We start from the raw sequence: 57085 nt of genomic DNA, 5'->3' as shown, positions 1-57085 counted from the left end.
TGATAACACCCTTCAGAATGTTCATAAACACTTGACCATCCTGAATGAAATTCGATTCAATCGTTGTCCGAATGTGCATTGGAATACCAGCAGCGATACCACCAAAGATTATGATCGAAATACCGTTACCGATTCCGCGTTCCGTAATCTGTTCGCCGAGCCACATCAAGAATGATGTACCTGCGGTAAGCACTATTGCGATCACGACAAAGTCGATAGTGGTTGCTCCAGGCACCATATCCATGCCATACATGCGGTTAAACCCGATGGACATACCGAACGCCTGAATCAGACCCAGTATTACCGTACCATAACGAGTAATTTGAGCCAACTGCTTCTTCCCGTGTTCCCCTTGTTTGTTCCATTCCGCAAACTTTGGAATGACGTCCATCGACAACAACTGCACGATAATGGACGAAGTAATATATGGAAATATCGAAAGGGCGAAGATCGAAAACTGCGATAGTGCGCCCCCCGAGAACGTGTTAAGAAGACCGAACAACTCATTGCCTGCCTGATTCGTCTGGGTAAAAACATCTTTGTTAACGCCGGGAACCGGAACAAATGATCCAATACGGAAGATGATCAGAACGAATAAGGTGAACAAAATACGCTTGCGAAGGTCATCCACACGCCATATATTTTTCAGGGTCTTAAACATTAGATCACCTCGGTTTTACCGCCGGCAGCCTCGATCTTCTCTACCGCAGATTGAGAAAACTTATTAGCTTTTACAGTCAAAGAAACGGTAACTTCACCGTTGCCAAGAATTTTGATTCCGCTCTTTGTATTGTTAACAATACCGCTCTCAACCAAAACTTCTGGAGTCACTTCAGTACCTGCTGCAAAGCTGTTAAGTTCTTCGATGTTCACAATCGCGTACTCTTTCCGAGTTGGGTTTACGAAACCGCGCTTCGGAAGACGACGGTACAATGGGTTCTGTCCACCTTCGAAGCCTGGACGCACACCACCGCCGGAACGAGAGTTTTGTCCTTTGTGACCGCGACCCGATGTTTTACCCGTACCACTACTAGTTCCGCGTCCAACGCGCTTGCGCTCTTTGCGGGATCCAGGTGCTGGGCTCAGCTCATGTAACTTCATCGTTCGTTGCACCTCCTTAATATGTCCGGGAATACACTGCCCGGGATTAACCTTCGATTTCTTTAACAGAAACCAGGTGATTTACTTTCTTGATCATTCCGCGAATTGCAGCATTGTCGCTTTGAACCACGGAATGGTTGATTTTGCGAAGTCCGAGAGTTTTCACGGTTGCACGCTGATCCTCTGGACGACCAATCACGCTGCGTACGAGGGTGATTTCAAGTTTAGCCATGAGATTCCCTCCTTAACCCAACAGTTCTTCGACGGATTTGCCGCGAAGCTTGGCAACATCTTCAACACGCTTCAGGCGGGATAATCCCTCCAAAGTCGCATTGACCATGTTCATGGAGTTCGAAGAACCTAGAGATTTTGTCAAAATGTCGCCTACGCCAGCCAGTTCAAGTACTGCACGAACCGGTCCGCCAGCGATAACTCCAGTACCTTCAGATGCCGGCTTCAACAATACTCGGCCTGCTCCGAAGTGACCTGTTACGAGGTGAGGAATAGTTGTTCCAACAAGTGGAATGTGAATCAGGTTTTTCTTAGCATCTTCAATACCTTTGCGGATTGCATCCGGTACTTCGCCTGCTTTACCGATACCTGCTCCTACCCAACCTTTGCCATCACCGACAACTACCAGTGCGCTAAAGCTAAAGCGACGTCCGCCTTTTACAACTTTAGCAACGCGGTTAATGTTTACTACTCTTTCAGTCAGTTCTAAAGTGTTAGGATCTACACGCAAGTCGTTTACCTCCTTTTGAAAATATCTTAGAATTCAAGGCCTGCCTCGCGAGCTGCCTCTGCAAGTGCTTGAATACGTCCATGATACAAGTATCCACCGCGATCGAATACGATCACTTTGTAACCTTTGTCTGCAGCACGTTTTGCAACGAGTTCGCCGACTTTACGAGCGGATTCAACGCTTCCGCCGTTCTTGATATCAGTAGCCAATTCTTTATCCAACGTAGAAGCTGATGCCAAAGTTACGCCAGCCACATCGTCGATCAATTGAGCATAGATGTGTTTCGAAGAACGGAACACGTTCAGACGTGGACGTTCTGCTGTGCCTTGGATTTTCTTACGGACACGCAGGTGTCTTTTCAGACGAGCTTTGTTCTTGTCTTGTTTCGTGATCATGTTTCCATTTCCTCCCTTCAGTTTTGCCTTAAGAGCTTCACTTTTAGACGCATCGGGTAAGTATGGGAGAAGAAGTAAGTTATCCACCAGGTGAAACCCCGGTTAGCTAACTTATTTCTTCTTACCAGCTTTACCTTCCTTACGGATAATGCGTTCACCTTCGTATTTAATACCTTTACCTTTGTATGGCTCAGGCTCACGTACGGAACGGATCTTAGCTGCGTATGCACCTACGCGCTCTTTATCGATACCGCGAACGGTGATTTTTGTGTTTGTTGGTACTTCGAATTCGATACCAGCTTCCGGTGTAATTTCAACTGGGTGGGAGTAACCCACGTTCAGAACGATTTTATCTCCGGTTTTGCTTGCACGGTACCCGACACCGACCAACTCAAGGTTTTTCGAGAATCCTTCAGTTACACCGTTGACCATATTTGAGACAACGCTGCGGGTCGTGCCGTGAAGAGAGCGATGTGTTTTGTTGTCGGAAGGACGAACAACATTGATCTCGTTGTTTTCTACTGTAATTTGCATGTCTTTATGCAGTTCACGAGTCAAGGTACCTTTAGGTCCTTTTACAGTGATTACAGTGTTATCCAGTGTGACTTCCACACCGTTAGGAATAGCAATTGGTTTACGACCAATACGGGACATTCATTACACCTCCTATCTTGTGACGTTGATTACCATACGTAGCAGAGAACTTCTCCGCCAGCTTTGGATTGACGAGCTTCTTTGTCGGTCATAACTCCCTTAGACGTGGAGATGATCGCAATACCCAAACCACCAAGTACGCGAGGTACTTCGTTGCTCTTCGTGTAAACGCGAAGACCTGGTTTGCTGATTCTTTTCAGACCTGTGATTACACGTTCGTTGTTGGAACCATATTTCAGGAATACACGAATGATCCCTTGTTTATTGTCTTCCACAAACTCTGCATCACGGATGAAGCCTTCACGCTTCAAAATGTCAGCGATTTGTTTTTTAATCGTCGAAGCAGGCATTTCTACTGTTTCGTGGCGAACCGTGTTCGCGTTACGAATACGAGTTAGCATATCTGCAATTGGATCGGACATAGTCATGTAGGATAAACCTCCTTCCCGTTTATAAACTTCTTACCAGCTTGCTTTTTTCACGCCAGGAATCTGGCCTTTATAAGCTAATTCACGGAAACAAATTCTGCAAATTTTAAACTTCTGCAGTACCGAATGTGGGCGACCACAACGTTCACAACGGGTATATGCCCGTACTTTATATTTCGGTGTACGTTGTTGTTTAACTTTCATCGAAGTTTTTGCCACTTAGCCTGACACCTCCTAAATAGTTTCGGAGAAAAGGACAACCGTCTTATTTCGCGAAAGGCATGCCCAGTTGAGCAAGCAGTTCACGGGATTCTTCGTCGGTTTTAGCAGTCGTTACGATAACGATATCCATACCGCGAACTTTATCCACTTTGTCATACTCAATTTCAGGGAAAATGAGTTGCTCTTTCAGACCGAGCGTATAGTTACCGCGTCCGTCAAATGCCTTGGTGGACACGCCTTGAAAGTCACGTACACGTGGAAGTGTAACGTTGAACAGCTTGTCGAGGAAGTAGTACATGCGCTCACCGCGCAGTGTTACCTTCACACCGATAGGCATGTTCTCACGCAGTTTGAATCCCGCGATGGATTTCTTCGCACGGGTGATAACCGGTTTTTGACCAGCAATCAGCTGCATGTCGTTCACAGCGGAATCAAGCACCTTCGAGTTAGCTACAGCGTCACCTACACCCATGTTGATGACAACCTTCTCGATTTTTGGTACTTGCATTACTGTCTTATAGCTAAACTTCTGCATCAGAGCAGGAGTTACTTCGTTCAAAAAACGTTCTTTCATTCTTGCTGCCATGATTCAAGGACCTCCTTTCTAAACCGTCTTATTTATCGATAACTTCTCCGGATCTTTTTGCTACGCGAACTTTTTTACCGTTGTCCAGTACTTTGTAACCGATACGGGTTACTTTTCCGCTCTTCGGATCAACGTGCATAACGTTCGATACATGGATCGGAGCTTCCTTCTCGATGATACCGCCTTGTGGGTTCATTTGGTTTGGCTTCTGGTGCTTCTTGATCATGTTCACACCTTCAACCAAAACACGATTTTCACGAGGGTACGCTGCGATGACACGGCCTTTTTTGCCTTTGTCTTTACCGCTGATGACGATAACTGTATCATCTTTTTTCACGTGCAGTTTGTTGCTATGGGATTCCAGAACTTTTTTCACTTTAGGCATTCGTTACACCTCCTATGACTAGCCAGTTCAACTATTTATCGGGTTCCCGAAAAGTTACGCCACTTTTTGGGGTGTTATTAGATTACTTCCGGAGCCAAGGAAACGATTTTCATGTAGTCTCTTTCGCGAAGTTCGCGAGCAACTGGTCCGAAAATACGAGTTCCGCGTGGGCTTCTGTCGTCTTTAACAACAACAGCTGCATTCTCGTCAAATGAGATGTAGGATCCGTCTTTACGACGTACAGAACGTTTCGTACGAACGACTACCGCTCTTACTACATCACCCTTTTTGACAACGCCGCCTGGTGTTGCTTGTTTGACGGAACATACGATCAAATCACCGATTTGAGCTGTACGACGACCAGTACCACCCAATACGCGGATACACATCAGTTCCTTCGCACCGGAGTTGTCAGCAACAGCTAAACGTGTAAATGGTTGAATCATTTAAATTTCCTCCTTCCATCAAAAACTGATCATATCTTAGATGATAACCGCTTTTTCAACCACTTCTACCAATCTCCAGCGCTTGTCTTTGGAGAGAGGACGAGTTTCCATGATTTTAACGGTATCTCCGATTTGAGCTTGATTGTTCTCATCATGCGCTTTAAATTTTTTCGTGTATTTAATGCGTTTGTGATACAAGTCATGCTTCTTATAAGTTTCAACAGCTACAACAATGGTTTTATCCATTTTATCGCTGACAACTTTACCTACTTGCACTTTACGAGCATTGCGTTCTTCGCTCATTTGTTAGCCTCCTTCCTGAATTCAGAACAGTGAGTTCCGTATCATTAACTAATCCCAAGTTCTCTTTGACGGATAACGGTTTTAGCACGAGCTATTTCTTTGCGAACGTCACGGATCCGAGTCGGGTTGTCAAGCTGGCCTGTGGCCAATTGAAAACGGAGGTTAAAGAGTTCCTCTTTAAATCCGGAGATTTTTTGCTCGATTTCTGCAGTGGTTAAGTTGCGCAGTTCATTAGCTTTCATTTGCTTCACCACCCACTTCTTCTCGTTTCACAAACTTCGTTTTAACAGGCAGCTTGTGAGCGGCGAGACGCATCGCTTCGCGGGCGATTTCCTCGGACACGCCTCCAAGTTCAAACATGATCTTGCCTGGTTTTACAACGGCAACCCATTTCTCTACGTTACCTTTACCGCTACCCATCCGCACTTCGAGAGGCTTTTGAGTAATCGGCTTATCCGGGAAAATCTTGATCCATACTTTACCGCCACGACGAATGTAACGAGTCATTGCGATACGAGCAGCTTCGATCTGACGGTTCGTGATCCAGCCTGGTTCTGTAGCTTGCAGACCGAATTCGCCGAAGTTCAGTTCAGTACCGCCTTTAGCTTGACCTCTCATATGGCCGCGCTGTTGTTTGCGGTGTTTTACACGTTTTGGTACCAACATGATTAGTTGCCTCCTTCCTGAGCAGCTTGTTTCTTAGCCGTAGGAAGAACCTCTCCACGATAGATCCATACTTTCACGCCGATACGGCCGTAAGTCGTATGCGCTTCTGCTGTACCATAGTCGATGTCTGCACGAAGCGTATGAAGTGGAACAGTTCCTTCACTGTAGCCTTCCGTACGAGCAATCTCGGCTCCGCCAAGACGTCCGCTGACCGATGTTTTAATCCCTTTTGCTCCAGAACGCATAGTTCTTTGAATCGCTTGTTTCAGTGCACGACGGAAAGATACGCGACGTTCCAACTGTTGTGCAATGCTTTCAGCAACAAGAATAGCGTCCAGTTCAGGGTTTTTAATTTCAGAAATGTTGATGTGAACTTTTTTACCGCCGGCAATTTTAGTCACTTGTCCGCGCAGTACTTCTACTTCGGAACCACCTTTACCGATAACCATACCTGGTTTCGCAGTGTGGATCGTCACGTTCACACGATTAGCCGCTCTCTCGATTTCGATACGAGATACAGCGGAGTCTTTCAATTTATTTTTCAGGTATTCACGGATTTTCACGTCTTCCAGCAAAAGATCACCGAAGTCTTTGCCTGCATACCATTTGGATTCCCAATCACGGATAATACCGATACGGAGTCCTACTGGATTTACCTTTTGGCCCACACGTTTTCCCTCCTTATTTTTCAGCTACCACCAAAGTAATGTGGCTGGTGCGTTTATTGATCCGGCTTGCACGTCCCATCGCACGCGGGCGAAAACGTTTCATAGTCGGTCCTTGGTTGACATAAGCTTGCGTCACAACCAATTTAGTTACATCCAAAGAGTAGTTATGCTCAGCGTTTGCGATAGCCGAGTTCAAAAGCTTCTCAACAACCGGAGATGCAGCTTTCGGAGTGTGACGAAGAATTGCGATCGCTTCGCCGACTTGCTTACCGCGGATCAAGTCAACAACGAGTTGAGCTTTACGAGGAGCAATACGAATCGATCTAGCATGTGCTTTTGCTTCCATATGTTTAACCTCCTCTCAAACAAAGAGCTTCATTAATTATCTTCTTGTTTTCTTATCATCTTCATGACCTTTGTAAGTACGAGTTGGAGCGAACTCACCCAACTTGTGTCCTACCATGTCCTCTGTTACATATACAGGTACATGTTTACGGCCATCGTATACTCCGAACGTGTGACCGATAAATTGCGGGAAAATAGTGGAGCGGCGGGACCAGGTTTTGATCACAGCCTTTTTGCTTGCGGCGTTCATGTCCTCCACTTTTTTGAGCAGATATCCGTCAATAAAAGGTCCTTTTTTCAAACTACGGCTCATATTGAAATCCTCCCTTCACCAAATTGTCTCGTTACCTTCGAGCCTGTCACGAAGCTATGCACAATCGCGCATTACTTCGTGCGGCGGCGAACGATATATTTGTCAGAAGCTTTACCTTTTTTACGTGTTTTGTAACCAAGGGTTGGTTTACCCCATGGAGACATAGGCGATTTACGTCCGATTGGAGCGCGGCCTTCACCACCACCGTGAGGGTGATCGTTAGGGTTCATTACCACACCACGTACTTCAGGACGTTGTCCAAGCCAGCGGCTGCGGCCTGCTTTACCGATTTTGATCAACTCATGGTCTTGGTTACCCACAGAACCGATGGTTGCACGGCAAACTTTCAGGATGCGGCGAACTTCACCGGAAGAAAGACGAACAGTTACGTACTTATCTTCTTTACCGAGAAGCTGAGCTTCTGTACCAGCAGCACGAACCAATTGTCCGCCTTTGCCTGGTTTCAATTCGATGTTGTGGATAACGGTACCTACCGGAATGTTTTCCAGTGGAAGTGCGTTACCGATCTTGATGTCAGCACCTACTCCAGATACTACTTGGTCTCCAACTTTCAGACCTTTAGGAGCGATGATATAACGCTTTTCACCATCTACATAGTGAATCAGAGCGATGTTAGAAGTACGGTTCGGGTCGTATTCGATTGTAGCAACGCGACCTGGAATGCCGTCTTTATTCCGTTTGAAGTCGATGATACGGTATTTACGCTTGTGTCCGCCGCCATGGTGACGAACCGTAATTTTACCTTGGTTGTTACGGCCAGCTGTTTTGCTCAGCGGAGCCAGCAACGATTTTTCCGGCTGATTCGTGGTGATTTCTTCGAAAGTCGACACGGACATGTTGCGTCGAGCCGGGGATGTCGGTTTATACTTTTTAATAGGCACTGAATTTTCCCTCCTTACTTAAGAAATTCTTATTCAACCGATTCAAAGAACTCGAGCGGTTTGCTGTCTGGAGCCAAAGTCACGATCGCCTTTTTCCATTCGGTTGTGTAACCGGAATAACGGCCATAACGCTTTGGTTTAGCAGGAACACGCATCGTATTCACGTTCGATACTTTAACTTTAAAAATAGATTCGACAGCTTGCTTGATCTCGGTCTTGTTAGCGCGGATATCCACTTCAAAAGCATATTTCAGCTCTGCCATGTAGTCAGCCGTACGTTCCGTGATCACCGGGCGCTTGATTATATCGCGTGGGTCTTTCATTACGCGAGCACCTCCTCTACCTTCTGAACTGCTTCCTTCGTAATGATCAGTTGATCGTACGACATTACATCAAGAACATTAATGCCGTCAGCCGCTACGAATTTCACACCAGGAATATTACGTGCGGAAAGGGCTACATTATCATCATAGCTTGGAGCAACGATCAGAGCTTTACGGCCTACTTTCAGGTTGCTAAGGATGTTAGCAAACTCTTTTGTTTTCGGCGTATTCAGCGTCAATTGATCCAATACGATAATTGCGTTGTCAATCACTTTGGAAGACAATGCGGATTTGATAGCCAAACGACGAACTTTCTTAGGAAGTTTAAACGTGTAGCTGCGCGGAGTTGGTCCAAATACCACACCGCCGCCTTTCCATTGTGGAGAACGGATCGAACCTTGACGAGCACGGCCAGTACCTTTTTGTTTCCAAGGCTTACGTCCGCCGCCGCGTACTTCAGAACGTCCTTTTACTTTGTGGGTACCACGACGAAGAGAAGCGCGCTGCAACAATACTGCACTGTGCAGTACGTGTACGTTCGGCTCGATACCGAACACAGCTTCATTCAATTCTACTTCGCCAACTTGGCTACCGCTGACATTATAAAGTGCTACTTTAGGCATTCTTTGTTCCTCCTTTCTTTAGGTGATTATTTCTTCACCGTTTCTTTGATTTGAACGAAACCTTTTTTAGGTCCAGGAATGGAGCCTTTAACAAGGATTACGTTACGCTCTGTGTCGACTTTAACTACCTCGAGCTTTTGAATCGTAACTGTCTCATTGCCCATGTGACCTGGCAGGCGTTTTCCTTTAGGAACACGGTTTGCCTGGATCGAACCCATGGAACCTGGTCTACGGTGATAACGGGAACCGTGAGACATTGGTCCGCGGCTTTGGCCCCAACGTTTGATTACACCTTGGAAACCTTTACCTTTGGAAATACCCGTTACGTCAACAAATTCGCCTTCTGCGAAGACATCAGCCTTCAGCTCTTGTCCAACCTCGACACTCGCGAGGTCAACACCGCGAATTTCGCGAACGTAGCGCTTAGGCGCAGTGTTTGCTTTTTTCGCATGGCCTGCTTCTGGTTTGTTAGATCTGTTCTCTTTCTTATCAGAGAAACCGACTTGAATCGCTTCGTATCCGTCGTTTTCCAGATCTTTCTTTTGAAGAACAACACAAGGACCTGCTTCGATAACCGTTACAGGAATTACAACACCCTCAGGGGTAAATACTTGAGTCATTCCGAGCTTTCTACCTAAGATACCTTTCATGTTGACACCTCTTTTCTCTTCTCTAATTCATTATGCAATGCTTACAGTTTGATTTCGATATCTACACCGGACGGCAGGTCCAAGCGCATCAAGGCATCCACAGTTTGTGGAGTCGGGTTCACGATGTCGATCAAGCGTTTATGTGTACGCATTTCGAACTGTTCCCGAGAATCCTTATACTTGTGCACCGCACGGAGAATGGTAATTACTTGTTTCTCAGTTGGAAGCGGGATCGGACCGGATACACCAGCACCCGAACGTTTTGCTGTCTCAACAATTTTCTCAGCGGATTGATCAAGAACTCTGTGGTCGTATGCTTTCAAGCGAATACGAATTTTTTGCTTTGCCATTTTATTCCCTCCTTCTATCGCCCAATTTGGTATCGGACATACTCCGCGAAAATTTTCCAACCACCCACCTCATGGCAAAGGGGCCGGGTGTGTCGGTAACCTCTCACATCATCGCAACGTCGCAGAACAACATTCACTATTATATATAAAAGATAGGCGTATTGCAAGCACTAATTCATAATTAATATGTATTTGCATCTTTAACCGAAAGTTGCAGAACTTGGCTAATAGATTTCATCGCTTTTCGCTTATCATATTGTAACGCGCTCTCTATTATATATAATAGAAAGTTTCGAATTGATTAACTGATATCCATCAGAGAATGTAATCAGATTATTGGGGCTGATCCCTAAAGAAAAAGAGTCTGATCCAAAGGATCAGACTCTTTTATCAGGACATCACACTGTTGCTCGTTACAATACACTGTTGCTATATTCAAGGCTATTCGTAAGCCTTAATTATTTAATGATGGTAGCAACGGAACCAGCACCTACGGTACGGCCGCCTTCACGAATGGAGAATTTAGTTCCTTCTTCAATCGCGATTGGGTTGATCAGGTTAACCGTTACTGTGATGTTATCACCAGGCATAACCATTTCAGAACCCTCTGGCAAGTTGATCACACCCGTTACGTCCGTAGTACGGAAGTAGAACTGTGGACGGTAGCCAGTGAAGAAAGGCTTATGACGTCCGCCTTCTTCTTTGCTCAGTACGTATACTTGAGCTGTGAACTCAGTGTGTGGTTTAACGGAAGCAGGCTTAGCAAGTACTTGACCGCGCTCGATTTGAGTACGCTCAACACCACGAAGCAATGCACCAATGTTGTCACCAGCTTGTGCGGAATCCAGCAATTTACGGAACATCTCAACGCCCGTAACAACGGATTTCTTAGTTTCTTCAGCGATACCAACGATTTCGATCTCGTCACCAACTTTGATCGTACCACGCTCTACACGACCTGTAGCAACGGTACCACGACCAGTGATGGAGAATACGTCCTCGACAGGCATCAAGAAAGGCTTGTCAGTGTCGCGCTCAGGCAATGGGATGTACTCGTCGATTGTTTTGAACATTTCAACGATTTTTTGTGCCCATTCGCCTTCTGGGTTTTGCAGAGCTTCACGAGCGGAACCACGAGTGATCGGAGTGTCGTCGCCTGGGAAGTCATACTCGTTCAGCAGGTCGCGAACTTCCATTTCAACCAATTCCAAGAGCTCTTCGTCTTCAACCATGTCGCATTTGTTCAAGAATACAACGATGTAAGGAACGCCTACTTGGCGGGACAACAGGATGTGCTCGCGAGTTTGCGGCATTGGGCCGTCAGCTGCGGATACAACCAGGATTGCTCCGTCCATTTGAGCTGCACCTGTGATCATGTTTTTAACATAGTCAGCGTGACCTGGGCAGTCAACGTGTGCATAGTGACGAGTGTCAGTTTCATACTCTACGTGGGAAGTAGAGATTGTGATACCGCGTTCGCGCTCTTCTGGAGCTTTGTCGATTTGATCGAAAGACATTGCAGCACCACCGTAAGTTTTGGACAATACAGATGTGATTGCAGCTGTCAAAGTTGTTTTACCATGGTCAACGTGACCGATAGTACCGATGTTAACATGGGGTTTCGTACGTTCGTATTTAGCCTTTGCCATTTGAACAATTCCTCCTTAAGGGGATATATATGTTAGGCCGGAAGCGGAGTTAACGGGATGTTGATCCCGCCTCCTGATCCAGCAGGTAAAACGTTATTACTCTCCGCCTTTGATCTTGGACACAATTTCTTCGGAGATATTCTTAGGAACTTCTTCGTAATGGGAGAGTTCCATGGAGAACACACCGCGTCCTTGTGTACCGGAGCGAAGGGTAGTGGAGTAACCGAACATTTCGGAAAGAGGTACTTTCGCACGGATAATTTGAGTACCACCACGGGAGTCCATACCTTCGATACGTCCACGGCGGGAGTTCAGCATACCCATTACGTCGCCCATGTATTCCTCAGGCACGGTAACTTCAACTTTCATAATTGGCTCAAGCAGGACAGGCTTACACTTGTCTTTAGCTGCTTTCAAAGCCATGGAACCGGCGATTTTAAACGCCATTTCATTGGAGTCAACATCATGGTATGAACCGTCGACGATCGTTGCCTTAACGTCAACAAGCGGGAAGCCGGCGAGTACACCGTTCTTCATTTGCTCTTCAATACCTTGCTGTGCAGGACCAATGTATTCTCTTGGTACCGAACCACCGACAACTTTGCTCTCGAATTGGTTACCGCTACCTGGTTCCAGAGGTTCGAACTCAACCCATACGTGACCGTATTGTCCACGACCACCGGACTGACGAACGAATTTACCTTCAACGCGAGCTGGTGCACGGAATGTTTCACGGTAAGCTACCTGTGGTTTACCCACATTGGTATCTACCTTGAACTCACGACGCATACGGTCGATGATGATGTCCAAGTGAAGTTCACCCATACCTGCCAGGATCGTTTGGCCTGTTTCTTCATCAGTATGTGCACGAAGAGTTGGATCCTCTTCAGTCAACTTACCGAGAGCCACACCCATTTTATCTTGGTCAGCTTTTGTTTTAGGCTCAACTGCGATTTCGATAACCGGATCAGGGAAGTTCATGGACTCCAAGATAACCGGGTTTTTCTCATCACATAGTGTATCACCTGTACCCGTATCTTTCAAACCTACGGCAGCTGCGATATCTCCGGCGAATACTTCGGAAATTTCTTGACGGCTGTTCGCATGCATTTGAAGGATACGACCAATGCGCTCACGCTTACCTTTCGTTGCATTCAGTACGTAAGAGCCGGATTGCAGTACACCGGAATATACGCGGAAGAATGTCAGCTTACCAACATAAGGGTCCGTAGCGATTTTGAATGCCAAAGCCGAGAACGGCTCTTCATCGGAAGAATGCCGAATAGCTTCTGTTCCGTCTTCAAGGGTGCCCTTGATGTCTGGAACATCAGTTGGAGCCGGCAAATAATCGATTACGGCATCAAGCATCAACTGAACGCCTTTGTTACGGTAAGAAGATCCACAGATAACTGGGAAGATCTTAACTTCGACAACACCTTTACGCAGAGCAGCTTTCAACTCAGCTATGGTGATTTCTTCACCTTCAAGATATTTCATTGTCAAGTCTTCGTCAAGTTCTGCTACCTTCTCAACCAACTCGTTGCGAAGCTCTTCCACTTGATCCTTGAATTCTGCTGGAATTTCGGTTTCTTCGATATTTTGACCGAGGTCATCCTTATACATATAAGCTTTTTCCTCGACAATATCGATGATGCCAATGAAATCATTCTCTGCACCGATCGGAAGCTGAATCGCTACCGCATTCGCTTGCAGACGCTCTCTCATATCTTTAACTACGTTCAAGTAGTCGGCACCGATAATATCCATTTTGTTTACGTATGCGATCCGCGGAACTCCATAACGGTCTGCTTGTCTCCAAACCGTCTCCGACTGAGGTTCAACGCCCTCTTTCGCACTGAATACACCTACTGCCCCATCCAATACACGAAGGGAACGTTCAACTTCTACTGTGAAGTCAACGTGCCCCGGGGTGTCGATAATATTAACGCGATGACCCTTCCAAGAAGCGGTAGTCGCAGCGGATGTAATCGTGATACCGCGCTCCTGCTCCTGCTCCATCCAGTCCATTGTAGCTGCACCCTCGTGAACTTCCCCGATTTTGTGCGTACGGCCTGTATAGAACAAAATCCGCTCTGTCGTGGTCGTTTTACCAGCGTCAATATGCGCCATGATCCCGATATTACGTGTATTTTTCAAGGAGAACTCTCTTGTCGCCATGCGAATAGTCTCCCTTCAAAATTAGAAGTATTAATTAGTTGCTGAATCCTACCAACGGTAGTGAGCAAACGCTTTGTTCGCTTCAGCCATTTTGTGTGTATCTTCGCGTTTCTTAACGGAAGCGCCTGTGTTGTTGGAAGCATCGATGATCTCAGCCGCCAAACGCTCTTCCATGGTTTTCTCGCCGCGGTTGCGGGAGTAGTTTACGAGCCAACGTAATCCAAGGGATGTACGTCTCTCTGGTTTAACTTCGATTGGAACCTGGTAGTTAGCACCGCCGACACGACGAGCTTTAACTTCCAATACTGGCATGATGTTCTTGATAGCTGCTTCAAACACTTCCATCGGATCATTACCAGTACGTTCCTTGATGATGTTGAACGAATTGTAAAGGATGCTTTGAGCAACACCTCTTTTACCATCCAACATGATGCGGTTGATCAGACGAGTTACCAGCTTGCTGTTATACACTGGATCTGGCAGCACGTCTCTTTTAGTTACTGGACCTTTGCGTGGCATGGATATCCCCCTTTCTTCAGTCATGAGTCATGTTACGAAAACATGAGCATCAATTAGCTTTTTGCTTTAGGACGCTTCGTGCCGTATTTGGAACGAGCTTGCATCCGGTTGTTTACACCAGCGGTATCAAGTGCGCCGCGAACGATATGGTAACGTACACCCGGAAGGTCTTTTACCCGTCCACCGCGAACCAATACAACACTGTGCTCTTGCAAGTTATGTCCGATACCCGGAATGTAAGCTGTCACCTCAATGCGGTTCGTCAAACGAACACGAGCATATTTACGAAGTGCGGAGTTCGGTTTTTTCGGCGTCATTGTGCCTACACGAGTGCATACACCGCGTTTTTGCGGAGCGCTCAAGTCGGTCTCCTCACGTTTCAAAGCGTTAAAACCTTTTTGAAGAGCTGGAGATTTCGATTTGTAAACTTTAGCTTGACGGCCCTTGCGAACCAGTTGGTTAATTGTTGGCATGCTAGCCACCCCCTTCCCGTATTTATCATCCTAATTACAATCCCCGTTTAAGTCCACAGACCCAGGCGGTTCATAAAAGGACAAATGAAAAGTTTTTGCCGAGAGAAGTAACGCCTTCTCCAACAAAAACGATTTCTCAAATCATGATTTCAAGACAGCTACCATAGCTGCACCAACTTCAATACCGCATGCTTCTCCAAGCTCTATCATCGTGGGCACATAGTTGATATGCACGCCATTCTTATCACACTCGGATACGACTTTTGAAATCAAACGTTGGTCGCAATCTTCAGCCACATATACCTCTGTAGCCAAACCGGATTCAACGGCCTTCATCGTTTGTTTGGTGCCAATCTTGATGTGTGCATCCTGTAATCCTTTATCATTAGACACAAGTCATTCCTCCAAAAGAACAGGGAACAAAGAAACTATTCACGCACCTTTGCTATATTAGCATCTGCCCTAAGCGATGTCAAGCTATTAAATCAGGAAAAAGAAACATTGGGACGGAGAAATTCAGCATCTTTCGAAGCAAAAATCTCCCCGTCACCTGACTGTCTCTTAATCTATAGAAGCTGTTTCGAGTTCCTGACTTTCGTCATTCACATCGTTTTGTCCCGCGAACTTCACGCTGCGATAACGGTTCATACCCGTTCCCGCAGGGATCAGTTTACCAATGATAACATTCTCTTTCAGACCAAGCAGCTGATCGACTTTACCTTTGATGGCAGCGTCAGTCAACACGCGAGTTGTCTCCTGGAAGGAGGCCGCTGACAAGAACGAATCGGTTTCGAGAGATGCTTTTGTAATCCCGAGGAGAACCGGTTTGGCAACCGCTGGTTCTTTCCCGGAGAGAATAGCGTCTTTATTGGCTGTCTCGTATTCATGCATATCCACGAAGGAGCCTGGCAGCAGGTTCGTATCTCCCGCATCAACGATACGGAATTTACGCAGCATCTGTCTGATCATAACTTCAACGTGCTTATCGTTAATTTCTACACCTTGGTTACGGTATACGCGTTGTACTTCCTGAAGGATGTAGTTCTGCACACCACGGATACCTTTGATACGAAGCATTTCCTTCGGATCAATGGAACCATCGGTCAGTTCATCCCCGGCTTCAATGTGCTTGCCTTCGCTTACGCGCAGACGGGAGCCGTAGGTAACTGCGTAGACCTTAGTTTCAGCTTCACCTTGAATTTCGATTTCACGACGATCCTTCGTTTCGCGGATCTCTTTAACCACACCGTCGATCTCACTAATGGTCGCTTGACCTTTAGGATTACGGGCTTCAAAGAGCTCCTGGATACGCGGAAGACCTTGTGTAATATCATCACCAGCAACGCCGCCTGTGTGGAACGTACGCATCGTGAGCTGTGTTCCCGGTTCGCCGATGGATTGAGCTGCGATAATACCAACCGCTTCACCAATCTCAACATGCTTACCAGTAGCCAAGTTACGACCGTAACATTTTTTGCAGACGCCATAACGTGCACGGCAGCTCAAGATGGAACGAATTTGAAGTTTCTCAACACCAGCTGCCACGATTTCCTCAGCTTTGTCGGAGTCAATCAATTCGTTACGATTTACGATGATCTCTTTCGTTTCCGGATGACGAACGGTTTCAAATGCATAACGTCCCTCGATACGGTCATAGAGATCCTCGATAACTTCTTTACCGTCCTGAATACGGCTAACGGTAAAGCCTTTATCCGTGCTACACTCGTCTTCGCGAACGATAACATCCTGGGCCACATCAACAAGTCGACGAGTCAAGTAACCGGAGTCAGCGGTACGAAGCGCTGTATCGGCAAGACCTTTACGCGCACCGTGCGTGGACAGGAAGTACTCGAGTACCGTCAGTCCTTCACGGAAGTTCGATTTGATTGGGAGTTCGATGATACGACCCGACGGGTTCGCCATCAGACCCCGCATACCACCGAGCTGAGTGATCTGCGATTTGTTACCCCGTGCTTTGGAATCGACCATGAGCATGATGGAGTTAAAGCGATCCATCGATTTCATGAGTACTTCCGTAATATCGTCCTTGGTCTTGGACCAGATGTCGATTACACGGTCATAACGCTCTTCATTCGTGATCAAGCCGCGGCGATATTGGTTCGTTACTACTTTAACCTTCTCGTCGGACTCTTTCAGAATTTCGTTTTTCTCGTCAGGTACGATAACGTCAGATACCGCAACGGTTACGCCTGCGCGAGTAGAGTATGTGAAGCCGATCTGCTTGATTTTATCCAAAATCACAGAGGTTTCCGTTGTATGGTACGTTTCGAAGCAGCGTGCAATGATGGATCCCAGATATTCCTTACCTACAGCTCCGCTAATCGGAAGTTCTTGAATCACTTTCTGAATATCTGCACCCTTCTCGTATACGAAATACTTCTCAGGTGTACCTTGCAGCAGGTTCGTACGAGTCGCTTCATTGATGTAAGGGAAGCTGGCAGGGAAAATCTCGTTAAAGATAATCCGGCCGATCGTCGTAACCAACATCGCATTCTGCTGTTTTTCCGTAAAGCATGTTTTGCCTAGGGCTTTAACCGGAATCGCTACGCGTGCATGCAGACCAGCTGCTTCACGCTGATAGGCGGAAACCGCTTCGTTCACGCTGCCCAGAATCATGCCGGTACCTTTCTCTTCCTTGTTATCCATCGTGAGATAGAAGGAACCCAGTACCATATCCTGAGAAGGAGTAACAACCGGCTTACCGTCTTTCGGGTTCAGAATGTTACCCGATGCCAGCATCAAAAGACGTGCTTCAGCTTGAGCTTCAGCAGACAAAGGAACGTGAACCGCCATTTGGTCACCGTCAAAGTCAGCGTTATATGCTGTACATACGAGCGGATGAAGACGGATCGCATGGCCCTCAACCAGAATCGGTTCAAATGCTTGGATACCGAGTCTGTGAAGCGTCGGTGCACGGTTCAGAAGAACCGGATGCTCTTTAATAACCTCTTCGAGCACATCCCATACTTCTGGACTTACACGTTCTACTTTGCGCTTCGCACTCTTGATATTATGTGCTAGGCCTTTGTTGACCAATTCTTTCATAACGAACGGCTTGAAGAGCTCAAGCGCCATTTTCTTAGGCAGACCGCATTGGTACATTTTCAGGTAAGGACCTACAACGATAACGGAACGACCGGAATAGTCAACCCGTTTACCGAGCAAGTTCTGACGGAAACGTCCTTGTTTACCTTTCAGCATGTGGCTGAGGGATTTAAGCGGACGGTTACCAGGACCTGTGACCGGACGACCGCGACGGCCGTTATCGATCAGTGCATCGACAGCTTCCTGCAGCATGCGCTTCTCGTTCTGTACGATAATATCCGGCGCACCGAGATCCAGCAGTCTTTTCAGACGGTTGTTCCGGTTAATAACGCGACGGTACAGATCGTTCAAGTCGGAGGTCGCAAAGCGTCCACCATCAAGTTGAACCATCGGACGAAGCTCCGGTGGAATGACTGGCAGCACATCCATGATCATCCACTCCGGATTGTTGCCGGAGTTACGGAACGCCTCAATCACTTCCAGGCGTTTGATGGCCCGGTTGCGGCGCTGACCCTGTGCAGTGCGCAGTTCTTCTTTAAGGAACTCAAGCTCTTTGTCAACATCGATGTCTTGAAGAAGCTTCTTAACCGCTTCAGCACCCATGCCTGCTTGGAAACCGTAGCCGTACTTTTCACGGTAGCTGCGGTATTCCTTCTCGGACAACAGCTGCTTCTTCTCCAGCGGTGTATCTCCTGGATCGGTTACAACATAAGATGCGAAGTAAATGATCTCCTCAAGAGATCTTGGGGACATATCCAGAGCCAGACCCATACGGCTTGGAATCCCTTTGAAATACCAAATATGCGATACAGGAGCCGCAAGCTCAATATGGCCCATCCGTTCACGACGGACTTTAGCCCGTGTTACTTCAACGCCACAGCGATCGCAGACTACTCCTTTATAACGGACACGCTTATACTTACCGCAATGACATTCCCAGTCCTTCTGGGGACCGAAAATCCGCTCACAGAACAGGCCTTCTTTCTCCGGCTTCAATGTACGGTAGTTAATCGTTTCCGGCTTCTTCACCTCTCCGCGAGACCAAGAGCGAATTTTTTCCGGTGAAGCAAGACCGATTTTCATGTACTCAAAATTGTTAACGTCCAACAAGGAGCAACCCTCCTCAACCTAGTCCTATTTATGTGCTATACGACCATAACACCACCGCCGACCTATAAGCCGACGGGGGTGAATGATTGACCGTTATTCCACTCCGACTTCAGTGCCTTCCAAGTTAAGGCTCAGTTTATCACCTTGAGCATCGTCTTCGTCATCGAGTTCTTTCATCTCGATTTCCTCTTCATTCTCGCTCAGGATTTTGACGTCCATACCGAGAGACTGAAGCTCTTTAATCAATACCTTGAACGATTCAGGAACACCCGGTTCCGGAACGTTCTCGCCCTTGACGATGGATTCGTAGGTTTTCACCCGGCCGACCACGTCATCCGACTTGACGGTAAGAATTTCTTGCAGCGTATAGGCAGCACCATAAGCTTCAAGTGCCCACACTTCCATCTCACCGAAGCGCTGTCCACCGAACTGAGCTTTACCACCCAGCGGCTGCTGCGTAACGAGTGAGTATGGTCCCGTAGAACGGGCGTGAATTTTATCATCAACCATGTGCGCGAGCTTGATCATATGCATGACGCCGACGGTAACCTCACGTTCAAAACGTTCACCCGTCCGTCCATCGTACAATACGGTCTTACCATTGCGCTGCATGCCTGCTTCTTCCATCGTATCAAACACGTCATACTCGCTAGCACCATCAAATACCGGTGAAGCCACGTGAATGCCGAGCTGGAGAGCAGCCATACCCAAGTGAACCTCGAGTACCTGACCGATGTTCATCCGTGATGGAACCCCTAGAGGGTTCAACACAACTTGAACCGGCGTGCCATCTGGCAGGAACGGCATATCTTCTTCAGGCAAAATACGGGCAACGACACCTTTGTTACCGTGACGTCCGGCCATTTTGTCACCTTCGGAGATTTTACGTTTCTGTGCGATGTAAACGCGAACCAGCTGGTTAACGCCCGGCGGCAATTCGTCACCGTTCTCACGTGTAAACACCTTCACATCCACGATGATCCCGTCACTACCGTGAGGAACGCGCAGCGAGGTATCGCGCACTTCGCGAGCCTTCTCACCAAAGATCGCATGCAGGAGACGCTCTTCAGCCGTCAATTCGGTTACACCCTTAGGTGTTACCTTACCAACGAGGATGTCTCCGGCGCTGATTTCGGCACCGATGCGGATAATTCCGCGCTCGTCAAGGTTCTTCAGTGCTTCTTCCCCTACGTTAGGAATATCACGCGTAATTTCTTCCGGTCCGAGCTTCGTGTCACGAGCTTCGGATTCGTACTCCTCGATATGAATCGAAGTGTACACATCCTCTTTGACCAGTTTCTCAGAGAGAAGAATCGCATCCTCGTAGTTGTAACCTTCCCAAGTCATGAACGCCACAACGACGTTGCGGCCCAGTGCCAATTCGCCCATCTCCGTGGATGGACCGTCTGCGAGAATATCACCTTTTTTGATGACCTCGCCGCGTTTAACGATTGGACGCTGATTGATGCATGTTCCTTGGTTCGAACGCATAAATTTGTGTAATTTATGTTTAATAAGATCGCCTTTGACTTCTTGTCCGTCGACATTTTCCACACGGCGGACCCAGATTTCATTAGCGGATGAACGTTCAATAATCCCGTCATGTTTGGACACAATACATACACCGGAGTCTTTCGCAGACTTGTGTTCCATTCCAGTTCCGACCAGCGGAGCTTTAGGAATAAGAAGTGGAACCGCCTGCCGCTGCATGTTGGATCCCATCAGCGCGCGGTTGGAGTCATCGTTCTCAAGGAACGGAATGAGCGCCGTCGCTACCGACACTACCTGCTTCGGCGAAACGTCCATGTAGTCTACACGGTCGCTCGGCATAGGAAGGATGTTATCGGATTGCTTGTTATAACGGACGATAACCATTTCGTCAGCGAAGGTACCATCATCGTTAAGCTCGGCGTTCGCCTGGGCAACGATATAGTTATCCTCTTCGTCTGCAGTCAGGTAATCGATTTGGTCCGTTACTTTACCAGTCTTCGGATCCACCCAACGATACGGAGCTTCGATGAAGCCATATTCGTTGATGCGCGCAAACGTCGACAAGGAGTTGATCAGACCGATGTTCGGTCCCTCCGGCGTCTCGATCGGACACATACGGCCATAGTGACTGTGGTGAACGTCCCGCACTTCAAAGCCCGCACGCTCACGAGTCAAACCACCGGGTCCGAGAGCAGACAGACGACGTTTATGCGTCAGTTCCGCAAGCGGGTTGGTCTGGTCCATGAACTGGGACAGCTGGGAGCTGCCGAAGAACTCTTTAATCGATGCGATAACCGGACGTATGTTGATGAGCGCCTGCGGCGTAATCACGTTTGCATCCTGGATCGACATTCTTTCACGAACGACACGTTCCATCCGGGACAAACCGATACGGAACTGATTTTGAAGCAATTCGCCTACAGAACGCAGACGACGGTTACCCAGGTGGTCGATATCATCCGTATTGCCGATTCCATGCAGCAAGTTGATGAAGTAGCTGATGGAAGAAATGATATCCGCCTGTGTAATGTGCTTCACGGATTTATCAATGTTTGCGTTCGCGATGACCTTCACGACTTTGGCATCCTCAATTGGAGAGAATACATCGATCGTTTGCAGCGGGATATCCTCGCTGTCCATCACACCGCCGGTAACATGATAATTCTTAAAGCCCACGCTCTTCTCTAGGTAAGGCATGATCTCGTCCAAAAGACGGCGGTCTACGGTTTGACCAGCTTCTGCAATGATCTCACCCGTATCGATGTCTATCAAACTCTCTGCCAAACGTTGATTAAAGAGACGGTTCTTGATATGAAGCTTCTTGTTGATCTTGTAGCGACCAACGTTAGCCAAATCATAACGCTTCGGATCAAAGAAACGGGCAACGAGAAGGCTCTTCGCATTCTCTAGTGTTGGCGGCTCACCCGGACGAAGACGTTCATAGATTTCGATGAGCGCTTTTTCCGTGGAGTCGGTGTTGTCTTTATCCAGCGTATTTTGAATATATTCATCATTGCCCAGAAGATCCAAAATCTCGGCATCTGTACCAAAACCAAGTGCACGTAAAAGTACCGTTACAGGGATTTTACGGGTACGGTCGATCCGGACATAGATAATGTCCTTCGCGTCCATCTCCAGTTCAAGCCAAGCGCCGCGGTTAGGGATAACTGTTGCAGTGTACGTCGTCTTACCGTTTTTATCCACTTTTGTGCTGAAATAGACGCTGGGAGAGCGAACCAACTGGCTGACAATAACCCGTTCGGCACCATTGATAATGAATGTTCCGGTTTCCGTCATTAACGGGAAGTCTCCCATGAACACTTCCTGCTCCTTGACCTCTCCGGTCTCCTTGTTAATGAGCCGGACTTTCACGCGGAGCGGCGCCGCATAAGTAACGTCGCGTTCTTTCGCGTCATCGACGGTGTATTTCGGTTCTCCAAGGCTGTAGTCAATGAACTCTAGTACCAAATTACCTGTGAAATCCTGAATCGGCGAGATGTCCTGGAACATTTCGCGGAGTCCTTCCTCCAAAAACCATTCATAAGATTTTTGTTGGATTTCAATCAGGTTCGGAACTTCGAGTACCTCGTTAATACGAGCATAACTTCGCCGAGTGCGTCGACCATATTGAACAAGATGTCCTGCCAACTTAAACTCACCCCTCATGTCTACTCACTTTAAAAATTTCATTGCGAACCTCTGTTTGTAACACTATAATGGAACATACAGAGGACACTCCCATAAATAGAGAAAAGCCCTTATCGAATACCTTTTCGAAAAAAGAGCAGCTTATCCATGGTTATGATAATCATCTCATATCCTGTAGATTTGCCCAAAATGTACATATTATACGTCAATATGATCGACTTTATGCATCTTTCCACACATTAAGTCTTGACATTTCAGTCAACTAAAGACAAAGAGACCATCCTAATACTGACATTTTATAATAATACCATACCGGTATACCCAAGTCAACAGCCTAGTCGAACTATTTTAAGAAGATTTAGTCGCTTTGAATATCCGGTAACCTTTATCCTTCGTTACTTCCTCAACCCGATGAAATAAACTCTCCAGTTTCGCTTTCGCTGAAGGTGCGCCTTGCTTCTTCTGAATCACGACCCACAGTTGCCCATTCTCACGCAAATGCTTCCACGATTCTTCGAATATAGCATGTACCGTCTCTTTCCCGGCACGAATCGGCGGATTGGTTAGAACGACGTCAAATTGCTGATCCTGCACCGCAGCAAACAAATCGCTCTCCAAGATGGTCACATTGGTAATACCATTACGTTTCGCATTCTCCTTGGCTAATTCGACAGCGCGGCTATTGATGTCGATCATCGTCACATGGCCTTGCGCAGCCATTCTTGCCGCCGACAGACCGATCGGACCATATCCACAGCCCACATCCAACACTTTAACTTGCTGATTAAAGTCCATAGCCTCTATTAATACCTTGCTGCCATAATCCACGCCACTCTTAGAGAATACGCCCGCGTCACTGATAAAGTTGAAAGTCTGCCCCCGAAGCTCCGTCTTTAACTCCTTACGGTCATGAGCAATTTCCGGCTGATTCGAGTAATAATGTTGATTCGGCATCATTTCCTCCGTCTTGAATCAAAGTCTGCCCGCCTAAGATATTTCACTCCTAAGCGCTCTTATTCTAGTATAACCTTAGTCGCGAAGAATCAGTACCTTGCGATCTCCCCGCCACAATAACAAACCCCTTGAACAAATATTCAAGGGGTTTGATTCTTGCTGACGTGAATCTCAAGAAGTTAATTACTTAACTTCTACGGATGCGCCTGCTTCTTCCAATTTAGCTTTAACAGCTTCTGCTTCTTCTTTAGCTACTTTTTCTTTCAATGGTTTTGGAGCGTTGTCAACCAGTTCTTTTGCTTCTTTCAAGCCAAGACCTGTGATTTCGCGAACCACTTTGATTACGTTGATTTTGGACGCGCCTGCGCTTGTCAGGATTACGTCAAATTCGGATTGCTCAGCAGCTTCAGCTGCACCAGCGCCACCTACAACAGCTACTGGAGCTGCAGCAGTTACACCAAATTCTTCTTCGATTGCTTTTACGAGATCGTTCAGTTCCAGAACAGACATACCTTTAATTGCTTCCAAGATTTGCTCTTTGCTCATTTAAGTTGAACCTCCATTTATTATTAAGATTTTATAGTTGTTGTTACACAGCTTCAGCAAGACAAAGCTTATGCGCCTTGTTCTTCCTTCTCAGCAACAGCCTTAACTGCAAGCGCGAAGTTGCGCACTGGAGCTTGAAGCACGCTGAGGAGCATGGAGAGGAGACCTTCGCGGGACGGAAGTTCTGCCAGAGCTTTGATTTCGCTCTCTCCGATCACACGGCCTTCTACTACGCCGCCTTTCAATTTCAACGCGTCGTTTTTCTTAGCAAAATCGTTAAGGATTTTTGCTGGAGCGACAGCGTCATTGGTACCAAATGCAACAGCTGTTGGACCAGTCAAGACTTCGTCCAGATCAGTCAGCTCTGCTGCCGCAGTTGCACGGCGAAGCAGCGTGTTTTTCAGTACTTGGAACTCGACGCCAGCTTCACGAAGCTGTTTACGAAGTTCGGTTACTTGCGCAACGTTCAGTCCGCGATAGTCAGCAACTACTGTCGATACGCTTTCGCGCAGCTTAGCAGCAACGACATCAACCGCTTCTTGTTTCGCTTGAATCACTTTTGCGTTTGCCAATGATTACACCTCCTGGTTGTATTAGTAGCGTAAGAGCACCAAGCTCTCCGCTCTTCCTACGGGCACTAAAAAAGCCTCCGTAGAATCACGAAGGCCTGATGAATCATCATTTGGCCGGTGTAACCGGACAAATTGTTGACGTTCTATCATAACACCTCGGTAGGAAATTAAGCCTGCTTAGGGCACCTACTGTCTACGGTAAGCATATTCAACTTTAAGGGTCAGTCTCGAAGACTCACAACTGTTACATAATATCAAACTTCACTGACCAAAGTCAATGGTAATATTATCTGTAAACGGTTGTGTTCACGCGAGCGCTTGGTCCCATCGTCGAGGAAACAGCGATACCTTTCAGGTAAACACCTTTAGCAGCAGCTGGTTTCGCACGATTCAATGCATCGATGAGAGCTTTGAGGTTCTCATTCAATTGAGCTGCATCGAAAGACACTTTACCGATCGGCGCGTGAATTTGACCTGCTTTGTCCAGACGGTACTCGATTTTACCGGCTTTGATTTCTTGAACAGCCTTAGCAACATCGAATGTAACCGTACCAGCTTTAGGGTTAGGCATCAGGCCTTTACCACCGAGCAGACGGCCAAGTTTACCGACTTCACTCATCATATCAGGTGTAGCTACGCAGACATCAAACTCGAACCAGCCTTGTTGAATTTTGTTGATCATGTCTTGATCGCCAACAAAATCAGCGCCAGCCGCTTCTGCCTCTTTCGCTTTTTCACCTTTTGCAAATACCAGAACGCGTTGTGTTTTACCTGTGCCGTGAGGCAAGACAACAACACCACGAACAGCCTGGTCTTGTTTACGCGGGTCTACACCCAAACGTACAGCCGCTTCAACAGTTTCGTCGAATTTGGCAGTTGCAGCCTTCTTCACAAGCTCTACAGCTTCCAAAGGCTCATAAGTTGCTTCGCTGTCAATCAGCTTCGCAGCTTCAACGTATTTCTTACCGTGTTTAGCCATGTTTGTTTTCCTCCTTTGTGGTATTAGCGGAATTCCCTCCCACATAATCCGAACCTCGTCCGGTTTCAATCGAGAGACAATTAGTCTTCGATTGTGATACCCATACTACGGGCAGTACCTTCTACCATCTTCATTGCAGCTTCAACAGATGCAGCGTTCAGGTCAGGCATTTTTGTTTCAGCGATTTGACGAACAGCGTCACGCTTAACAGTAGCCACTTTCTTCTTGTTAGGCTCGCCGGATCCTTTTTCGATCTTAGCAGCCACACGAAGCAGAACAGCAGCCGGTGGAGTTTTAGTGATGAATGTAAAGGAACGATCTTCAAACACCGAAATTTCAACCGGAATGATCAGACCAGCTTGATCAGCAGTACGTGCGTTGAATTCTTTACAGAATGCCATGATGTTGACACCCGCTTGACCCAATGCAGGACCTACTGGAGGAGCCGGATTCGCTTTACCTGCAGGAATCTGCAGTTTCACAATCTTGATAACTTTCTTAGCCATGGTTGACACCTCCTTGCATCAATAGTGGTAGCGGACGCTTTGACACGCCCTCCCACAAGAAACCTGAAGAATTAAATCTTCTCCACTTGAGTATAATCCAACTCCAGCGGGGTTTCCCGTCCAAACATGTTGACGTGAACTTTCAACTTGCTCTTTTCAGCCAAAATCTCTTCCACGGAGCCCACAAAATTCGCAAAAGGACCAACCTTGATACGAACGGATTCCTTGATGTCGAATTCGATCTTCGGTTTCGGCTCTTCCATGCCCATATGCTTCAGAATCTGTTCTACTTCTTCTGGAAGCAAAGGCGTCGGTTTAGAACCGGACCCTGTCGAACCAACAAAACCGGTCACTCCTGGTGTATTGCGGACAACATACCAAGAATCATCGGTCTGAATCATTTCGACCAAGACATATCCCGGGTAAACTTTACGCATGACGGTTTTTTTCTTGCCGTCTTTGTTTACGATTTCTTCTTCCATCGGAACAAGAACGCGGAATATTTTGTCCTCCATGCCCATGGACTCGACACGTTTTTCCAAATTGGCTTTGACTTTATTCTCATACCCAGAGTAGGTATGAACTACGTACCATCTTTTTTCCATATCAAGCCACCTGGGACCCTTCTAAATTATCGCTTCGATCACAGCGGAAATACCGATGTCTACAACCCAAAAATAAATCGTGACAAACACTATGGTGCCGAGAACAATTAAAGTATAGTTCGTCAGTTCTTTACGATTGGGCCAGCGAACTTTTTTAAGTTCCGCCCAGCTTTCAGAGAAAAAGGAAAACAGAGACTTGAAACCACGTTTCACGCCGACTACACCTCCAAAAGAAAACTATCTGGTTTCGCGATGAGGAGTTTGCTCGTTACAGAACTTGCAAAATTTCTTCATCTCCATGCGGTCGGGGTGATTTCGCTTGTTTTTGGTGGTTGTGTAGTTTCTTTGTTTGCAGCTTGTACAAGCCAAAGTGATAATTACCCGCATGATGTGCACCTCCCGAAGACGTCCTTCTTTGTCAGAAGAATCGATATTGATCCTAGTAGAAACAACCTTGTTCTCATCGAAACCCGGTTATTTCTGCGAGATGAATAAAACCGTTGTTCCAAAAGCTGTAACAACGATCCATTCATAAAACACGCGAATTTAGGCCTACCTAAAACACTTTATCACAAGGGTAGCGCCATTTCAAGCCTTTTTCTCTCTGATTGTGGGCTGCAATAAATGCCATTGCCAGCTAGACCAGGGAATTCGTCCCCGGAATATTGTAAACATCCCGCTGTAAAAAACTGTGGCGTTTCACAGTCTTTGTCCATCCTGCATAGCATTTAGTCTATATCCAGTATGTTCAATCTTCCAACAGATGAAACACCAGATATACACATTTTGCATTTTGCGTAAATGAACATCTTTGAATATCGTCCTATCCTGTCTGCCAACTAAAGATCATGGCGACAAAGCATACGGAGATCCTTCGCCGGCCACCCTGATTTAAAAAACGATCAGGCAATTAAAAAAAGGCTCTGATTGAGCCTTCTGCTTCTGATCCGACACTTGCTATTAATTATCCCTGACTTCCAGATAACGTTCAAGCTTTCGCTTTACCCGCTGGAGTGCATTGTCAATCGATTTTACATGACGCCTTAAATCTACCGCAATCTCTTGATAGGATCGACCGTCCAAATAGAGCATCAGGACTTTCCGCTCCAGATCGCTTAAGATTTCTGACATCTTGTCTTCCAGGCCGACAAATTCCTCTTGATTAATAATCAGTTCCTCCGGATCGCTTACTGCCGTGCCACAAATGACATCCAACAGCGTACGGTCCGAATCCTCATCATAAATCGGCTTGTCCAATGAGACATACGAATTGAGCGGAATATGCTTCTGTCTCGTAGCGGTCTTAATTGCCGTAATGATCTGTCTAGTAATGCAGAGCTCGGCAAAGGCCTTGAACGAAGACAGCTTATCCCCTTTAAAATCACGAATTGCCTTGTACAGCCCGATCATGCCTTCCTGGACAATATCTTCCCGGTCAGCACCAATCAGAAAATAGGAGCGGGCTTTAGCACGTACAAAATTCCGGTATTTATTGATCAAATACTCCAGCGCCCCGCTATCACCCTCGCGGACCGCCTCGACAATGTCTTCATCGCTTATCACATCATACCCTGACAACATGACTTCCTTGAGGTCCACACTCAATAGAATCCCTCCGGCCCGGAACGCACGGTAGCCCGTCACTCGCTTGAAATATATGACAAGTATATATGATGTCTACTAGACCGTCAACCACGTTCTACCTAAAATAGACCGATAATAACATTTAATGTAAACTTTTTCGTAGATTCATATACCGTTTTCATTCTCCAAATGAGCCGACCTTTCGTCCCCATTGTGTAAAACAGTGCTATTCCCTTCGCCAGCGCTCGAACATCTGTCTCACATCCGGCGGCAGCTTTCCGTCAAGTGTATTCCTGCTCTTGGTCTGCTCTTTCGTTATTTTCTGCTTCACTTCGCGCTCGCTCTGCTCCACTTCGTTTAGCAATTCCCGGGCGGACAGCCGGAGTGCTCCCCGAGCAAAAATCACATGCTGCTCAATTAAATCGCTGGTCGCCACATAAATTTTTCGCCGGCGGTGGCTGAACTCTCCGACTAGCCGTTCAATGCACTCATCGGCGGTTTCTTTCTCCTTCGTAAAAAACACCTGAACCTTGCCTTGCGTGTAGGACTTCCCCAACCCAGGGACCCGATATGCGTCAAAAATCACCACGACTCTGAGGCCTGAATACGCCTGGTAATCCGCTAATTTCTCCAGCAGCATGTCTCGCGCTTCATGCATGCTGCTATTGGCGAGCTTCGCAAGATATGGCCAGCCGCCGATCATATTATAACCGTCGACCAGCAGCACATCCCGCCAATCGGCCATCATTGCTAACCTTGAAGGCGGCGACGGCGAAGCACTTCGTACATAACGACACCTGCGGCAACCGAGGCGTTAAGCGAGTTGATTCTTCCGGCCATCGGCAGTTTCACAAGCACATCGCATTTCTCACGGATCAGACGCCCCATCCCTTTATTCTCATTCCCGATAACGATAGCGACCGGCCCGTCAAATACCTCGGTGTCATACAATTCCTGAACGGCATCAACAACGGTTCCGACAACCCACACGCCCATTTCCTTCAGCTGATCGATGGTTTGGCCCAGATTGGTCACTCTGGCTACGGGCACATACTCTACGGCGCCAGCGGATGTTTTGGATACCGTTGCCGTTACTTGTGCGGATCTGCGCTTAGGCAGTATGACGCCATGAGCACCCGTGCAGTCTGCCGTACGGAGAATCGAGCCCAGATTGTGCGGATCCTCGATCTCGTCAAGCAGCAGCAAGAAAGGCGGTTCGCCCTTTTCCTCCGCAACCTTCAGCAAATCTTCCACTTCCACATAAGCATAGGGTGCCGCTTGGGCAACCACGCCTTGATGCTGAACCCCTGGAACCATCTGATCCAGCTTGCGTTTGTCCACATGCTGAATGACAATCCCCAGTTTCTTCGCTTCCGCGATGATCGGCAGGGTCAGATGTTTTTGCGCATTTTCGGCAATCCATATTTTATTGATCGTACGACCTGATTTGAGCGCTTCCGTTACGGAGTGCTTACCAGCTACTACTTCCTCTTCTTGCAACATGTAGGTCTCCTCCTGCATATCAGCCGGCGTCCCCCTTGAGAAACACCGGCTGTATCGTTTCAATGTTGATGCTCTATTACCTGACGGTCTATTTAACAGACCCCTCAATAAACTCGATGCTCTTCCCAATGAGCTCACGGAGACGATCCTGCTCCCCCGTATAATATAAATACCCAACGAGCGTCTCAAATGCCGTTGCATGCCGGTATTCGAGCACGTCGGCATTTTTCGGAATGCTGCCTGATTTAGCATTGCGTCCTTGACGCACAACATCGCGTTCTTCTTCCGTCAGTTCCGGATCCAGATAAGCCAATATTCGGCTCTGTGCCTTCGCCGACACAAATCCTGTTGCTGTCCGGTGCAAGTGATGGGGGCGGAGATTCACTCTTGATATCAAAAACTGCCGCACCGCCACCTCATAAATGGCATCTCCGATATAGGCAAGCACGATGGGCGGGATTAACCGAGCCGGCTTCGACGGCGGAAAATCGAACCAGCCTACTGTGGGATCATGATGCTCATGCCCGCTCATTTACGCCGCCAGCGCATGCCTTGCGCCGTATCCTCAAGCACGATGCCTTCGTCCGCCAGCTTGTCGCGGATTTCATCCGCTCGCGCCCAGTTTTTATTCTTCCGGGCTTCGATACGTTCTGCAATGAGAGCTTCAATCTCCTCATCCAGCAATTCATCCGTGCCTGTATTTACGATACGGAGCACGCCGTTCATTTCGTTGAAAGCACGCAGCACTTCATGCAGGTCCGCCGCAGGAATCGAGGCTTCCTTCAGCAGCTGATTCGCCTCGCTGGCCCATTGGAACATAGCGGTGATGGCGTCCGGCGTGTTGAAATCGTCCTGCATTTTCTGGTGAAATTCGACAAGGACGGCCGATATTTTATCCGCAACTTCCTGGCTTACGTTATCGTCCTTCGAGCCGATCGCGGTACTCAATCGATGCTCGACATTAGCCGCCGCATTCGCCAGACGCTCCACACTGTTCTGTGCCTGCTCCATCACCTCATCGCTATAATTCAGCGGGTTGCGGTAGTGGGTGGACAACATGAAATAGCGGACAGCTTCTTTCGTATATTGTTCACGAAGTTCCTTAACCAATACACCATTACCTAGCGATTTCGACATTTTCTCGTTATTGATGCGGATATAACCATTGTGCATCCAATAGTTCGCCAGCGGTTTGCCTGTCAGCGCCTCGGACTGCGCCACTTCGCATTCATGGTGCGGAAACTGCAGGTCTTGACCGCCGCCATGGATATCCAGCGTATCCCCGAGATAACGACGGGCCATGGCCGAGCACTCAATATGCCAGCCCGGGCGGCCGTCGCCCCAAGGACTGCTCCAGTAGATCTCTCCGGGCTTCGCAGCTTTCCATAACACGAAATCCTCCGGATTTTCCTTCCGCTTATCCACCTCAATCCGGATACCGAATTGCAGCTCATCTAGATTTTGCTGGGACAGCTTGCCGTAATCGTCAAATTTGCGGGTCCGGTAGAAGACATCTCCCCCGTTCTCATAAGCAAAGTCGCGGTCAATGAGCTCCTGGATGAATTCGATAATACTCTCCATATTGTCCGTTACCCGCGGATTTAATGTCGCTCTTGGTATGCCAAGACCGTCCAGATCCTCGTAATAGGCGTTAATAAACTTATCCGCGACCTCCGGAACGGTAGTCCCGGTTTGCTCTGCTTTCCGGATCATTTTGTCATCCACATCCGTAAAATTCACCACGTAATTCACATCATTACCCTGATTCTCAAAATAAGCTCGAACCACGTCGAAAAAGATCATCGGCCGAGCATTCCCGATATGGATATAATCGTACACGGTAGGACCGCACACGTAGATCTTTACCTTTCCAGGTTCCTGAGCAACAAACGTTTCTTTCATACGGGTTAGCGTGTTATAGATTTGAAGTGCCATAGGGTATCATCTCAATCCTTTCATTCCATCGCTTATTGTTCCTTCACGGCTTACGGGTTTACTCTTCTTTGGCCGAAGACATAACGGCCTCGGATATCATGCCTTTAGGCTGGTTTCGTTTGCTCTCATGAAGTTCCGCCCGGAGCTGATCGATCTCCTTCTGCATTGAACGGAGCATATCCACAATCGGATCGGGCAGATTCGTGTGATCCAGACGGTCGCGCACCCGCTCCCCGTTCTGTTTCACGATTTTTCCCGGATTGCCGACAACGGTGCTGTTTTGGGGGACTGGTCTTAGTACGACTGCATTGGAACCAATGTTACAGTTATCCCCAATCGTAAAGGAACCTAGCACTTTCGCCCCCGATCCGATGACCACGTTGTTGCCGATGGTCGGGTGCCGCTTGCCTTTTTCCTTACCGGTCCCACCAAGCGTAACCCCTTGGTAGATCACCACGTCATCCCCAATCTCACAGGTCTCTCCAATGACAACCCCCATCCCATGGTCTATGAACAGCCGATGCCCGATACGGGCTCCCGGATGAATCTCGATCCCTGTCATAAACCGGCTGAACTGGGAGGTCAACCGGGCCAGCGTATACCATCGCCGCTTAAATAATGCATGAGCTACCCGGTGCGCCCACAGTGCATGAAGCCCCGAGTAGGTGAATACCACTTCAAAAAGTCCCCGGGCAGCCGGGTCATTCTCGAACACTGTCCGAATATCCGATTTCATCTGTTTAAACATGAACGCTCCCTCTTTCCCCTCTTCCAATCGCGCATGCAACTTGCCATCCATCGTTATTCCTGTAAATAAAAAACGCCCCTGCAGCTTATCGCTGCAGAGGCGCTAGACCGCGGTTCCACTCTGCTTAAAACCGGCACAAGCCTCCTCCCTTCGTCAGGGACGGATTCTACCGATTCTCTTCATGTCATTAACGGCAGACGACCGGCATGATCTAACGATTGTGTTCGCTTCAACCATGCAGCTCACAGGTGCATTTCCGCTGCAGGCGACGGGACAACTCTCAGCCGGCAAATTCAAGTGGTCCTTGTCTTCTGCCGATTGTCCTCTCTGGAACGTGCCTGTTTTACGCGTACTTCTCCTGATCGTAGCTTTTTATACGTTTATATTTGTTGATCTAGGCCATAAATGCCCACATTGTTCACTAGAGACGCTGCGCTGACGGATCATGCTTCCGATCGCTGTTGTTTTCGGATTTCCTGAACTACCCAAATTAGGGTTGAAATCCGAAAACAAAGGCGAACACTTCGCTTCTACAGCACGATTCCGTCCTCTCCGCTACTTCCCTGTATGAGTAAATGCCCCATTTAATAAAACCCTAGATCAAAGAATATTTCACTTATAGTTTGGTGTAATTATAACTGATGATATACGGGCTGACAAGGAACGTTTATCGAGGAAGCGCCCGAATTATGCGCCCTTGATCTGAGAACGCAAACGGTCAAGCACGCGGTCCCTGCCAAGCAGCCAAATCGTCTGGTTCAGGTCACGGCCATGGGTTTGTCCCGTCAAGGCTACGCGGATCGGCATAAAGAGCTGTTTGCCCTTAAATCCGGTCTCCTTCTGGACTTCCTTGATCAGTGCCGCAATCTTCGGAGCGTTAAACTCATCCGACTGCTCGATCTTTGCAAGGAATGCAGACAATACGGCAGGCACCTGCTCGCCGCCCATCACTTCAATCCCTTCGGCATCCAGCTCCAGATGGGTGCGGAAGAACACTTCCGACAGATCCACGATATCCGAAGCAGCAGTCATCTGCTCCTGATAGAGCGCTACGAGCGCGCGTGCCCATTCCTCTTGCTCGGCCGTAAGCTCGGACGGCAAGCGGCTGGCTTTCTGCAAATGCGGGATGGCTAGATCGGCAATCCGATCCGGATCCGCATTCTTGATATACGTGTTGTTCAGATGAGCCAGCTTGTTTGTATCGAATACCGCCGGGCTCTTGGATAGTCGATGCTCATCAAAGATCGAGATCAGCTGCTCTTGGGAGAACACTTCCTCTTCCCCTTCCGGAGACCAGCCAAGCAGCGAGATGAAGTTGAACAGCGCTTCAGGCAAGTAGCCAATCTGGTCATACTGCTCAATGAACTGAATGATCGATTCATTACGCTTGCTCAGCTTCTTGTGATCCTCGCCCACGATCAGGGTCATATGTCCGAACTGAGGCGGCTCCCAGCCAAAGGCTTCATAGATCATCAGCTGACGCGGCGTATTGGAGATATGATCCTCCCCGCGGAGCACATGGCTGATCTTCATCAGATGATCGTCCAAAGCTACAGCGAAATTGTAGGTAGGAATGCCGTCTTTTTTAACAATGACGAAGTCGCCCGTCTCTTTGCTGTTAAACGAAATCGTGCCCTTCACCATGTCATCGAACGTGTAAATACGATCTTCCGGAACACGGAAGCGGATGCTGGCCACACGGCCTTCGGCCTCAAGCGCCTGGCGCTGCTCTTCCGTCAAATCCCGGTGCTTCCCGGAATAGCGCGGTGTTTCGCCGCGAGCCATCTGCTCTTCCCGCTCCTGCTCCAGCTCTTCCTCCGTGCAATAGCAGCGGTAAGCAAGCCCGCGATCCAGAAGGTCCTGCCAATACTCTTTATAAATATCAAGACGCTCGGTCTGGCGATAAGGTCCGTACTCGCCTCCGACATCCACGCTCTCATCCCAGTCCATGCCCAGCCACTTCAAGTATTTCAGCTGGCTTTGCTCTCCGCCTTCTACGTTGCGTTTCACATCTGTATCCTCGATGCGGATAATAAATTTCCCGTTGTTCTTGCGGGCGAATAAATAATTGAATAATGCTGTTCTGGCATTGCCGATATGTAAATGTCCCGTTGGACTCGGTGCATAGCGCACGCGGACTTCTCCGGTCATTGAAACCCCTCCGCTTCCCTATTCTTTCAAGATTCCTAGCTCAAAAAACTCCCTTATTGAACACATACTTCAAGATGATAGCATACCTTTTACGAGGCAGACAACCGATTGCGCGGCGATTCCTTCGCCCCTGCCGGTAAACCCGAGCTGCTCGGTGGTGGTCGCCTTCACGTTCACCTGATCCACCTCGGCATCCAGCGCTTTGGCGATCACTTCCGCCATCTGCGGAATATAAGGCGCCATCTTCGGCTTCTGCGCAATAATTGTAGAATCGATATTACCAAGTCTATACCCACGTTCCTTCGCCATGACCCATACCTGTTCCAAAAGCTTCAGGCTGTCGGCGTCTTTAAAGGCAGGATCGTTATCGGGAAAATGACGACCAATGTCGCCAAGCCCAAGCGCTCCCAGAATCGCGTCCGTTACGGCGTGCAGCAGCACGTCGGCGTCGGAGTGCCCGAGAAGCCCCTTGTCATAAGGAATCGTGACGCCTCCGATGATGCACGGCCTTCCTTCTACGAGCTGATGTACGTCAAACCCCTGTCCTACTCGAATCATCCCATGTCCTCTCCCTTACGTTTCTGTAAAAAAGCTGCATATTCCAGATCCTCCGGTGTGGTGATCTTAATATTGCTGTATTTCCCCTCCACCACGGTTACCGGATGTCCTGCTCGCTCCATCAGCATGGCATCGTCGGTGCCTGTAAACCCATCCTTCGCTGCAGCCTCATGTGCAGACAGCAGGTCGGAAAGACGAAAAGCCTGTGGGGTCTGGACGGCCCACAGACTTTGACGGTCCGGGGTGCCTGTAATCAGCCCCTTACCGTTCACCTGTTTAATCGTATCCTTCACGGGAACCCCAAGTACCGAGGCGCCCTCGCGGATTGCTGCATCGCGGCAGGCTTCAATTTCCTCTTGCGTTACAAACGGCCTTACGCCGTCATGTATCATTACCCACTCTGAAGAAATTTGCTTGATGCCTTGGTATACGGACTGCTGCCTCTCGCTTCCCCCGGGGATTACAGCGGACACCTTGTTCAAACTGTATTCCTGAATCCAGGATTCGCAGCGAGGGACATCCTCCATCCCCGTCACAAGCACAATTTCCTGCAGCCATGGTATCCGGCTGAATGCTTCAAGCGTATGAACGATAATGGGCTTTCCGTTCAGAGCCAAGTACTGCTTGCTCTCCCGGGTGCCCATCCTCGTTCCTTTTCCCGCCGCTACAATGACAGCGCCGAAGTTACTCATCAAGCACCAAACTCCTGTCTCACCCAACACGTCCCAAACGGACGAATAGCGGATATGTATATCCCCATCATACCCCTTTACTGGGCTTTTTCCAACAGTTTTGGTTTCGCGAAGATCATTCGGCCCGCTGAGGTTTGCAGTACGCTGGTAACGAGCACCTCCATCATCGTGCCGATGTACTCGCGACCGCCTTCCACGACAATCATCGTGCCGTCATCCAAATAAGCGACGCCTTGACCATGCTCCTTGCCGTCCTTGATAATCTGCACCAGAATTTCTTCCCCTGGCAGAACCACCGGCTTCACCGCGTTGGCGAGATCATTAATGTTCAGTACCGACACACCCTGCAGCTCACATACCTTATTCAAATTGAAATCATTCGTGACCACTTTGCCTTGAAGCACTTTGGCCAGTTTCACCAGCTTGCTGTCGACTTCGGATATTTCCTCAAAGTCCCCTTCATAAATGAGCACCTTGACGTCCAGCTCTTTCTGGATTTTGTTCAAAATATCAAGACCACGCCGGCCGCGATTTCGCTTAAGAAGGTCTGAGGAATCCGCAATATGCTGAAGCTCCTCCAGAACAAACTCCGGAATGACAATCGTTCCTTCGATAAATCCAGTCTTGCAAATATCTGCAATTCTCCCGTCAATGATGACACTCGTATCCAAAATTTTATGTTCCTCTATACGCCGGCCCTCAGGCTCAGCAGCTTGACTCCACTTGCCCGACATCCACAGGGAAGCCAGTTCATCCTTCTTCTCCAGTCCAATGCGAAACCCGATGTAACCGCCGAGCAGCGTAATGCCAACCTGCAGCAGCTGCCCTGCTTGTCCGAGCAAGGACAAACCTGGTGACAGCAATACAGACAGCAGCAGGCCGCTCAACAGTCCGGCAGTACCCGCAGCCAGCTCATTCATCGGAATCCGGGAGAACGAAGAGATCAGGCTGTGCAGCCATCTCGTTATCCGATCCGCTGACAGCACGCCGATCATACCAAACAATAATCCTCCAAGCACCGCGAAGGCTCCGCTTCCCGCTGCAAATAAACCTTGTCCAAAAATAGGCGAGAGCCCTGAGAAAGACCGTTCGATTGTATGATATAACGTATACCCGCCCCATGCTCCGCATAATACTGTAAATGCTAAAATAGCTTTTTTTACCATAAGCTTTCGCACACCTCCTTTATACATGAATATCTTTGCTTCTATTTTCCAGTATGGTCCAATTTATAAAGTCGTAATCGTGCCACCCCATCTTTTTTAAGATAAAAGTTTCAAGTGAAACCCAATGAATTGGATAATCGCAAGAAAACCATCCTCATATAGCAGTCTATCTTCTGTAAAAATGCGCCTGTTGACGTTTTTTTATCATATTTCCATATCCCCATATCCTACCGGTTTCGCCTACCCCCATCAGGCTTTGACGTGTACTGACATCAACCTCACAATTGGAATTGACCGCCTTCCGACACCTGAAATTGGTTGAAATCGCCTGAAGTAGTGGAATATAATGAACTCAATTCATAATATCGAGGTGGATGTATAAATGAGCGCTCCTAGTTTACAGGCTTTTCAGGACCAAGTTTCCGAATTGTTGCTCCGTCACCGCAGTCTCTTGGATGTTCTGTCTAAAAATGGTCAGAGCAATGCTTCAGTCAACCGGGCCGTAACCAAGGCCATTACAGAATGCGGATGCATCGAGCTCCACGCCACGAAGCAATCCTTCGATATGGGCGCTGATCTCGAATCAGCCCGGGAATTAGCCGGCACGCACGTCGAAGGCCATCTGTGCGAGAATTGCCGTGAAGCGGTAAGCACCGAGCTTGGCCGCAACCTATTTTATATGTCCGCTCTTGCGAATCTTCTGGACATTCAACTGGATGAGGTTGTTGACAAGGAGTCGCAGAAATGCTCCACATTGGGTATTTTCAACCTGTCGTAAAGCCGCTAACATGAAAACGGTTCGTAACGGCAAGGTACTCCATGCATACAAAAAAAAGCATTTATCTCGCTGCGCTAGCAGGGAAATAAATGCTTTTTATTTGGATTATGTCACAAATCTGTCCTATCGGTCAGAGGATTGAAAGGCCTCATCTGATTTGGGATCATCCTTTTTACGACGTTTTTTGCGGTTCAGCCTACGGAAATTCTGTTGCAAGCCATAACCTGCGTACAGGACCAATGGCAAGAATATCAGCTTGGAGGTCTGCTCTGGTAAGAACACGGCAACCATGACTGCGCCAATGATGACAAGCGGTGTAAATTTAATCGCTGTTTTCGGAATGCCAATCTTCTTGAAGTTTGGATACTTGACTGCGCTAACCATGAGGTAAGAAAGTAGTAATACGGCAATAATCATATAAGTTGCTGTAATCTCTTCATGGAATAACGCCAAGGTTGCCAGCACGCCTCCCGCAGCGGGGATTGGCAGGCCGATAAAATATCCCGGTATGCCCGGACGAACATTAAATCTTGCAAGACGCAGTGCGCCGCACATCGGAAATATGGCGGTCACTGTCCAAGCCAGTGCTGTATTAATATCCGTAAACGCTACGGTATACATGATGAGTGCTGGTGCTACGCCAAATGATATTACATCGGATAATGAGTCAAGTTCCTTACCGAGTTCGCTTTGGGCATTCAATGCCCGAGCTACCCGGCCGTCTAGCCCATCAAGGAGCATGGCAATGATAATCATAATGGCGGCCATACTCGTTCGACCTTCTGTCGCCATGATGATACCAATCATTCCGAGAAACAGATTACCTAAAGTAAACATGTTCGGAATTGATTTCGTCATTTTATTATTCACCTCATTAATGTTACGTTCGAACATCGATTGTAGGTCTTTTAGATTTGTCTGTCAATGAATACTTGTTCTTGCAATCGTTTCAGGCCTTCTTTAATGGTGCGTGCGCGAACTTCGCCAATCCCGTCCACTTCATCAAGTTCATGGATGGAAGCGATCATAATGCTGGATAAATCATGGAACTGGTCGACCAGATTACGAACGATCACATTCGGAAGGCGCGGGATTTTGTTCAAAATCCGATAACCGCGCGGGAGTATCTCTTCCTCAGAAGCAGCGGCGGAAGCCGGATAGCCAAGAAGCCTTACAATATGGTGAATGTCCAGCAGTTCCTCATCCGTTGAACGCTTCAGCGCAAGAATGATCTCGCGGATCTTCTCCTCGCTGTACTCCCGGGCATAGTCCGCATACAGCAGCCAAGCCTCTTCCTCTATATTGCTTACAAGCTCATCCATCTGCATGCTGATCAAACGCCCTTCGTTGCCGAGCTCGTTGATATAGCGCTTGATCTCCTTCTTGATGCGGAGTACCATCTCGACGCGCTGAATCACATTCACAACTTCCGGAATGGTGACCAATTCTTCAAATTCAGATGCCGAGAGGTTGGTAAGCGATTGATTAAGCACCACGCGGTATCGCTCCAGCGTCTGTATGGCCTGATTGGCCTTAGTTAAGATTACGCCGATTTCCTTCAATGCATACCGCAGCGACCCTTGGTACAGCGTAATAATGTTTCGGCGCTGCGAGATGGACACAACCAGCTTGCCAGTCTGTTTCGCTACCCGCTCCGCTGTTCTGTGCCGTATCCCCGTCTCGATGGAAGAGATCGAAGAATCCGGAATCAGCTGAGTATTCGCATATAAGATACGTTTCAAGTCTTCACTCAGGATGATGGCGCCGTCCATCTTGGCCAACTCGTATAAATAGTTTGGCGAAAAATCACAGTTAATGGAGAAGCCGCCGTCGACAACTTCCATTACTTCCGGGCTGTAGCCCACAACGATCAGGGCGCCCGTCTTCGCCCGCAGCACGTTCTCCAGTCCGTCGCGAAACGGCGTTCCCGGTGCTACCAGCTTTAGCAAATCATTCATTTTGTCCAGTTGGCTCGTTTCTTTCACCTTCGTATGCCCCCTAATCTAACGCAACCGCTAATGCATCTGCAACGGTGTTTACTCCTATAATTTGTATTCCTTTCGGATGCTTCCATCCCTTTAAACTCTTCTCCGGCATGAGTACGCGCTTAAAGCCCAGCTTCTCGGCTTCCCTTACCCTTTGTTCCGCTCTGGAAACGGCACGAACCTCGCCGGTCAGACCAACCTCGCCAAAGATGACATCATACGGCTTGGTCGGAATGTCGCGGAAGCTGGATGCAATGCTAACCGCTATGGCCAAATCCACCGCGGGCTCATCGAGCTTCACGCCGCCGGCAACATTCAGATAGGCGTCTTGCGTTTGCAGGTACATGCCCATCCGTTTCTCCAGCACGGCAATGATCAGATTCATGCGGTGGTGGTCGACCCCTGTGCCCATCCGGCGCGGGGACGGGAAGTGGGTTGTGGAGATGAGCGCCTGCAGCTCGACCAGAACCGGACGAGTTCCCTCCATGCTCGCAACAACGGTTGAACCCGCTACCCCTAAGGGCCGTTCAGATAAAAACAGTTCTGATGGATTCCCGACTTCCCGAAGTCCATCCTCACCCATCTCAAAAATGCCAATCTCATTCGTCGAACCGAAACGGTTCTTTACCGCACGAAGCAAACGGTAAGTATGGTGACGCTCTCCTTCAAAATAAAGCACACAGTCCACCATGTGCTCCAGCATCCTTGGGCCTGCAATAGCGCCTTCCTTGGTCACATGACCGACCAGGACGGTCGCTATGCCCTTCACCTTCGCCAATCGCATGAAGCGTGCCGTACACTCCCGCACCTGGGAAACGCTGCCCGGCGCACTGGTTACCTCCGGCAAATACACCGTCTGAATGGAGTCAATGACAACAAAGCCAGGTTGCACGTTCTCAATGGCTTCCTCAATCGATTCCAGATTGGTTTCACACAGGACAAACAGCTCCGGAGACAGCGCCCCGAGCCGATCTGCACGCAGTTTGGTCTGGCGTACGGATTCCTCACCGGAAATGTACAGAACGCGAATACCGTTTTGGGCCAAGCGATTGGAGGCTTGCAGCAGCAGCGTGGATTTGCCGATGCCGGGGTCACCGCCGACTAACACCAGCGAGCCCGGAACAAGCCCGCCGCCGAGCACACGGTTCAATTCCGCAATGCCCGTCTGGATTCTGGGTTCTTTACCGCTTTCTATATTTATGATCGAAAGGGGTTTTTCTTTACTATGAAAAAGAGGGGAATTCATCCCCTGCGTCTTGATTACCGTCTCGGTCTCTTCTACCATGGAATTCCATGATTGGCAGCCCGGACATTTTCCGAACCATTTGGGCGCTTCATAGCCGCACTCGGTACAGAAAAATTTCGTTTTAGTTTTTGCCATGTGAGTCTCCTTTATGTCGCACATCATTTGTCGGATTTCGTAAAACCCTGCAAAATCAGGCATTACTCAAAGTTTACCATTTCTTATAATTCAACGTAAAGGTTAATTGGAAACTTTACGCGAGATGAGAAGGATTTGTTTCAAATTTGAAGGGTTGGAGGAGAATTAGCATTGTTTTTTGCTGGATATTATAAAAACGGCGCCCGCTTCGCTGCCGGATCGTTCTTACGATCGCTGTTAAAACCAGGAAACTGGAATTGATATCATGGTGGTTTCCCGGTTTTAAAGGCGAACGCTGTCGCTTCTTCAGAACGATTCCGTCCTCTCCGCTAGGTTGATACATGAGGCCTGCTTCCTTCGCCATATGTCGATTTATTGCCGCCGATATAAAACAACACCCGTCCATTGCATTCGATGACTTCCGGGCATTCATGTATCTCCCCTCATAAACCTCTCCCTTATAATTCTCTCATCTTCCATTAACATTAAAAACAAAATCCCCGTTGGATTTAATCCAACGGGGGTTGAAGTTACACTTATTCGGTTTCGGCTGATGCGGCAGTGACGCTCTCGTTCTTGTGTACAACCAGCTCGCCGTTTGCCTCATCAATGGTGAGCGAGTCACCCTTGGCCACAGTGCCTTTCAGCAGCTCCTCGGAGAGACGATCCTCGATGTGCTTCTGGATAGCCCGGCGCAGTGGGCGGGCACCGAAGGCCGGATCGTATCCTTCCTTCGCAATGAAGGCCTTCGCTTTGTCTGTGAGCTCGAAATGCACCTCGAATTCCTTCAGACGTTTACGCAGCTCGTCGGACATCAATGTCACGATTTGGGCAATGTGTTTCTCTTCCAGAGAGTGGAACACGATGATCTCGTCAATCCGGTTCAAGAACTCCGGACGGAAGCTCTTCTTGAGCTCATCCATCACTTTGCCTTTCATATTGTTATAATCGCGGCCTGCATCCGTCACTGCAGTAAAGCCAAGCGTAGAGTTCTTCTTGATCGCTTCCGCTCCCACGTTGGAGGTCAGGATGATCAGGGTGTTTCGGAAGTCCACCACGCGGCCCTTGGAATCGGTCAAGCGTCCGTCTTCCAGTACTTGAAGCAAGATGTTGAATACCTCAGGGTGCGCCTTCTCGATCTCATCGAGGAGCACAACGGAATATGGTTTGCGGCGTACCTTCTCGGTCAGCTGACCGCCTTCTTCATAGCCGACATATCCCGGAGGCGCTCCGACGAGACGTGATGTGGAATGCTTCTCCATGTACTCGGACATATCGATCCGTACAACCGCATTCTCATCTCCGAACATCGCTTCCGCAAGGGCGCGTGCCAGCTCGGTTTTACCTACCCCGGTAGGACCCAGGAAGATGAAGGAGCCCATTGGACGCTTCGGATCTTTCAGGCCTGCACGTGCCCGTCGAACCGCACGGCTGACCGCTTTGACCGCTTCCTCTTGACCGATGACGCGGCTATGCAAAATTTCTTCCAGATTCAGAAGACGCTCGGTCTCTTCTTCTTTCAGTTTATTCACAGGAATACCGGTCCAGTTGGCTACCACGTCGGCGATATCCTCCGGAGTTACCTCGGAATCGGTACGTCCTTGTTTTTCTTTCCATTGATTCTTCGTAATTTCAAGCTCTTCACGCAGCTTCTGTTCCGTATCGCGCAGCGCTGCAGCTTTCTCGAATTCCTGGCTTTGGACAGCTGCGTCCTTCTCTTTGCGGATGTCCTCCAGATGGGCTTCCTGATCTTTCAGATTTGGCGGTATGGTATACGTATGAAGGCGAACTTTCGAACCGGCCTCGTCAATCAGGTCAATCGCTTTATCCGGCAGGAAGCGGTCCGTAATGTAGCGGTCGGACAATTTCACGGCCTGCTCGATCGCTTCATCCGTAATTTTCACGCGGTGATGCGCTTCGTAACGGTCACGCAGTCCATACAGAATCTGAATGGCTTCCTCTGGCGACGGTTGATCCACCGTAATCGGTTGGAAACGACGCTCGAGAGCCGCATCTTTTTCAATATATTTGCGGTATTCGTCCAGGGTGGTTGCCCCGATGCACTGAAGCTCTCCGCGTGCCAATGATGGCTTAAGAATGTTGGAAGCGTCAATCGCACCTTCTGCACCGCCTGCACCGATCAAGGTATGAAGCTCATCGATGAACAGAACAATGTTACCCGCTTGACGAATCTCATCCATAATTTTTTTCAGGCGATCCTCAAACTCGCCGCGGTATTTGGTTCCGGCAACAACCGAGCCCATATCCAGCGTCATGACGCGTTTGTCACGCAGTGTCTCCGGAATTTCGTTGTTAATGATGCGTTGTGCCAGGCCTTCGGCAATCGCCGTTTTACCTACCCCTGGTTCACCAATCAACACCGGGTTGTTCTTCGTACGGCGGCTCAGCACCTGAATCACGCGCTCGATTTCTTTGCTGCGTCCGATGACCGGATCCAGATTGCCTTCTTTGGCAATGGCGGTCAGATCGCGAGCGAGACTGTCGAGTGTAGGCGTGCTTACGTTTTGCGGCGTGCCATGATGGCTCGATACCGCTTCGCTGCTGCCAAGCAGCTGCAGTACTTGCTGGCGGGCTTTGTTCAGGCTAATGCCCAGGTTGTTTAGCACACGTGCCGCAACCCCTTCGCCTTCACGAATGAGCCCCAGCAGAATATGCTCAGTACCTACGTAGGTATGACCAAGCTTGCGAGCTTCGTCCATGGAGAGCTCAATTACTTTTTTCGCTCTAGGCGTATAAGCAATGTTGGTAGGCTGCTCTTGTCCGCGTCCGATTAATGTTTCAACTTCATCCTGAATTTTCTCAAGACCAAGTCCAAGTCCGATCAGCGCTTTGGCTGCAATGCCGTCTCCTTCACGAATAAGTCCTAGCAGGATATGTTCTGTGCCGATATTGTTGTGACCCAGACGTACCGCTTCTTCCTGAGCCAATGCAAGCACCTTTTGTGCACGTTCCGTAAATCTGCCAAACATCATAGTATTGCACCTCCACGTTTCAATTAATATATTGAACCTCGCGGATTTCGGTGTATGGTAATCTATAGGACACTTACACCGTCATCCAACTGTAAAACGAGTATAGATCCTTAATGGTTACCCAGTGTTTCTCTGATGAGCTTAGCCCTGTACATGTCGCGTTCAGAAGGAGTCATTCCTTCTCCATAGGTCTTCTGCAGAAAGCCCGGCTGTGTCTTCACATTCAGTTCATTCATGACCGGAATTTCCGGGCCTTCCAGGAGGCCGAGATCCACACCAAGCCGAACATCGGACAAACGCTGGGCCGCTTCCTTGGAATCCATCACCGCCGCATAGGACAGTATGCCATAGGAGCGCATGACCCGATCCGTAATCCGAAGCTTGGATTCACCCAAGAGCCGGGCTCTGGCATTCTTCTCATGCTCGATGATTTGCAAGGCGACGCTGTGAAGATTCTCAATGATCTCCGACTCGGTTTGACCGAGCGTAATCTGATTCGAGATTTGAAACAGGTTGCCTAACGCTTCGCTGCCTTCACCGTAAATCCCTCTTACCGTCAAGCCTACCTGCGATACAGCCGAGAGAATCCGGTTAATCTGCTGTGTCATAACAAGAGCGGGCAGATGCATCATGACCGATGCGCGAAGACCGGTGCCGACATTCGTCGGACAGCTTGTAAGATAACCTCGCTTGTCATCAAACGCATAATCGATCTCGGATTCAAAAACATCATCCAGCGCCGTTGCACGTGCCCATGCCTCACGAACCTGAAATCCGGGATATAAACACTGGATGCGCAGGTGATCCTCTTCATTGATCATAATGCTGACGGATTCATCTTCAGTGAGGATGACTGCACCGTTTCGGGATTCATTCGCCAGATTGGGACTGATTAGATGCTTCTCAACAAGAACCTTCTTATCCAGTTCATCAATCTCACTTAATTTAATTACATGTAAATCCCCGAAATCCTGCAAATCGTCCTTATTCTTCAATACATCCGTCAGGCGCTCTAGCACTTCTCCTGACTGCTGATCTGTTGCCAGCAGCGGGAAAGGAAGATGCTGCAGATTGCGCGCCACCCTGACACGGGTGCTGATGACAATGTCGGAATCCTGACCGTTCCCGCGCATCCACTCGCTCAGCGCCGAATCGGTAAACCGGAGATTAGACATCACGCATTCCTCCTACTAAAGTGCAAAATCTTACAATCTTATCCCTGAGCCATATTTCGCTCCAGCTCACGAATTTGGTCCCGGATCTCGGCAGCCGTTTCAAACTCCTCCTGCACGATCCGAATCTGGAGCTCCTTCTTAAGCTCATCGATTTGACGTTTGATCTGAATCCGACCACCCGTACGCTTCGGCACTTTGCCGACATGGGAGGTCCCCCCATGGACTCGCTTAAACAATGGATCCAAGCGATCCGAAAAATATTTATAACACGAGCTGCAGCCGAACCGGCCAAGCTTGCTGAACTGGGAATACGTCATACCGCATTCTTCGCATTGCAGCGTCTGAGCCATTTTTGCACCGGGGCTCTGGCCCTTGCCTGAAGGATCCAGATCCAGAAGACCTGACAGCAAACTGTGTATAGAAAAACCATTCGACGTGCCGGGGATCAATTCCCCTTTCTCACGGGCACAGGTTTCACAAAAATGAAACTCCGTTTTCTCCCCGTTCACAATTTTGGTGAAATGAAGTGTCGCCGGCCGTTTACCACATTCCTGGCATAACATAATCCGATGCCCCCTTACACAGACTCACTTACCTAATAAAGAAATAAGCATCGCCTTCATAATCCTTGCACGCAGCTCATCCCGATAAGGAAGCTTCACATTCAGGCACTCCCTCGAAATGGCAGCCCGCATTAGGCTGGCCTCCCGCCTCGTTAAAAACCGGGATTCCTCCAGCTGGTAAATCAATCCTTCAGCCACCGTCTGATCAATCATGCTGCCAATGGTATGATGAAGATGCTGCTGGAGTGCAGTATGCTGGGGAAGCTCGATACGCTGGATGCGTATGTACCCGCCCCCGCCCCGCTTGCTCTCGACAAGAAAGCCCTTCTCCAGCGTGAACCGTGTACTGATCACGTAGTTAATCTGGGAAGGAACGCAAGAAAATTGCTCCGCCAGATCGTTGCGTTGAATTTCAACGGTACCCTCCGGACTTTCCTGCAGTATGCTCTTCAGGTATTGTTCGATAATATCAGAGATATTACGCATTGGTCTGTTCATCCTCCACTGTTTGAAACGTTAAGACGGATAGTGATCTTACACGTCCGCACAGAGCCTTGCTTATACGTTAATTTTAACCATAATCAAAATCAGCGAACCCTTTCGTTGACTTTGACTTTCTTTGACTTTGATCTCATTATAGCACATTTTTTCATTTTGCCAAGAGGGTCTTCTCAATTTGTCGCGCTTTGCAGTTATTCTTATTGTACCCAGTTCTTTGACCGCTTATAGCCTCTTTCCCAAGAACAATTCATTCAAGGGCAATAAAAAAGAAGCAGCCTTCATGCCGGGTGAAAACCGGTCTCAAGGCCACTTCTCCATATCGTGCTCCTGTTTCGTCTACATCTTCAAGCGTCATAACTGATCAAGTAGTGCTGTAATTCCGTATTGTAATAGCCGATGCTGTATTCAATGATGCTGCCTGTCCCGTCATAAGAGGATCTGAGCCGCTTCAGTAACGGCGTGCCTATACTTACATCAAGCAAGGAGGCAATCTCCTCATTTGCCACGGTCGCCAGGAAACGGTCGCGGAAATTCTCCAGCGTAATTTGACTCTCCTCGATGCGGTCATACAGAGACGGCAGTTCGGTGGAACCGAACTCTTCACCCATATCCACTTGGGATGACACATAGTGGGTGTAGTATATGAAGGGGCTCCCGTCCAGTAAATACAAACGTTCAATAAGCAGGCACCGCTCCCCGAATTTTAAGAACAATTCGCTATCCGGCTCATTGAGCACCCATTCCGTCTTCAGGTGGCGTTTCCGAATCTGGTGTCCTTCTTCGACCAGAATCTCGGTGAAGAGCTTGCCTTTGGAAAGCTTGGAAAAGGAAGTGTTCCGGGTCACAATCGTTCCTACCCCGCTCCGCTTCTCTACATACCCTTCCTGATACAACTCCTGGATCGCATTGCGGACCGTCATTTTGCTAACGTTAAATTCCTGTTCCAGCTGCGGCTCGGAAGGAATATGGGAGCCAAGTGGATATTCCCCATGCAGAATCCGATCTTTTATGATCTTCTTGATTTGCAAGTATAACGGACCGTTCTTCCGCGTGATCGACATGCTTCCTCCTACCTTTCCACGTCAGACATATGATGACTCATTGCCTGAAGCACTTCGCGTTCGTTCGCCGTCGGCGTATCCCCTGTGACGGTATGGGCAAGCATCGCCGCAGCTGCGGCAAAATCAACCGTCCGATTCGGTTCATATCCCTCCGAGATCCCGTGAATCACCCCGCTGGCGTAGGCATCACCCGCGCCGATACGATCATGGACGGAAAACGTCAAGGTTTTGGAAAAATGAAACGCTCCATCCGTGTAGAGATAGCCTTGCAGGGAATGAGTGTTATCCCCGTTGATCTTGCGGTGGGTACCCGACGCAACCGTAATATTATACTTCGCCGCCACCTTCGGGATCAACTCCTGCAGCTGTTCGTTCTGATCCGCCCGGGTCGTCTCCATGCCAAGGATATAGATGGCATCTTTCTCATTCATAAAGACGATATCCGCTAAAGACAGCATTTCCTCATAGTGCGGCTTGGCAAACTCGTAGCGGTCCGCCCCCCATAAAGTGGGACGATAATTGCAATCGAACACAACGGTTCCGCCGTTTTTCTTAACTTCACGAGCCAGTGTCTTCATCTGGCCCCGTACCGTATCGTTCATGGAAAGGGTAATACCGCAAAAATGAACCATGTCCATCTTTTTGGCAATCGCCCCGAAATCGTACATGGCATCCTCCGCCGTATTAAAACTGCTGCCCAGTCGATCCGTATAAGTTACACGTCCGGGTCTTACACCAAAGCCATTCTCCAAAAAGTACATGCCGACATATTTGCCTCCGCGGCTAATGAGCGCAGTGTCGATGCCAAGCTTGCGCAGGTAGGAAATCGCCGCTTCGCCAAGCGGGTTATCCGGCAGTGTGCTGACCAGATATCCGTTATGACCGAACCTTGCCACAGCCGAGGCGATGTTTACACCCGTGCCGGAAAAGGAGTAATTCAGATGGCTCTCTTGAGCCAAGGAAGCATATCCCGGTACTTGAAGTCGCATCATCACTTCGCCATATGCGGCAATCGTCTTAGGCATATTGATCAACCAGCGCTTTTAGCTTGAGATGCAGCTCTTGTACATCGCTAATGATCGTATCTCCACTGGTCGAGTCGATAATCGAAGAGTATACGTGCGGGATGACCTGCTGCACTCCCGCTTCGAATGCGATGCGCACGATGGCTTCAAAATTCTCTTTATCAATTCCGCCTGTTGGTTCAAGCGCGAATCCTTCCTCCGCACATGCCTTCGCTACCGCGCGGTACTCCTCCTCCAGCTCCAGGCCCCGCATCGGGAAGTACTTCAGTGCGTTACCGCCCATGTCGCGCACAAGCGCGATGGCCGCTTTGACAGGTACGATGGCTTTGTCTGATCCGGCAGCGCTCACCGGTCCAGTTGAGATATTCACGTAGCCCACTTGTCCTGAAGGAGATACAAGGCTGTTAATCCAGCTTTCTTTGCCATCCAGATTGGCACGTGTAGCACCAACTGCCGGGAACACCTGATTGATATGCGTGCCTGGGTAGCTCTTCACAATCTCGGCTACCACCGCAGCTTGACGATTATCGCCGGCACCCAATCCGATCGATACCGCATCTTCGATAACTGCGCCGTACTCCTTCATCGCAATAACGGCCTCTTGCGCGTTCGGATAATTTTTGGACAATACGCCGACCACCACATGCCCTTCCGCAGCTTCAAAAATTTCCTTCGCATTCTGAATGCTGCCCGCAAGTACGTTCAGTGCCGCGCGATTTCTGTAAAGACGTTTCTCCATATTTGCCATCTTAGTTTCCCCCTGCAATCTGTTGTATTCTCGTGATAATGACTTGCAAATCATCCCCGGAAAGCGAGCGAGGATCGATATCAAAATACCCCTGGCGAACGCCGTAATCCCTGGTGTATACGGCAATATCGCCTTCGCGAAGCTGATCGTTCATGGACTTGGCACTAACCCCGGCCGCATGTTCATCGACTTTCACGCGCCCCCGGAAAATCGCCCTTCCCGCTTCGTCCTGCACAATGGTTACCTCAATGCCCGGCAATTTCAATAAGGACTTCATTTCCTCCAGCGCCGCTTTCTCCCGCTCACTGTTATCTTCCTTCACCATATACTCGTCCAGCGCCTGAAGCAATCCAAACGTCGTTTCCTTGCCGACCTTCATACTGCGCCCAATACCATGCAGCTGCGCTTTCACCCACTCCACATATTGACGCTTGCCGCCGACAATACCGGAAGTCGGGCCTTCAATTGCCTTGGATCCGCTGTATATGGCCAGGTCCCCGTATTTCACATATTTCTGGATATCCTCCTCGGCAGCAGCATCAATGATCAGCGGAAGTCCATGCGCCTGGGCCACTTCTGCCGCTTCTTCCACCGAAATCATATTTTTCTGTACGCAGTGATGGGATTTCACGTACAAAATGGCGGCAGTACGCTCATTTATCGCTTCCGTGATATGCTCCTTACGCCCTTCGTTGGCATACCCAACTTCAACGACCTTGCCGCCTCCGAGATAAACCATCGTTTCAACAGGTGCCCCATATTGCACATTATGTCCCTTAAACATGATAATCTCGTTCTTCTCGATTGGCTCCTGGTGCAATCGGTCACTGCGCCTGCGATTGCCTTCGGTGACGATTCCCGCCACGGAAAGAGCGATACCGCTGGAAGCGGAATTGACAACGACGGCTGCCTCGGAACCGAGAATGCGCGCCATGTAATCTCCCGCTTTATCAACCAGATCCGCGATTTCCACGTAACTCTGCCCACCGATCCGCATCGCTTCCATGACGGTATCCGTCGGTGCCGATACGCCAAGAATACTCATGCGCCCGCTGGCATTAACCACGCGCTTCAACCCATATTTAGCATGTAATGAATGATCCATTGACTACCACTCCTCTGGCTTCGATATATCGATCAGCGATCCGGGTCTCCCCTTCGGAATCCGTTAAACTCACAGCCCCCTGCTGCAGCGCAAACAGTGTCAGGTGAGCGGCATCGCCGACTTGGATTCGACCAAGCTCCGGACGGCGCAACCATCCTGCTGCATGGTCCGTTACCGCTGAGATCACCTCCTGCAAGCTGTATCCCAAATAAAGGAACTTCGTCAGAACATTAGCCAGGCTGTACACCGGGCCATTGATGCGATTCCCGCGATAGATATCGGTGCTGATCGTGTCAGGTTTAATCCCTTGGATCTTGGCATACTCTGCCACCAAGAACGAGAAGCTTGCCGTTCCATGACCCACATCCAGATGAACGCCGCGAGCTATCGCTTCCACCAGGGCAGGGATCGGCTTTCCGTCCGAATCAAATAAATTGTTGGCCTTCCCATTTAAATAATGAGTGATAATGTCGTCCTTCTGAAGCAGTTCCAATACTTCCTCAATCGGCGGTGGCCCTGACCCGATATGTACCATCAGCGGCAGCGACGTTTTTCCTGATATTTTTCTTGCAAGTCGAAGCGGCTCTACCCCATTGTCCTTGACTACGCTTTTGCTGATTCTGGCCTTGAGTCCAATGATCATATCTGGATACGTGCATACCGCCTTTGTTGCCTTCTCGGCATCGATCCATTCCAGACTGGACAACTCGTCGACCCGCTGCAGACCGATATGCGAAATATTCAAAAAAGCAAACACATTCGTCTTGGACCTTGCAACCTCGGCTGCCAGTTCTCCAATGGTATCCGCACCACAGCTCCCTGCGTCGATTATGGTGGCAACCCCTTGCTTTACGCCTATCTCGTCGATGGCATCTCCGTAAGGCTCCAGCTTAGCGACCGCATGGACGTGCATATCGATCCAACCGCTGGACACATATAGTCCCGTACCATCAAAACTGTTGGCACCGTGTGCCGTGTTCGCATCCGTTATTTCGGTTATAAACCCGTTCTCCATGACAATGTCAAAAGGTTTATCATCATTCACCGTCTTTACATTGCGTATAATAAAACGCTGTTCCAATATCTTCATAGCTTCACTCCTTCAGCTTACCAGACCAGCCTTGGATCCTTTACCCCGTCGGTTTACATTGTTTATATTGAGTGTCGTGATTATAGCATAGCACAGAAAGCGCGTTACGTGAATATAACGTTATAATGTTTAAATCCCATTTCTTTACTATCGCTATCTTGCAATGATGTAATGAAGGGTTCCGCTCTTGCTCAGTACGGGTATGTGTATGGTTCTAGTTCTGTTTTCCCCGTGATATCTCCTTCCATATGCAAAAAAACTGCCCTCGATGGGCAGTCTCTTTGTTCGTTCTATAGTCTAGACCCTGTTCATTCGTCCTCGGGATTTCCAAGTACGCTTTTTTGTTAAACCTCAACCTTCCGGTCGATGAGGTAAACCGTTGCATACAAGATCAAGGCGGCCATGATCACTTCAAAAGCAAGTCCCCCCCATGCTAATGTATATTGCATTGTCGATACCGTAATGTCTGCTTCTTTCTCGAACAATGAAATGTTAGCCATAGGGCCGACCCACGCTGCCTCATCTCCGAAAAGGATTTGGCTAAGCCAGCCAAGAACGTATTGCAATACGAAGAACACCAGAATGCCGATCCATGTACTGCCCTTCTTCGTGATGCTCCTAGCCACGGTAATGGCAAAAAATATCGCAATCATCAAATAGATGAATTTCCATACCATCAGCAGGGCTAACCCGACATAATACGAAACGGGAACATCAGCGAAATTGATAATTTCCCAAATGCCGGCTGAACTCCAGTAGTACCATAAATGCAGAGCCATCAATATGCCAAGTGCCAGCAAGCTTACACATGCAAGTAAAAGTGATGAAACCACATTCCACACGGAACGTACGGGGAGTAAACGGCGGTGATATGCCTTTATGTTATAGCCGAAGTTCTTGCCAGTGACTACAAGAAGCAGAACACTCACAGAGCCATAAGCCATCATGCTTAAACCCAACTTTATTCCAAGCTCCCAATCTTTTATAGAGCCCGTTACGGTTATCGCTATCTGAACGATGAGAAGGATCGCGAAGGAGCCGAGCAGCGTAGTCGAGTTTCTCTTCCAGTCGTATTTGAATAGTTTCATCATTCCGCATACACCTCTTTAAACATCTCATCCACGCTTTTTCCGTGTTTTAGGCGGATGTTCTCAACTTCGTCATGCATGACTACTTCGCCATTGCGAATAAAGATCACTTCATCAAATATCCGCTCAATATCCCGGACCAAATGGGTTGAAATGATAATGCTGCTATCCTCATTATAGAATTCAACAATCGCATCCAAAATTTTGCCCCGGGCCACCGGATCCACTCCGCCAATCGGCTCATCCAGCATATACAACTGAGCTTCACGGGACAAGGCCAGTGTTAACTGCAGGCGCTCATTCATTCCTTTGGACAAGGAACTGATGCGGTCATGGGTCTTTAAATTCATGAATTCCAGCATGTTGCGAGCCTTCTCCACATTAAAGTCCTCATAAAAATCTTTAAAATATGCCACCGCATCCGATACCTTCATCCAGGATTCCGTTACGGGCCGGTCCGGCATAAAGGAAACCATGGCTTTGGTTTCCAGGCCGACCGGCTTGCCCTTCACGTAAGCGCCGCCCTTTGTCGGCTGGATCAACCCAGCGGCAATTTTCATAAGCGTACTCTTTCCGCTGCCGTTGGTGCCCAGCAAACCAATGATTTTTCCACCGTTAATATCCAGATTAACATCATGTAACGCTCTGCGACCACCGGCATACGTTTTGGTCACGTTCTTTACCTGTAACAGATTCTCCACCGTGATTTCACCTCCGCTATGGATCATGGCTGCTTCACAGCATCTTCCACGATCGATATGATGTCCTGATCTTTAAAGCCAAGCTCCTGCATACCGCGAATAAAGCGTTCCAGCAGATCGCCGGCCATTTCTTTTTTGATTTCCATAATTTTGGATTCCTCGCTTGTCACGTATCGGCCCAATCCTCTCCGTGTCTCCACAATACCCTCACGCTCCAATTCCTGAAAAGTTCGCTGCACCGTGTTTGGATTTATTTGAAGCTCACTCGCTAATTCTCGAACCGATGGGATTTTATCACCGGGCTGCAGTTTACCGATGATGATTTCTTTCTTTAAATACGTCATGATCTGTAAATAGATCGGCAGATTATTGTCGAACTCTATACTCACTGTCGGGTTGCTCCTTTCCGCCGCTCTACCTCGAACTCAGGTCCCTTATGCGACATCCCGTTTTTTAAACGTAACAAAGCCTATCGCAAGAAACAAGAGGAGATATACAGCGAGCACAATCATTGAGAATGTTAAACTCATGCCTGGAATCGGGGAGCCTGCGCCTCCGTTGTACATGGAAAGATCCACGTTCAGAAACAGCAGGTATTTGGACCAGGAGTAACGCGCAAGCAGCTGTACCACCATACTTTCCATAATGACCATGAACATGCCGATGCCGATTGCAGGACCAGTGGATTTCGTTAGAATGCCTACCATAAAGGTTAGCGTTACATAAACGATCGTATACACCAGGTTGTTCACTGCTCCAATGAGCACATCGCCAAGTGTAACGGAGCTGGCATCCATACCGAACGTAATTTGACCAGTCAGCACGGCTACAGCAAACATAAAGGTCACCAGTGTTACGGTGTAAATCAATACGGCAACATATTTCGATGCCAAAATCTTGGTGCGGCTCTGAGCACGTATAAGCAGCAGTTTGATCGTTCCCATGCTGTGCTCCTTCGCTACGGCTCCTGCCGTCACGACAATGGCAAGCAGGGTCAGCACTTGCCCCATTCCCTTGGTTGTTACAGCTAGCTCGGCAAATTCATAACCGGTACTGCCCCCGCCGGAAAACTTATAGAGCAAGAAAGCCATGAAGATCACCATTCCTGCTAAAAGCACATATGGCAGAAAGAAGCTGCGTTTCTTAAACATTTTGAGCCATTCATTCCAGACGAGATTTCCAAAGCTACGCAATGCGGTTGCCTCCTGTCCATTTTAAGAATTCTTCTTCAAGTGACGATTTGATCTCTTCCACCCGGTAAATCCGTATCCGTGCATCACACAGTGACTGGATCAGCGCAGGAATACCTTCTTCATGAAGTTGAAGGGTCATGGTTCCTTCCTCCATTTGAGTGTTGAGCAATGTAATATTTTGCAAGTGTCTAATCGTTTGTTCAGCCATAGCCACGTCATTCACGCGGAAACTTACCGTGGTTAACTCTTCATTCACGACTGGACCTCCAATCGAACGCTCAGTTACGAGTTTACCTTCCTGGATAACGACCACACGGCTGCACATCAGTTCCATCTCCGACAGCAGGTGACTGGATACAAGAATGGCAATTCCCTCATCTTTAGCGATTTGCTTCAAGTAATCCCGCATCTCGCGGATACCGGCTGGATCCAGGCCGTTTGTCGGCTCGTCAAGAATGAGGATGGATGGATTGTGCAGCAAGGCCTGAGCTATTCCAAGCCGTTGGCGCATCCCCAGGGAATAAGCACGCACCTTCTTGTGTATGGCATCCTGGAGCCCAACCAGTTTGACAACCTCCATGATTCTCGTGATGGTCACACCCTCGGACATCCGCTGGTACTGTCTCAGGTTGTCATACCCGCTCATATAAGGGTAAAATTCCGGGTTCTCGATAATGCCCCCGATATGGCGAACGGCTTGAACGAAGTCTCTCTTGATACTGTGTCCTTTCACCTGTACATCGCCATGGGTCATCTCGATCAACCCTACAATCATGCGAATGGTTGTTGTTTTGCCCGCGCCGTTCGGTCCAAGCAAACCAACGATTTCACCGCGATGAATGTCAAATGAGAGTCCATCGACGATGTTCTTCTTTCCAATCGTTTTGGTGACTTGTTCAACGGTCAGAACGACTGGGCCTTGCTTGGCATTCTTCCTCTCCGTGGAGGCTGAAGCGTCTACTCCGTTCTTTAAATCCGTTGTGGCATTCTCTATATTGGTTGTTGCCTCATTTGATGCGTTCCTATTCATGGTTTTTCATTCACTCCTTCTTGTATCAGTGTCATAGTTAAATAGTACACTAACGTCTTAGTTCTGTAAAGCCTAATTTTTTGTTTAATGTTTCGTATTGACATCCAACCGCTGGATAGTTATGCTTAATTCATTCATATAACCAAAAGGTTATATTTAAAAGTGATGGGGGGATTCCAATCATGAGTGATATGTACCGCGCCGTTTCAGATCCCATCCGAAGGAAAATCCTAAATATGGTCGCTCATCGAGAGCTCCCTCAGCTGGAGATCGTGAAGTCATTCCATATCTCACAGCCGGCTGTAAAAAAGCATCTCGCCATCTTGCTGGAAGAGGAGCTGTTACTAGAGCGAAGGGAAGGCAAGTATTGCTACTACCGATTGAATACCCCGACTTTTCAGCGCGGGTATGCGGAGCTTCAACATGAGCTTGGCTCTATTCTTGAGAATAAGTTAAGCAGACTTAAACAATATCTTGAGGAGGAATGATAGAAATGGACTCTATTTTTAACCATGTTAAGCGGGAGATTGTCATCCGTACAACACCCGATCGTGTATGGAAAGCATTAACCGATCCGCAAGAACGAAATCAATGGGAGACTCGCCATTGTGAGATCGACCTGAAGGTCGGCGGTCAAGTCGCACTTGATTACGGCTGGGGCGTATCCTATGTCGGTACGATTGAGGAGCTTATCCCTGACCGCAAACTCACGCTCAAGGGAGAGGACCAGGAACTTACTATTTGGACCATTGAACCACATACCGAGGGAACCTTGGTCCGCATCGAGTACACGGGATCATGGTCCAATGAGCGAGAGTATATGATGATGGATAACATGGCCTTTGGTACATACCGATTCATGCGGAATATGAAGAGCGTGCTGGAGACGAACCAAGATATTCGGTCCACCTTCTGGTCCAGCTGGATCGGAATGAATCATTATACATACCGCCGTGACGGCATAGAGGGCGTCAAAGTCGTTGAGGTGTTTCCCCATGCACCTGCAGACGGTGTCATTGAGGAAGGCGATATCATTACAAGTGCGGCTGGCCAGGTCATTCGGAGTTATGATGAGCTCGAGGATAAGGTCACATCGATGCAGCCTGGCGAGGAGGTTGTCGTCGAATTCGTCCGACATGGCGAACCCAGCAGCGCTACGCTTACGGTGCTGCCTTATGGACAACGGAACTTGGTTGAAACATAAGTCATGAAGTATATAGGGGCGACAGTTATCCAAGAAAACCCGGAAGACCACCGTCTACAGAAGAAACCAAGTGTGGATGATGTATGAAATGAGGATATAAGCTAATGGCAGGCAGGCGAGGGCAACTTCAGCGGTCATGACGTCTGCGTGAAGCTTTTATTCAGCACTGATCAAGGGGTAACACACACCCAAATTATCTGCATATAGGAAAAGACCGCTATCGAGTGAT

Annotated in this window: 67 protein-coding genes and 1 other annotated feature (1 of these 68 cut by a window edge); of the genes, 3 read left to right on the top strand and 64 right to left on the bottom strand. The window is 48.5% G+C overall.

The features are described from left to right. The 47 genes from secY to ABEW73_RS28350 form a co-directional block, all read right to left on the bottom strand. On the bottom strand, positions 1–661 hold the 5' portion of the coding sequence (gene secY / locus ABEW73_RS28580; protein ID WP_430170075.1) for a preprotein translocase subunit SecY. 641 nt of this gene lie to the left of the window's left edge; 661 of the gene's 1302 nt are visible here — the first part of the coding sequence; the start codon lies at positions 659–661; its stop codon lies beyond the left edge, outside the window. Next, positions 661–1101 carry a 50S ribosomal protein L15 gene (gene rplO, locus ABEW73_RS28575; protein ID WP_006212903.1) on the bottom strand — a complete coding sequence of 147 codons (441 nt, stop codon included), beginning with the start codon at positions 1099–1101 and terminating at the stop codon, positions 661–663. Before rplO ends, secY begins: the two co-directional genes overlap by 1 nt. Positions 1102–1147: 46 nt before the next feature. After that, positions 1148–1333, bottom strand: a complete 186-nt coding sequence (rpmD, locus tag ABEW73_RS28570; RefSeq protein ID WP_006212904.1) for a 50S ribosomal protein L30 — start codon at positions 1331–1333, stop codon at positions 1148–1150. A 12-nt stretch (positions 1334–1345) separates the two neighbouring features. After that, positions 1346–1843, bottom strand: a complete 498-nt coding sequence (rpsE, locus tag ABEW73_RS28565; RefSeq protein WP_009589212.1) for a 30S ribosomal protein S5 — start codon at positions 1841–1843, stop codon at positions 1346–1348. Positions 1844–1869: 26 nt separating this feature from the next. Continuing rightward, on the bottom strand, positions 1870–2238 hold the full coding sequence (gene rplR / locus ABEW73_RS28560) for a 50S ribosomal protein L18 (RefSeq protein WP_076326219.1): 369 nt from the start codon (positions 2236–2238) through the stop codon (positions 1870–1872). A gap of 111 nt (positions 2239–2349) precedes the next feature. Continuing rightward, positions 2350–2892, bottom strand: coding sequence for a 50S ribosomal protein L6 (gene rplF, locus ABEW73_RS28555; RefSeq protein ID WP_076326220.1), 543 nt, complete (start codon positions 2890–2892; stop codon positions 2350–2352). Between the two features lie 29 nt (positions 2893–2921). Further along, positions 2922–3320, bottom strand: coding sequence for a 30S ribosomal protein S8 (rpsH, locus tag ABEW73_RS28550; RefSeq protein ID WP_006212908.1), 399 nt, complete (start codon positions 3318–3320; stop codon positions 2922–2924). 33 nt (positions 3321–3353) lie between these two features. Continuing rightward, positions 3354–3539 carry a type Z 30S ribosomal protein S14 gene (locus ABEW73_RS28545; RefSeq protein ID WP_074961883.1) on the bottom strand — a complete coding sequence of 62 codons (186 nt, stop codon included), beginning with the start codon at positions 3537–3539 and terminating at the stop codon, positions 3354–3356. A gap of 46 nt (positions 3540–3585) precedes the next feature. Further along, the gene (gene rplE, locus ABEW73_RS28540; RefSeq protein WP_007132558.1) at positions 3586–4128 is read right to left on the bottom strand and encodes a 50S ribosomal protein L5; all 543 of its coding nucleotides are present in this window, start codon (positions 4126–4128) and stop codon (positions 3586–3588) included. Between the two features lie 28 nt (positions 4129–4156). After that, positions 4157–4513, bottom strand: coding sequence for a 50S ribosomal protein L24 (rplX, locus tag ABEW73_RS28535; protein WP_006212910.1), 357 nt, complete (start codon positions 4511–4513; stop codon positions 4157–4159). A gap of 77 nt (positions 4514–4590) precedes the next feature. Continuing rightward, the gene (rplN, locus tag ABEW73_RS28530; protein WP_006212911.1) at positions 4591–4959 is read right to left on the bottom strand and encodes a 50S ribosomal protein L14; all 369 of its coding nucleotides are present in this window, start codon (positions 4957–4959) and stop codon (positions 4591–4593) included. A gap of 36 nt (positions 4960–4995) precedes the next feature. Then, positions 4996–5262, bottom strand: a complete 267-nt coding sequence (gene rpsQ / locus ABEW73_RS28525; protein WP_098749098.1) for a 30S ribosomal protein S17 — start codon at positions 5260–5262, stop codon at positions 4996–4998. Between the two features lie 44 nt (positions 5263–5306). Then, positions 5307–5504, bottom strand: a complete 198-nt coding sequence (gene rpmC, locus ABEW73_RS28520) for a 50S ribosomal protein L29 (RefSeq protein ID WP_430170072.1) — start codon at positions 5502–5504, stop codon at positions 5307–5309. Continuing rightward, entirely contained in the window at positions 5494–5928 is a 435-nt protein-coding gene (gene rplP, locus ABEW73_RS28515; RefSeq protein WP_009589221.1) for a 50S ribosomal protein L16, read from the bottom strand. Before rplP ends, rpmC begins: the two co-directional genes overlap by 11 nt. Positions 5929–5930: 2 nt before the next feature. Beyond that, positions 5931–6596: a 30S ribosomal protein S3 gene (gene rpsC / locus ABEW73_RS28510; RefSeq protein ID WP_006212915.1), complete on the bottom strand. Its 666-nt coding sequence runs from the start codon at positions 6594–6596 to the stop codon at positions 5931–5933. Between the two features lie 13 nt (positions 6597–6609). Beyond that, positions 6610–6942, bottom strand: coding sequence for a 50S ribosomal protein L22 (gene rplV, locus ABEW73_RS28505; RefSeq protein ID WP_015737624.1), 333 nt, complete (start codon positions 6940–6942; stop codon positions 6610–6612). Positions 6943–6978: 36 nt separating this feature from the next. Beyond that, complete coding sequence (rpsS, locus tag ABEW73_RS28500) at positions 6979–7254, bottom strand: 30S ribosomal protein S19 (protein WP_006212917.1); 276 nt, start codon at positions 7252–7254, stop codon at positions 6979–6981. A 71-nt stretch (positions 7255–7325) separates the two neighbouring features. Further along, positions 7326–8156: a 50S ribosomal protein L2 gene (gene rplB, locus ABEW73_RS28495; protein ID WP_006212918.1), complete on the bottom strand. Its 831-nt coding sequence runs from the start codon at positions 8154–8156 to the stop codon at positions 7326–7328. Between the two features lie 29 nt (positions 8157–8185). Continuing rightward, positions 8186–8479: a 50S ribosomal protein L23 gene (gene rplW, locus ABEW73_RS28490; RefSeq protein WP_006212919.1), complete on the bottom strand. Its 294-nt coding sequence runs from the start codon at positions 8477–8479 to the stop codon at positions 8186–8188. After that, a complete protein-coding gene (gene rplD, locus ABEW73_RS28485) occupies positions 8479–9102 on the bottom strand; it encodes a 50S ribosomal protein L4 (protein ID WP_098749100.1) in 624 nt (207 codons plus the stop codon). Before rplD ends, rplW begins: the two co-directional genes overlap by 1 nt. A gap of 26 nt (positions 9103–9128) precedes the next feature. Then, a complete protein-coding gene (rplC, locus tag ABEW73_RS28480; protein ID WP_076326225.1) occupies positions 9129–9752 on the bottom strand; it encodes a 50S ribosomal protein L3 in 624 nt (207 codons plus the stop codon). A 41-nt stretch (positions 9753–9793) separates the two neighbouring features. Next, positions 9794–10102, bottom strand: coding sequence for a 30S ribosomal protein S10 (rpsJ, locus tag ABEW73_RS28475; RefSeq protein ID WP_009589214.1), 309 nt, complete (start codon positions 10100–10102; stop codon positions 9794–9796). A 458-nt stretch (positions 10103–10560) separates the two neighbouring features. Next, entirely contained in the window at positions 10561–11751 is a 1191-nt protein-coding gene (gene tuf / locus ABEW73_RS28470) for an elongation factor Tu (RefSeq protein ID WP_430170069.1), read from the bottom strand. Positions 11752–11847: 96 nt separating this feature from the next. Continuing rightward, positions 11848–13929, bottom strand: coding sequence for an elongation factor G (gene fusA, locus ABEW73_RS28465; RefSeq protein ID WP_430170067.1), 2082 nt, complete (start codon positions 13927–13929; stop codon positions 11848–11850). Between the two features lie 48 nt (positions 13930–13977). After that, positions 13978–14448: a 30S ribosomal protein S7 gene (rpsG, locus tag ABEW73_RS28460; RefSeq protein WP_006212929.1), complete on the bottom strand. Its 471-nt coding sequence runs from the start codon at positions 14446–14448 to the stop codon at positions 13978–13980. A 53-nt stretch (positions 14449–14501) separates the two neighbouring features. Next, positions 14502–14921: a 30S ribosomal protein S12 gene (gene rpsL, locus ABEW73_RS28455; RefSeq protein ID WP_006212930.1), complete on the bottom strand. Its 420-nt coding sequence runs from the start codon at positions 14919–14921 to the stop codon at positions 14502–14504. Between the two features lie 141 nt (positions 14922–15062). Then, complete coding sequence (locus tag ABEW73_RS28450) at positions 15063–15314, bottom strand: ribosomal L7Ae/L30e/S12e/Gadd45 family protein (RefSeq protein WP_015737626.1); 252 nt, start codon at positions 15312–15314, stop codon at positions 15063–15065. A 168-nt stretch (positions 15315–15482) separates the two neighbouring features. Beyond that, on the bottom strand, positions 15483–19097 hold the full coding sequence (gene rpoC, locus ABEW73_RS28445) for a DNA-directed RNA polymerase subunit beta' (RefSeq protein ID WP_098749102.1): 3615 nt from the start codon (positions 19095–19097) through the stop codon (positions 15483–15485). A 93-nt stretch (positions 19098–19190) separates the two neighbouring features. Next, the gene (rpoB, locus tag ABEW73_RS28440; protein ID WP_430170065.1) at positions 19191–22736 is read right to left on the bottom strand and encodes a DNA-directed RNA polymerase subunit beta; all 3546 of its coding nucleotides are present in this window, start codon (positions 22734–22736) and stop codon (positions 19191–19193) included. 348 nt (positions 22737–23084) lie between these two features. Then, complete coding sequence (locus ABEW73_RS28435; protein WP_430170063.1) at positions 23085–23690, bottom strand: class I SAM-dependent methyltransferase; 606 nt, start codon at positions 23688–23690, stop codon at positions 23085–23087. 183 nt (positions 23691–23873) lie between these two features. After that, positions 23874–24236, bottom strand: coding sequence for a 50S ribosomal protein L7/L12 (rplL, locus tag ABEW73_RS28430; protein ID WP_076326231.1), 363 nt, complete (start codon positions 24234–24236; stop codon positions 23874–23876). A 68-nt stretch (positions 24237–24304) separates the two neighbouring features. Continuing rightward, positions 24305–24808 (bottom strand): 50S ribosomal protein L10, encoded by a 504-nt coding sequence (rplJ, locus tag ABEW73_RS28425; RefSeq protein ID WP_009591975.1) that lies wholly within the window; start codon positions 24806–24808, stop codon positions 24305–24307. Between the two features lie 58 nt (positions 24809–24866). After that, positions 24867–25025 (bottom strand) — a sequence feature (ribosomal protein L10 leader region). Between the two features lie 69 nt (positions 25026–25094). After that, entirely contained in the window at positions 25095–25787 is a 693-nt protein-coding gene (rplA, locus tag ABEW73_RS28420; protein ID WP_009591966.1) for a 50S ribosomal protein L1, read from the bottom strand. A gap of 80 nt (positions 25788–25867) precedes the next feature. Further along, positions 25868–26293 carry a 50S ribosomal protein L11 gene (gene rplK, locus ABEW73_RS28415; RefSeq protein ID WP_076326233.1) on the bottom strand — a complete coding sequence of 142 codons (426 nt, stop codon included), beginning with the start codon at positions 26291–26293 and terminating at the stop codon, positions 25868–25870. 71 nt (positions 26294–26364) lie between these two features. Beyond that, complete coding sequence (gene nusG, locus ABEW73_RS28410) at positions 26365–26898, bottom strand: transcription termination/antitermination protein NusG (RefSeq protein ID WP_006212939.1); 534 nt, start codon at positions 26896–26898, stop codon at positions 26365–26367. Positions 26899–26919: 21 nt separating this feature from the next. After that, positions 26920–27111 carry a preprotein translocase subunit SecE gene (secE, locus tag ABEW73_RS28405; RefSeq protein WP_006212940.1) on the bottom strand — a complete coding sequence of 64 codons (192 nt, stop codon included), beginning with the start codon at positions 27109–27111 and terminating at the stop codon, positions 26920–26922. Between the two features lie 24 nt (positions 27112–27135). Continuing rightward, positions 27136–27285: a 50S ribosomal protein L33 gene (rpmG, locus tag ABEW73_RS28400; RefSeq protein ID WP_006212941.1), complete on the bottom strand. Its 150-nt coding sequence runs from the start codon at positions 27283–27285 to the stop codon at positions 27136–27138. Between the two features lie 573 nt (positions 27286–27858). After that, a complete protein-coding gene (sigH, locus tag ABEW73_RS28395) occupies positions 27859–28503 on the bottom strand; it encodes an RNA polymerase sporulation sigma factor SigH (RefSeq protein ID WP_006212942.1) in 645 nt (214 codons plus the stop codon). A gap of 205 nt (positions 28504–28708) precedes the next feature. Continuing rightward, entirely contained in the window at positions 28709–29227 is a 519-nt protein-coding gene (locus ABEW73_RS28390; protein ID WP_430170061.1) for an NYN domain-containing protein, read from the bottom strand. A gap of 5 nt (positions 29228–29232) precedes the next feature. Next, entirely contained in the window at positions 29233–29985 is a 753-nt protein-coding gene (gene rlmB, locus ABEW73_RS28385) for a 23S rRNA (guanosine(2251)-2'-O)-methyltransferase RlmB (RefSeq protein WP_430170060.1), read from the bottom strand. An 88-nt stretch (positions 29986–30073) separates the two neighbouring features. Further along, a complete protein-coding gene (locus tag ABEW73_RS28380) occupies positions 30074–30517 on the bottom strand; it encodes a Mini-ribonuclease 3 (protein ID WP_430170058.1) in 444 nt (147 codons plus the stop codon). Next, positions 30514–31920: a cysteine--tRNA ligase gene (cysS, locus tag ABEW73_RS28375; RefSeq protein WP_098749107.1), complete on the bottom strand. Its 1407-nt coding sequence runs from the start codon at positions 31918–31920 to the stop codon at positions 30514–30516. The genes ABEW73_RS28380 and cysS overlap by 4 nt, the downstream gene beginning before the upstream one ends. 58 nt (positions 31921–31978) lie before the next feature. After that, a complete protein-coding gene (gene cysE / locus ABEW73_RS28370) occupies positions 31979–32668 on the bottom strand; it encodes a serine O-acetyltransferase (RefSeq protein ID WP_430170056.1) in 690 nt (229 codons plus the stop codon). 687 nt (positions 32669–33355) lie between these two features. Continuing rightward, on the bottom strand, positions 33356–34819 hold the full coding sequence (gltX, locus tag ABEW73_RS28365; RefSeq protein ID WP_430170054.1) for a glutamate--tRNA ligase: 1464 nt from the start codon (positions 34817–34819) through the stop codon (positions 33356–33358). 69 nt (positions 34820–34888) lie between these two features. Further along, the gene (gene ispF / locus ABEW73_RS28360) at positions 34889–35377 is read right to left on the bottom strand and encodes a 2-C-methyl-D-erythritol 2,4-cyclodiphosphate synthase (protein WP_098749109.1); all 489 of its coding nucleotides are present in this window, start codon (positions 35375–35377) and stop codon (positions 34889–34891) included. Further along, complete coding sequence (gene ispD, locus ABEW73_RS28355; protein WP_430170052.1) at positions 35374–36069, bottom strand: 2-C-methyl-D-erythritol 4-phosphate cytidylyltransferase; 696 nt, start codon at positions 36067–36069, stop codon at positions 35374–35376. The genes ispF and ispD overlap by 4 nt, the downstream gene beginning before the upstream one ends. A 77-nt stretch (positions 36070–36146) precedes the next feature. After that, entirely contained in the window at positions 36147–37235 is a 1089-nt protein-coding gene (locus tag ABEW73_RS28350) for a PIN/TRAM domain-containing protein (RefSeq protein WP_430170050.1), read from the bottom strand. A gap of 382 nt (positions 37236–37617) precedes the next feature. Between ABEW73_RS28350 and ABEW73_RS28345 the strand changes: the two genes are divergently transcribed. After that, complete coding sequence (locus ABEW73_RS28345; RefSeq protein ID WP_076326241.1) at positions 37618–38013, top strand: DUF1573 domain-containing protein; 396 nt, start codon at positions 37618–37620, stop codon at positions 38011–38013. A gap of 123 nt (positions 38014–38136) precedes the next feature. Here the strand turns inward: ABEW73_RS28345 and pssA are convergent, their stop codons facing one another. The 17 genes from pssA to ABEW73_RS28260 form a co-directional block, all read right to left on the bottom strand. Next, positions 38137–38871, bottom strand: a complete 735-nt coding sequence (pssA, locus tag ABEW73_RS28340; RefSeq protein WP_430170048.1) for a CDP-diacylglycerol--serine O-phosphatidyltransferase — start codon at positions 38869–38871, stop codon at positions 38137–38139. A 50-nt stretch (positions 38872–38921) separates the two neighbouring features. Beyond that, on the bottom strand, positions 38922–39998 hold the full coding sequence (disA, locus tag ABEW73_RS28335) for a DNA integrity scanning diadenylate cyclase DisA (protein WP_076326243.1): 1077 nt from the start codon (positions 39996–39998) through the stop codon (positions 38922–38924). A 13-nt stretch (positions 39999–40011) separates the two neighbouring features. Further along, positions 40012–41379 carry a DNA repair protein RadA gene (gene radA / locus ABEW73_RS28330; protein ID WP_009594669.1) on the bottom strand — a complete coding sequence of 456 codons (1368 nt, stop codon included), beginning with the start codon at positions 41377–41379 and terminating at the stop codon, positions 40012–40014. Positions 41380–41915: 536 nt separating this feature from the next. After that, positions 41916–44372, bottom strand: a complete 2457-nt coding sequence (gene clpC / locus ABEW73_RS28325) for an ATP-dependent protease ATP-binding subunit ClpC (protein ID WP_076326245.1) — start codon at positions 44370–44372, stop codon at positions 41916–41918. 110 nt (positions 44373–44482) lie between these two features. Further along, the gene (locus ABEW73_RS28320) at positions 44483–45547 is read right to left on the bottom strand and encodes a protein arginine kinase (protein ID WP_430170047.1); all 1065 of its coding nucleotides are present in this window, start codon (positions 45545–45547) and stop codon (positions 44483–44485) included. A gap of 38 nt (positions 45548–45585) precedes the next feature. Then, complete coding sequence (locus ABEW73_RS28315) at positions 45586–46110, bottom strand: UvrB/UvrC motif-containing protein (protein WP_098749115.1); 525 nt, start codon at positions 46108–46110, stop codon at positions 45586–45588. Between the two features lie 24 nt (positions 46111–46134). Continuing rightward, positions 46135–46596 (bottom strand): CtsR family transcriptional regulator, encoded by a 462-nt coding sequence (locus ABEW73_RS28310; RefSeq protein WP_006212959.1) that lies wholly within the window; start codon positions 46594–46596, stop codon positions 46135–46137. A gap of 359 nt (positions 46597–46955) precedes the next feature. Next, positions 46956–47672, bottom strand: a complete 717-nt coding sequence (locus tag ABEW73_RS28305; protein WP_098749116.1) for a GntR family transcriptional regulator — start codon at positions 47670–47672, stop codon at positions 46956–46958. 8 nt (positions 47673–47680) lie between these two features. After that, positions 47681–48697: a sugar kinase gene (locus tag ABEW73_RS28300; protein WP_430170045.1), complete on the bottom strand. Its 1017-nt coding sequence runs from the start codon at positions 48695–48697 to the stop codon at positions 47681–47683. After that, positions 48690–49445, bottom strand: coding sequence for a 2-dehydro-3-deoxy-phosphogluconate aldolase (gene dagF / locus ABEW73_RS28295; protein ID WP_430170043.1), 756 nt, complete (start codon positions 49443–49445; stop codon positions 48690–48692). The genes ABEW73_RS28300 and dagF overlap by 8 nt, the downstream gene beginning before the upstream one ends. A gap of 1 nt (position 49446) precedes the next feature. Beyond that, positions 49447–50550 carry a DgaE family pyridoxal phosphate-dependent ammonia lyase gene (locus ABEW73_RS28290; RefSeq protein WP_430170041.1) on the bottom strand — a complete coding sequence of 368 codons (1104 nt, stop codon included), beginning with the start codon at positions 50548–50550 and terminating at the stop codon, positions 49447–49449. After that, a complete protein-coding gene (locus ABEW73_RS28285) occupies positions 50528–51631 on the bottom strand; it encodes an amidohydrolase/deacetylase family metallohydrolase (RefSeq protein ID WP_430170094.1) in 1104 nt (367 codons plus the stop codon). Before ABEW73_RS28285 ends, ABEW73_RS28290 begins: the two co-directional genes overlap by 23 nt. Before the next feature lie 353 nt (positions 51632–51984). Beyond that, positions 51985–52731, bottom strand: coding sequence for a hypothetical protein (locus tag ABEW73_RS28280; RefSeq protein ID WP_430170039.1), 747 nt, complete (start codon positions 52729–52731; stop codon positions 51985–51987). Continuing rightward, complete coding sequence (locus ABEW73_RS28275) at positions 52728–53429, bottom strand: ABC transporter ATP-binding protein (RefSeq protein WP_430170037.1); 702 nt, start codon at positions 53427–53429, stop codon at positions 52728–52730. The genes ABEW73_RS28280 and ABEW73_RS28275 overlap by 4 nt, the downstream gene beginning before the upstream one ends. A 23-nt stretch (positions 53430–53452) precedes the next feature. After that, the gene (locus ABEW73_RS28270) at positions 53453–53818 is read right to left on the bottom strand and encodes a GntR family transcriptional regulator (RefSeq protein WP_076326254.1); all 366 of its coding nucleotides are present in this window, start codon (positions 53816–53818) and stop codon (positions 53453–53455) included. A gap of 45 nt (positions 53819–53863) precedes the next feature. After that, complete coding sequence (locus ABEW73_RS28265) at positions 53864–54622, bottom strand: ABC transporter permease (RefSeq protein WP_430170035.1); 759 nt, start codon at positions 54620–54622, stop codon at positions 53864–53866. After that, positions 54615–55652 carry an ABC transporter ATP-binding protein gene (locus ABEW73_RS28260; RefSeq protein WP_430170033.1) on the bottom strand — a complete coding sequence of 346 codons (1038 nt, stop codon included), beginning with the start codon at positions 55650–55652 and terminating at the stop codon, positions 54615–54617. Before ABEW73_RS28260 ends, ABEW73_RS28265 begins: the two co-directional genes overlap by 8 nt. A gap of 182 nt (positions 55653–55834) precedes the next feature. On the opposite strand from ABEW73_RS28260, the gene ABEW73_RS28255 reads away from it, so the two are divergent. Next, entirely contained in the window at positions 55835–56140 is a 306-nt protein-coding gene (locus ABEW73_RS28255; RefSeq protein WP_430170031.1) for a metalloregulator ArsR/SmtB family transcription factor, read from the top strand. A 5-nt stretch (positions 56141–56145) separates the two neighbouring features. Next, a complete protein-coding gene (locus tag ABEW73_RS28250; protein ID WP_430170029.1) occupies positions 56146–56856 on the top strand; it encodes an SRPBCC domain-containing protein in 711 nt (236 codons plus the stop codon). Positions 56857–57085 lie beyond the last annotated feature (229 nt).

The sequence above is a fragment of the Paenibacillus lautus genome (assembly GCF_050482385.1).
Lineage (GTDB): Bacteria > Bacillota > Bacilli > Paenibacillales > Paenibacillaceae > Paenibacillus_AQ > Paenibacillus_AQ lautus_B.
The sequence above is the reverse complement of the archived record's forward strand: the minus strand, read 5'-3'. Positions and strand labels throughout refer to the sequence as shown.

Excerpts from the sequence above, each read along its gene's own strand:
- ABEW73_RS28380 (WP_430170058.1), bottom strand. The coding sequence starts at position 30,517 with ATGAGCGGGCATGAGCATCATGATCCCACAGTAGGCTGGTTCGATTTT.
- rpsL (WP_006212930.1), bottom strand. The coding sequence starts at position 14,921 with ATGCCAACAATTAACCAACTGGTTCGCAAGGGCCGTCAAGCTAAAGTT.
- ABEW73_RS28435 (WP_430170063.1), bottom strand. The coding sequence starts at position 23,690 with ATGCCGAATCAACATTATTACTCGAATCAGCCGGAAATTGCTCATGAC.
- ABEW73_RS28305 (WP_098749116.1), bottom strand. The coding sequence starts at position 47,672 with ATGTCGATCACGCGGAAGAACGGTCCGTTATACTTGCAAATCAAGAAG.
- rplV (WP_015737624.1), bottom strand. The coding sequence starts at position 6,942 with ATGGAAGCAAAAGCACATGCTAGATCGATTCGTATTGCTCCTCGTAAA.
- pssA (WP_430170048.1), bottom strand. The coding sequence starts at position 38,871 with ATGACGAAATCAATTCCGAACATGTTTACTTTAGGTAATCTGTTTCTC.
- rpsG (WP_006212929.1), bottom strand. The coding sequence starts at position 14,448 with ATGCCACGCAAAGGTCCAGTAACTAAAAGAGACGTGCTGCCAGATCCA.
- rplP (WP_009589221.1), bottom strand. The coding sequence starts at position 5,928 with ATGTTGGTACCAAAACGTGTAAAACACCGCAAACAACAGCGCGGCCAT.
- dagF (WP_430170043.1), bottom strand. The coding sequence starts at position 49,445 with ATGGCAAATATGGAGAAACGTCTTTACAGAAATCGCGCGGCACTGAAC.
- rplR (WP_076326219.1), bottom strand. The coding sequence starts at position 2,238 with ATGATCACGAAACAAGACAAGAACAAAGCTCGTCTGAAAAGACACCTG.
- rpmD (WP_006212904.1), bottom strand. The coding sequence starts at position 1,333 with ATGGCTAAACTTGAAATCACCCTCGTACGCAGCGTGATTGGTCGTCCA.
- rpsJ (WP_009589214.1), bottom strand. The coding sequence starts at position 10,102 with ATGGCAAAGCAAAAAATTCGTATTCGCTTGAAAGCATACGACCACAGA.
- rplA (WP_009591966.1), bottom strand. The coding sequence starts at position 25,787 with ATGGCTAAACACGGTAAGAAATACGTTGAAGCTGCGAAGCTGATTGAC.
- rpsS (WP_006212917.1), bottom strand. The coding sequence starts at position 7,254 with ATGAGCCGTAGTTTGAAAAAAGGACCTTTTATTGACGGATATCTGCTC.
- rplW (WP_006212919.1), bottom strand. The coding sequence starts at position 8,479 with ATGAAAGACCCACGCGATATAATCAAGCGCCCGGTGATCACGGAACGT.
- ispD (WP_430170052.1), bottom strand. The coding sequence starts at position 36,069 with ATGAGTAACTTCGGCGCTGTCATTGTAGCGGCGGGAAAAGGAACGAGG.
- rpmC (WP_430170072.1), bottom strand. The coding sequence starts at position 5,504 with ATGAAAGCTAATGAACTGCGCAACTTAACCACTGCAGAAATCGAGCAA.
- cysE (WP_430170056.1), bottom strand. The coding sequence starts at position 32,668 with ATGTTTAAACAGATGAAATCGGATATTCGGACAGTGTTCGAGAATGAC.
- ABEW73_RS28250 (WP_430170029.1), top strand. The coding sequence starts at position 56,146 with ATGGACTCTATTTTTAACCATGTTAAGCGGGAGATTGTCATCCGTACA.
- ABEW73_RS28310 (WP_006212959.1), bottom strand. The coding sequence starts at position 46,596 with ATGCGTAATATCTCTGATATTATCGAACAATACCTGAAGAGCATACTG.
- fusA (WP_430170067.1), bottom strand. The coding sequence starts at position 13,929 with ATGGCGACAAGAGAGTTCTCCTTGAAAAATACACGTAATATCGGGATC.
- rplC (WP_076326225.1), bottom strand. The coding sequence starts at position 9,752 with ATGAAAGGTATCTTAGGTAGAAAGCTCGGAATGACTCAAGTATTTACC.
- rplO (WP_006212903.1), bottom strand. The coding sequence starts at position 1,101 with ATGAAGTTACATGAGCTGAGCCCAGCACCTGGATCCCGCAAAGAGCGC.
- rpsQ (WP_098749098.1), bottom strand. The coding sequence starts at position 5,262 with ATGAGCGAAGAACGCAATGCTCGTAAAGTGCAAGTAGGTAAAGTTGTC.
- ABEW73_RS28345 (WP_076326241.1), top strand. The coding sequence starts at position 37,618 with ATGAGCGCTCCTAGTTTACAGGCTTTTCAGGACCAAGTTTCCGAATTG.
- rplX (WP_006212910.1), bottom strand. The coding sequence starts at position 4,513 with ATGCCTAAAGTGAAAAAAGTTCTGGAATCCCATAGCAACAAACTGCAC.
- rpsH (WP_006212908.1), bottom strand. The coding sequence starts at position 3,320 with ATGACTATGTCCGATCCAATTGCAGATATGCTAACTCGTATTCGTAAC.
- rplK (WP_076326233.1), bottom strand. The coding sequence starts at position 26,293 with ATGGCTAAGAAAGTTATCAAGATTGTGAAACTGCAGATTCCTGCAGGT.
- rplL (WP_076326231.1), bottom strand. The coding sequence starts at position 24,236 with ATGAGCAAAGAGCAAATCTTGGAAGCAATTAAAGGTATGTCTGTTCTG.
- gltX (WP_430170054.1), bottom strand. The coding sequence starts at position 34,819 with ATGACCGGAGAAGTCCGCGTGCGCTATGCACCGAGTCCAACGGGACAT.
- ABEW73_RS28255 (WP_430170031.1), top strand. The coding sequence starts at position 55,835 with ATGAGTGATATGTACCGCGCCGTTTCAGATCCCATCCGAAGGAAAATC.
- ABEW73_RS28260 (WP_430170033.1), bottom strand. The coding sequence starts at position 55,652 with ATGAATAGGAACGCATCAAATGAGGCAACAACCAATATAGAGAATGCC.
- ABEW73_RS28350 (WP_430170050.1), bottom strand. The coding sequence starts at position 37,235 with ATGGTAAAAAAAGCTATTTTAGCATTTACAGTATTATGCGGAGCATGG.
- rplN (WP_006212911.1), bottom strand. The coding sequence starts at position 4,959 with ATGATTCAACCATTTACACGTTTAGCTGTTGCTGACAACTCCGGTGCG.
- ABEW73_RS28390 (WP_430170061.1), bottom strand. The coding sequence starts at position 29,227 with ATGGCCGATTGGCGGGATGTGCTGCTGGTCGACGGTTATAATATGATC.
- ispF (WP_098749109.1), bottom strand. The coding sequence starts at position 35,377 with ATGATTCGAGTAGGACAGGGGTTTGACGTACATCAGCTCGTAGAAGGA.
- cysS (WP_098749107.1), bottom strand. The coding sequence starts at position 31,920 with ATGGCACTTCAAATCTATAACACGCTAACCCGTATGAAAGAAACGTTT.
- rlmB (WP_430170060.1), bottom strand. The coding sequence starts at position 29,985 with ATGTTGCAAGAAGAGGAAGTAGTAGCTGGTAAGCACTCCGTAACGGAA.
- rplF (WP_076326220.1), bottom strand. The coding sequence starts at position 2,892 with ATGTCCCGTATTGGTCGTAAACCAATTGCTATTCCTAACGGTGTGGAA.
- radA (WP_009594669.1), bottom strand. The coding sequence starts at position 41,379 with ATGGCAAAAACTAAAACGAAATTTTTCTGTACCGAGTGCGGCTATGAA.
- nusG (WP_006212939.1), bottom strand. The coding sequence starts at position 26,898 with ATGGAAAAAAGATGGTACGTAGTTCATACCTACTCTGGGTATGAGAAT.
- ABEW73_RS28290 (WP_430170041.1), bottom strand. The coding sequence starts at position 50,550 with ATGGATCATTCATTACATGCTAAATATGGGTTGAAGCGCGTGGTTAAT.
- ABEW73_RS28320 (WP_430170047.1), bottom strand. The coding sequence starts at position 45,547 with ATGTCTAATCTCCGGTTTACCGATTCGGCGCTGAGCGAGTGGATGCGC.
- clpC (WP_076326245.1), bottom strand. The coding sequence starts at position 44,372 with ATGATGTTTGGCAGATTTACGGAACGTGCACAAAAGGTGCTTGCATTG.
- ABEW73_RS28280 (WP_430170039.1), bottom strand. The coding sequence starts at position 52,731 with ATGATGAAACTATTCAAATACGACTGGAAGAGAAACTCGACTACGCTG.
- ABEW73_RS28315 (WP_098749115.1), bottom strand. The coding sequence starts at position 46,110 with ATGTTATGCCAGGAATGTGGTAAACGGCCGGCGACACTTCATTTCACC.
- tuf (WP_430170069.1), bottom strand. The coding sequence starts at position 11,751 with ATGGCAAAGGCTAAATACGAACGTACGAAACCCCATGTTAACATCGGT.
- ABEW73_RS28300 (WP_430170045.1), bottom strand. The coding sequence starts at position 48,697 with ATGCCTAAGACGATTGCCGCATATGGCGAAGTGATGATGCGACTTCAA.
- rplE (WP_007132558.1), bottom strand. The coding sequence starts at position 4,128 with ATGGCAGCAAGAATGAAAGAACGTTTTTTGAACGAAGTAACTCCTGCT.
- rplD (WP_098749100.1), bottom strand. The coding sequence starts at position 9,102 with ATGCCTAAAGTAGCACTTTATAATGTCAGCGGTAGCCAAGTTGGCGAA.
- rpmG (WP_006212941.1), bottom strand. The coding sequence starts at position 27,285 with ATGCGGGTAATTATCACTTTGGCTTGTACAAGCTGCAAACAAAGAAAC.